Source organism: Chryseobacterium sp. FH2 (assembly GCF_001045455.1).
Taxonomy (GTDB): domain Bacteria; phylum Bacteroidota; class Bacteroidia; order Flavobacteriales; family Weeksellaceae; genus Chryseobacterium.
This window is the reverse complement of sequence record NZ_LFNE01000004.1, coordinates 345,708-403,378: the sequence shown is the minus strand read 5'-3', so window position 1 is coordinate 403,378 and position 57,671 is coordinate 345,708. Positions and strand designations below refer to the sequence as shown.

40 protein-coding genes and 1 pseudogene (2 of these 41 cut by a window edge) are annotated in these 57,671 nt (G+C 36.4%); 25 read left to right on the top strand and 16 right to left on the bottom strand.

All coding sequences use genetic code 11. The features are described from left to right. A protein-coding gene (locus ACM39_RS08970) for a serine hydrolase domain-containing protein (RefSeq protein ID WP_048510687.1) crosses the window boundary here: on the bottom strand, window positions 1-469 show its start. Its footprint begins 674 nt before the window's first position; only the first 469 of its 1,143 coding nucleotides appear in the window; the start codon lies at window positions 467-469; its stop codon lies off the left edge, out of view. Window positions 470-660: 191 nt separating this feature from the next. Between ACM39_RS08970 and ACM39_RS08965 the strand changes: the two genes are divergently transcribed. Both ACM39_RS08965 and ACM39_RS08960 read left to right on the top strand, forming a co-directional pair. Then, window positions 661-1,230: a Crp/Fnr family transcriptional regulator gene (locus ACM39_RS08965; RefSeq protein ID WP_048510686.1), complete on the top strand. Its 570-nt coding sequence runs from the start codon at window positions 661-663 to the stop codon at window positions 1,228-1,230. A 92-nt stretch (window positions 1,231-1,322) separates the two neighbouring features. Next, on the top strand, window positions 1,323-2,084 hold the full coding sequence (locus ACM39_RS08960) for an SDR family oxidoreductase (RefSeq protein ID WP_048510685.1): 762 nt from the start codon (window positions 1,323-1,325) through the stop codon (window positions 2,082-2,084). Between the two features lie 227 nt (window positions 2,085-2,311). Here ACM39_RS08960 and ACM39_RS08955 read toward each other — a convergent pair whose 3' ends face one another. Continuing rightward, window positions 2,312-2,620, bottom strand: a complete 309-nt coding sequence (locus ACM39_RS08955) for a winged helix-turn-helix transcriptional regulator (RefSeq protein ID WP_228377086.1) — start codon at window positions 2,618-2,620, stop codon at window positions 2,312-2,314. A 156-nt stretch (window positions 2,621-2,776) separates the two neighbouring features. Between ACM39_RS08955 and ACM39_RS08950 the strand changes: the two genes are divergently transcribed. Together ACM39_RS08950 and ACM39_RS19610 are read left to right on the top strand one after the other, a co-directional pair. After that, entirely contained in the window at window positions 2,777-3,520 is a 744-nt protein-coding gene (locus ACM39_RS08950) for an SDR family oxidoreductase (RefSeq protein ID WP_048510683.1), read from the top strand. Window positions 3,521-3,823: 303 nt separating this feature from the next. Then, window positions 3,824-4,078 (top strand): annotated as a pseudogene (locus ACM39_RS19610) (outer membrane beta-barrel protein); the annotation flags it as partial. Between the two features lie 998 nt (window positions 4,079-5,076). On the opposite strand, the gene ACM39_RS08935 reads toward ACM39_RS19610, so the two are convergent. After that, on the bottom strand, window positions 5,077-5,838 hold the full coding sequence (locus ACM39_RS08935; protein WP_131701434.1) for a class I SAM-dependent methyltransferase: 762 nt from the start codon (window positions 5,836-5,838) through the stop codon (window positions 5,077-5,079). A 394-nt stretch (window positions 5,839-6,232) separates the two neighbouring features. Between ACM39_RS08935 and pelA the strand changes: the two genes are divergently transcribed. Continuing rightward, window positions 6,233-7,255, top strand: a complete 1,023-nt coding sequence (gene pelA, locus ACM39_RS08930; RefSeq protein WP_048510679.1) for a pectate lyase — start codon at window positions 6,233-6,235, stop codon at window positions 7,253-7,255. Between the two features lie 169 nt (window positions 7,256-7,424). Here the strand turns inward: pelA and ACM39_RS08925 are convergent, their stop codons facing one another. The 12 genes from ACM39_RS08925 to ACM39_RS08870 all read right to left on the bottom strand — a co-directional run bounded on the left by ACM39_RS08925 (window position 7,425) and on the right by ACM39_RS08870 (window position 23,859). Continuing rightward, complete coding sequence (locus ACM39_RS08925) at window positions 7,425-8,324, bottom strand: alpha/beta hydrolase (protein ID WP_048510678.1); 900 nt, start codon at window positions 8,322-8,324, stop codon at window positions 7,425-7,427. A gap of 83 nt (window positions 8,325-8,407) precedes the next feature. Further along, window positions 8,408-8,749, bottom strand: a complete 342-nt coding sequence (locus ACM39_RS08920) for a cupin domain-containing protein (protein ID WP_048510677.1) — start codon at window positions 8,747-8,749, stop codon at window positions 8,408-8,410. A 146-nt stretch (window positions 8,750-8,895) separates the two neighbouring features. After that, window positions 8,896-9,630 carry a rhamnogalacturonan acetylesterase gene (locus ACM39_RS08915; protein WP_048510676.1) on the bottom strand — a complete coding sequence of 245 codons (735 nt, stop codon included), beginning with the start codon at window positions 9,628-9,630 and terminating at the stop codon, window positions 8,896-8,898. Between the two features lie 18 nt (window positions 9,631-9,648). Then, window positions 9,649-10,617, bottom strand: coding sequence for a pectinesterase family protein (locus ACM39_RS08910; RefSeq protein WP_048510675.1), 969 nt, complete (start codon window positions 10,615-10,617; stop codon window positions 9,649-9,651). A gap of 6 nt (window positions 10,618-10,623) precedes the next feature. Next, complete coding sequence (locus tag ACM39_RS08905; protein WP_048510674.1) at window positions 10,624-11,535, bottom strand: alpha/beta hydrolase; 912 nt, start codon at window positions 11,533-11,535, stop codon at window positions 10,624-10,626. Window positions 11,536-11,681: 146 nt separating this feature from the next. Continuing rightward, window positions 11,682-13,349 (bottom strand): glycoside hydrolase family 28 protein, encoded by a 1,668-nt coding sequence (locus ACM39_RS08900; protein ID WP_048510673.1) that lies wholly within the window; start codon window positions 13,347-13,349, stop codon window positions 11,682-11,684. Window positions 13,350-13,375: 26 nt separating this feature from the next. After that, window positions 13,376-15,019: a glycoside hydrolase 43 family protein gene (locus tag ACM39_RS08895; RefSeq protein WP_048510672.1), complete on the bottom strand. Its 1,644-nt coding sequence runs from the start codon at window positions 15,017-15,019 to the stop codon at window positions 13,376-13,378. 105 nt (window positions 15,020-15,124) lie between these two features. Next, a complete protein-coding gene (locus ACM39_RS08890) occupies window positions 15,125-16,381 on the bottom strand; it encodes a glycoside hydrolase family 105 protein (protein WP_048510671.1) in 1,257 nt (418 codons plus the stop codon). A 60-nt stretch (window positions 16,382-16,441) separates the two neighbouring features. Next, a complete protein-coding gene (locus tag ACM39_RS08885) occupies window positions 16,442-17,857 on the bottom strand; it encodes a polysaccharide lyase family 1 protein (RefSeq protein WP_048510670.1) in 1,416 nt (471 codons plus the stop codon). 39 nt (window positions 17,858-17,896) lie between these two features. Continuing rightward, on the bottom strand, window positions 17,897-18,919 hold the full coding sequence (locus ACM39_RS08880; RefSeq protein ID WP_048510669.1) for a pectinesterase family protein: 1,023 nt from the start codon (window positions 18,917-18,919) through the stop codon (window positions 17,897-17,899). An 84-nt stretch (window positions 18,920-19,003) separates the two neighbouring features. Beyond that, window positions 19,004-20,818, bottom strand: a complete 1,815-nt coding sequence (locus tag ACM39_RS08875; protein ID WP_048510668.1) for a RagB/SusD family nutrient uptake outer membrane protein — start codon at window positions 20,816-20,818, stop codon at window positions 19,004-19,006. Between the two features lie 17 nt (window positions 20,819-20,835). Continuing rightward, window positions 20,836-23,859: a SusC/RagA family TonB-linked outer membrane protein gene (locus ACM39_RS08870; RefSeq protein WP_048510667.1), complete on the bottom strand. Its 3,024-nt coding sequence runs from the start codon at window positions 23,857-23,859 to the stop codon at window positions 20,836-20,838. 882 nt (window positions 23,860-24,741) lie between these two features. Between ACM39_RS08870 and kduI the strand changes: the two genes are divergently transcribed. The 8 genes from kduI to ACM39_RS08830 all read left to right on the top strand — a co-directional run bounded on the left by kduI (window position 24,742) and on the right by ACM39_RS08830 (window position 34,546). Beyond that, window positions 24,742-25,578: a 5-dehydro-4-deoxy-D-glucuronate isomerase gene (gene kduI, locus ACM39_RS08865; protein WP_048510666.1), complete on the top strand. Its 837-nt coding sequence runs from the start codon at window positions 24,742-24,744 to the stop codon at window positions 25,576-25,578. An 8-nt stretch (window positions 25,579-25,586) separates the two neighbouring features. Continuing rightward, window positions 25,587-26,369, top strand: a complete 783-nt coding sequence (locus tag ACM39_RS08860) for a gluconate 5-dehydrogenase (RefSeq protein WP_048510665.1) — start codon at window positions 25,587-25,589, stop codon at window positions 26,367-26,369. 18 nt (window positions 26,370-26,387) lie between these two features. Further along, window positions 26,388-27,785: a glucuronate isomerase gene (uxaC, locus tag ACM39_RS08855; protein ID WP_048510664.1), complete on the top strand. Its 1,398-nt coding sequence runs from the start codon at window positions 26,388-26,390 to the stop codon at window positions 27,783-27,785. A gap of 199 nt (window positions 27,786-27,984) precedes the next feature. After that, window positions 27,985-28,992, top strand: coding sequence for a sugar kinase (locus ACM39_RS08850; protein WP_048510663.1), 1,008 nt, complete (start codon window positions 27,985-27,987; stop codon window positions 28,990-28,992). A gap of 2 nt (window positions 28,993-28,994) precedes the next feature. After that, on the top strand, window positions 28,995-29,663 hold the full coding sequence (locus ACM39_RS08845) for a bifunctional 4-hydroxy-2-oxoglutarate aldolase/2-dehydro-3-deoxy-phosphogluconate aldolase (protein WP_048510662.1): 669 nt from the start codon (window positions 28,995-28,997) through the stop codon (window positions 29,661-29,663). Window positions 29,664-29,932: 269 nt separating this feature from the next. Next, window positions 29,933-31,462, top strand: a complete 1,530-nt coding sequence (locus tag ACM39_RS08840) for an MFS transporter (protein ID WP_048510661.1) — start codon at window positions 29,933-29,935, stop codon at window positions 31,460-31,462. Between the two features lie 2 nt (window positions 31,463-31,464). Continuing rightward, on the top strand, window positions 31,465-32,928 hold the full coding sequence (locus tag ACM39_RS08835; protein ID WP_048510725.1) for a tagaturonate reductase: 1,464 nt from the start codon (window positions 31,465-31,467) through the stop codon (window positions 32,926-32,928). 4 nt (window positions 32,929-32,932) lie between these two features. Further along, window positions 32,933-34,546, top strand: a complete 1,614-nt coding sequence (locus ACM39_RS08830; RefSeq protein ID WP_048510660.1) for a UxaA family hydrolase — start codon at window positions 32,933-32,935, stop codon at window positions 34,544-34,546. A gap of 190 nt (window positions 34,547-34,736) precedes the next feature. Here ACM39_RS08830 and ACM39_RS08825 read toward each other — a convergent pair whose 3' ends face one another. Further along, complete coding sequence (locus ACM39_RS08825) at window positions 34,737-35,765, bottom strand: LacI family DNA-binding transcriptional regulator (protein ID WP_048510659.1); 1,029 nt, start codon at window positions 35,763-35,765, stop codon at window positions 34,737-34,739. Between the two features lie 462 nt (window positions 35,766-36,227). Between ACM39_RS08825 and ACM39_RS08820 the strand changes: the two genes are divergently transcribed. The 12 genes from ACM39_RS08820 to ACM39_RS08765 form a co-directional block, all read left to right on the top strand. Further along, window positions 36,228-37,499, top strand: coding sequence for a glycoside hydrolase family 28 protein (locus tag ACM39_RS08820; RefSeq protein ID WP_228377085.1), 1,272 nt, complete (start codon window positions 36,228-36,230; stop codon window positions 37,497-37,499). 73 nt (window positions 37,500-37,572) lie between these two features. Beyond that, on the top strand, window positions 37,573-38,895 hold the full coding sequence (locus ACM39_RS08815; protein ID WP_048510658.1) for a rhamnogalacturonan acetylesterase: 1,323 nt from the start codon (window positions 37,573-37,575) through the stop codon (window positions 38,893-38,895). 103 nt (window positions 38,896-38,998) lie between these two features. Further along, window positions 38,999-41,773, top strand: a complete 2,775-nt coding sequence (locus ACM39_RS08810) for a glycosyl hydrolase (RefSeq protein WP_048510657.1) — start codon at window positions 38,999-39,001, stop codon at window positions 41,771-41,773. Window positions 41,774-41,957: 184 nt separating this feature from the next. After that, window positions 41,958-42,761, top strand: coding sequence for a DUF4350 domain-containing protein (locus tag ACM39_RS08805; RefSeq protein ID WP_048510656.1), 804 nt, complete (start codon window positions 41,958-41,960; stop codon window positions 42,759-42,761). Between the two features lie 450 nt (window positions 42,762-43,211). After that, window positions 43,212-45,086 carry a rhamnogalacturonan lyase gene (locus ACM39_RS08800; RefSeq protein ID WP_048510655.1) on the top strand — a complete coding sequence of 625 codons (1,875 nt, stop codon included), beginning with the start codon at window positions 43,212-43,214 and terminating at the stop codon, window positions 45,084-45,086. A 26-nt stretch (window positions 45,087-45,112) separates the two neighbouring features. Further along, window positions 45,113-46,279, top strand: a complete 1,167-nt coding sequence (locus ACM39_RS08795) for a glycoside hydrolase family 88 protein (RefSeq protein WP_048510654.1) — start codon at window positions 45,113-45,115, stop codon at window positions 46,277-46,279. Window positions 46,280-46,573: 294 nt separating this feature from the next. Next, window positions 46,574-47,662, top strand: a complete 1,089-nt coding sequence (rhaT, locus tag ACM39_RS08790; RefSeq protein ID WP_048510653.1) for an L-rhamnose/proton symporter RhaT — start codon at window positions 46,574-46,576, stop codon at window positions 47,660-47,662. 370 nt (window positions 47,663-48,032) lie between these two features. Further along, window positions 48,033-51,269: a SusC/RagA family TonB-linked outer membrane protein gene (locus tag ACM39_RS08785; RefSeq protein WP_228377084.1), complete on the top strand. Its 3,237-nt coding sequence runs from the start codon at window positions 48,033-48,035 to the stop codon at window positions 51,267-51,269. Window positions 51,270-51,280: 11 nt separating this feature from the next. After that, window positions 51,281-53,350, top strand: coding sequence for a RagB/SusD family nutrient uptake outer membrane protein (locus ACM39_RS08780; RefSeq protein WP_048510651.1), 2,070 nt, complete (start codon window positions 51,281-51,283; stop codon window positions 53,348-53,350). Between the two features lie 185 nt (window positions 53,351-53,535). Beyond that, entirely contained in the window at window positions 53,536-55,638 is a 2,103-nt protein-coding gene (locus ACM39_RS08775; protein ID WP_048510650.1) for a bifunctional rhamnulose-1-phosphate aldolase/short-chain dehydrogenase, read from the top strand. An 85-nt stretch (window positions 55,639-55,723) separates the two neighbouring features. Next, on the top strand, window positions 55,724-57,004 hold the full coding sequence (locus ACM39_RS08770; protein WP_048510649.1) for a TIM barrel protein: 1,281 nt from the start codon (window positions 55,724-55,726) through the stop codon (window positions 57,002-57,004). Window positions 57,005-57,235: 231 nt separating this feature from the next. Further along, window positions 57,236-57,671: the 5' portion of an FGGY-family carbohydrate kinase gene (locus tag ACM39_RS08765; protein WP_048510648.1), read on the top strand. 950 nt of this gene lie beyond the right edge of the window; 436 of the gene's 1,386 nt are visible here — the first part of the coding sequence; it begins with the start codon at window positions 57,236-57,238; the stop codon falls past the right edge of the window.

Genomic DNA, 57,671 nt, shown 5'->3' with positions numbered 1-57,671 from the left:
AAATACGGGTAATTCTTGAGGTATGGCTGGTAAGGTTTACCATTTTTATAGGCTGACCCTTATACTCCAGGTTTGGATATTCTCCTTTTAGATATTTGCGGATATCATCCTGAATATTAATCTTTTTTTCCAATACGGTCTGAGCCAATGCTATTCCCGTAAATGTTTTGGTGATGGAGCCTATTTCATAGATCGTATTATTGGCAGGCAACATTTTTTTTCCGCTTTCCATTTCCCCATAGTTATAAAAATAGGCTTTCCCGTTGAGTAATATTCCTATGGATAAACCAACTGCTTTCTGATCTTTAAAATATGATCTCGCACTGCTGTTGATTGCTTTATCGAGTTCAGTTTTAAGTGGATTGTCATTGGCGACATCTAAAAAAATTGAGGGTAGATCCTGGGCTTTTATTCCTGGAAAGCAAAAAATACAGATGAGGAAAAATAGTTTTTTCAGCAGATGATTCATAAAGATATTTTTTTAATATTGATGATATCTTAAATATGGGCACATTATTATAACGTACCATTAAGATAATAATTATTAGTGAAAACATAAAAAAATATGGGTTGTTCCATTGTGGCCTTTTGTGTTTAAAATGGCTGTATTTTTTACCAAATGATAAATCTAATATAGAGCATTTTAGCTAATTTGGCAGGATGAAACAGCTGATAGACTTTTTATTGCAATTCGGGAATCTGAACGATCAGCAGATCGAATTGATCACAGGTAAAACCGCTGAGCTTGAATTAAAAAAAGACGATTATTTTTCCGAAGCAGGAAAAATTCCGAACCGGGTCGGTTTTATTTTGCAAGGGGTGCTTCGGGTTTGCTATTACAGCAACAAAGGAGAGGAAATCACCAAATATTTTGGAGATGAAAATCATTTGATTGTCGACTGGCATCATTTTGAAGCAAAGATCGCGGCTTCCGAATACGTTCAGGCAGTGACAGACTGTAAATTGCTGGTATTTTCCCGGAAAGACTGGGAAGAACTTTCCAATACTATTATCGGCTGGGATGGTATCGTCAATAAAATTATTCAGAAAACACTACTGGAAAAGCTGGACAGGAGAAGTCCTTTGGTTTCGGAAGATGCCACGACACGGTATCTTATATTTTTAGAAAAGTTTCCAACTATTACCAATCGTGTTCCGCTGTCTTATATTGCTTCTTATTTGGGCGTTACACAGCAATCACTGAGCAGGATCAGGAAAAATATCCGCTAAAATGTACAGGTAAAATTGACTTTTTACCAAATGGTAAATGGCTTTATTTTTAATTGAAGCAATTTTGCACAGTTAAAGTTAAATCAACAAAAATGAAAAAAGCATTGATAACAGGAGCTAATAAAGGGATTGGCTTTGAGGCAGCGAAACAATTACTGCAAAAAGGTTTTTTTGTGTATCTCGGAAGCAGGAGCCTTGAAAACGGCTTACAGGCTGTTGAGAAATTAAAATCTGAAGGTCTGGCCAGCGTGGAAGCCATTCAGATTGATGTCACCAACGACGAATCTGTAAAAAATGCCCGAGCAGAGATTGGAAAGAAAACGGATATGTTAGATGTGCTGATCAACAATGCAGGAATTACCGGTGTAAAACTGGATATTAATGGAAATGTGATTCCGCAGACCGCGGCCGAAACAAGTGTTGAAATATTTAAAGAAGTATATGAAACCAATGTTTACGGTATAATTAGAGTAACACAGGCATTTTTGGATCTGCTTAAAAAATCGGAAGAGCCAAGAATTGTAATGGTAAGCTCAAGCCAGGGCTCAATCACCCTGCACAGTGCTCCTTCTTACAAATATTATAATCATAAAGGAGCTGTTTATTTATCATCAAAATCGGCTTTGAATATGTATACTGTCAATCTGGCTTATGAATTGCGTGACACTAATTTTAAGATCAATGCTGTAAGTCCCGGATTTACTAAAACAGATCTAAATTACAACAGAGGAACAGGTACCGTTGAAGAGGCTGGAAAGCGGATCATAAAATATGCTTTAATCCATAACGATGGTGTGACCGGAAAGTTTTTCTGCGAAGAGACGAATCCGGAAACCGGCGAAATTCCCTGGTAGGATTTGATGTATTAGGGTTTTCCTACAAAGTATTTTATAAAGGTGTGTTTAAAAACTCACCTTTTTCGATGGCAACCTGTTTTCCCTTTTCCATTACGATCTTTCCGTGAAGGAGATTGTCTGCCAATTAGAATTTGAATATTCAGTCGTTCAATAGGCTATTCAAAAAGAAAACCGATATTTCCCCGTTGGGTATCGGCAGTCTTCTTGATTAGAAAATATTGGTTTTATCCACCGATGATGACTTTCCGGTGCTTCACACCCCAATCAGCCAGATGGTCGATAATAGCCTTAAGTGTCATGCCATATTCTGTGAGCTGATACAAAACAGTTACGGGTTGCGTATCCATGACAGTACGTTTTATCAGTTTGTTCATTTCCAGGTCTTTCAGCTCTTTGCTCAGCATTCTGTTGGAAATACCTGTAACATCATTTAAAATATCGGAAAACCGGCGTTTGTTATAATAACAGACTGATGAGATAATGGATATTTTCCATTTTCCGTTCAGTACGTCCATCGCGTCGTGGACTGCCATGATTTGTTTTTGGTTGGTATCGTTCTGCTGGCATGTAATATCTTCCATAAGTTACTTTGTTACTCAAATGTTACTGTTACTTTTTGTTACAAAGTTACTAAAATTACTTTACATGGTTTATATTTGCAGGGTCAAACAACTAAATAATATTTTACAATGAATTTTACAGACAAAAATGTACTTATAACAGGTGGGACTACGGGTATCGGTCTGGCAACTGCCAAAGCATTTATTACTGCCGGAGCAGATGTTTGGATCACCGGAAGAAATGCAGAAAATCTTGAAAAGGCAACTTCAGAAATAAGCAGCTCAAAATTGAAAACCATAGTTTCTGACACCTCAAAACTGGAAGAAATTTCGATACTGGAAAATGCCATTGCGGAAAGCGGCAATAAACTGGATGTTCTTTTCCTTAATGCGGGAATCGCAACATTCTCACCGATCGGCGAAACGACGGAAGCTGATTTTGATGCCCAGTTCAATACCAATGTAAAAGGAGCCTATTTTACGTTACAAAAATTATTGCCACATCTTGCAGACGGATCATCTGTTTTATTTACTTCCTCAACCGTAGCTACAGCTACAAATAGGGGAGCTAGTGTATATTCCGCTACAAAAGGGGCACTGAATAAGATCGCTCAGATTGCTGCGAATGAATTAGCCGAAAGAAAAATCAGGGTTAATATTGTTAGCCCGGGGCCTACCGAAACACCTGGCTTTGATAAGGCTACGGGAGGGGAGTCTAAGGATATTTTCGCAGCCGCTACTGCTTTACAAAGAATGGGTAGTCCTGATGAAATTGCTAAAACAGTGTTGTTTTTAGCTTCTGACGATGCCAGTTTTATTACAGGAACAGAATTGTTAGTGGATGGGGGTTACATTGGCTATGCATTAAAATAACCAGAATTGTCAAAAATTTGCCGCAGACTTCACTAAAGATCTGCGGCTTTTTGATAATAGCTTTTTAATCAAACAATACAACCTGAATTATCCTGTTACAAAAAAACTCATATTAGGAATTAACGGAAATTCCGCAATTTTCCTCATCAACGGAAATGTAGATGGTGTTGAAATAAAGAATAGTGTTTTACCTATTACATCTATCTGTCAGCCAATTATCAGTTTGAAAAAGAATTGGAGCATAAGTTATAATTTTGAGATCAACAGCAAAATGCCTGCGGGACTACAAAATACACCAATGCATTCACAGGCTCATCTTTCCGTTTTAGCAAAAACATTTTGTGTGATAACCTTTCTTTTTCGGCTTACATCAATAATCCGTTTAATAAGTCCCGTAAAGCCCTAACAGAAACCGTCGGAACCAATTTCTACCAAAATAATTCCATAATAGATTACTACAGAGCCTTTGGAATTAATATTACTTATAAATTCGGGAAACTAAATGAAGAAATAAAAAGCACAAGAAGGAAAATCAATAACAACGATCTTGCGAATTGAGCTGAATCAATATATTTGGCTCATCATGATAAAGTAGAAGTTTCAAAGGTAAGACACTGCTGATATCATGGTACAATAACAGGCTTTTTATCAAAATATGAATAATATTATGTCTGATCTTTTCCAATGTAAAAACTAACAACTTCAATTATACGATTAACTCGAACTTTTTAAATTTATTTTTATTAAAAATAGTTACTTTTTTGATTGTCAAATGTTTGTTATTTATTTTTTAACATAATTGTATTATATTAACGTTAATTTTATAATTTGATGTAAATTATACTATTTTTCAATAAAAATAGTGGATAATATGATTGGAGTCATAATTTAAAAATATAAATATTCGTTTATTTGCTTTTTATTATTTTACAATGAAATAGCGTATATATTTTGGAAAAAATATGTAGACTTCAAATTTCATTATATTCTAATACTAATTCAAAAAAATAAATTACCATTGTTAAAAATTGATAACAAAAAGACCGCTAAGCTCTCTTTTGCAACTATTATTTTACTATTACTTACTAATCTTTCATTATTAATTTATTGCTACATTTTTCATATTCATTGGTATAAGAACCTATTATGTTTGTCTGCTGTATTTATATTTCTGTGTATTATGCTTGGAAGGGTTAGGATTCTGGAGATAGAAAGTTCAGGAATGGTTTTGAGTGTAAAAAGTTATCGTCCTTTTATAACCAAACGTGTCTTGCCTGTCATCGAATTTCCTTTGCATTCACTGCAAAGTTTTTCCCTGAAGGGAACGCTTTTATTGATTAGTTTAAAAAGAGAAAACGGAAAAATGAGCAAATTGCGGGTTAGGCTAAATCTTCTTAAAAAGAAAGATCTCAAGGCTCTCAAAAAACATCTTTCACAATATGTAAAGATAAACGGTTAATATTTCTTGAGGCAATCGATGTTTTTATGTTCTATTAATTAATATTATAACGAAAGGAAAAAATTAGTGTATCATTCAAACCTCTTCCATGTTTCTTTTATTTGGAAAGCGACACTAAAAATAACTTGGTTTCATATTCCATGCTTATAAATCCGTTATTGTTATATTTATCGAATAAGTCGGCTACTTTCACCATCATTTCCTCATACCTAGGTTCATTGGCAAGGGGTATAGTGGAAAAAGATAAGAGATGTCCTTTTAAGCCCTCTTCATTAAGTTGTTGTGTTTGTCTAAAATTTTGTGTTGTGACAGGAGAGGGGTAAAAAATATTTTGTATGCGTTGCAGATCAGCGCGGTGTTCATGTTTTATTTTCTCTGAATATTTTTCCTTCAATGCTGTATAATCCTTTAAAAACGGTGTGTCTGACTGCATAATATTCCATACCAGAAGTATGTGGCCTGAGGGTTTTAGAATACGTTCAAATTCTGTTTTTGTTTCTTGTGGGCGGAACCAATGAAAAGCTTGTGCTACGGTAATTAGGTCAATGCTGCTATCGGCTAGGGTAGTCTTTTCGGCAGTGCCTTCAATGCTGGCGAATCCGGGGTATTTTTGTAAATTTATTTCAGCAGAAGACCTCATTTGCTCATTAGGCTCCACTGCGTTTACAGAATAACCGGCCTTCAATAATAAATTTGAAAATATACCAGTCCCAGAACCAATATCCGCTATAACGGAATTGCTATTGAGTCCGGTGGTTTGCTCCAGAAAAGTTACAATGTCTTCGGGATATTCAGGGCGGTACATCGTATAGTTATCTGCTCTGTGCGAGAAACGGTTGGTGGTATCAAGTGCATCCATGGGTTGCTGTATTAAGTTTATTATACCAAATTTAAGATTTTTACTGGACAAATTTCATTGCTCGCAAATTATGCTCGTAATTAATCTTTAGAACTTCCTCATACGCCTTAAAAATCTAGTATATTTAAAAAACAGCTGAGAGTATTTAATTAAATTTGTTATAGTTGGAAGAAAATCTTTATTTTTGATGTTGAAAGCAGATAGGTTTAATAGCAAAAATTTTATCTCATGCATTAATTTGTGCAATCGTTTGCATTAAGCTTCTTTATATGGAAAAGTATTTATTAAGTTGGGCTTTCATAACAGAAAAACGGACAGACCAGACACTGAAAGATTGGAAGAATTATATTTCTGAAATAGTTACAAATCCATTGATAATAAAATTTAAATAAAAATGATAAAATTAAAAATTTCAATCGCAATCTTTTCTTTGGCTTCAGGATATTTCTTTGCTCAGGTAAAAGATACTTTAGCAGAAAAAATACTGCTGTATCAGCTCCCGAACGGGGGCTGGGGAAAACAGCTTAATGATAAATCTGTAGTTAATTACAATGTTCCGGTTGATAAAACCCTTCTTAAAACGATAAAAGCTACAGGAGACGACCATGCAACGATTGATAATAATGCAACATCAAGAGAAATTAATGCCCTGATAAAAGCATATTCCACTACAAAAAATGCAGAATATCTGAAATCCGCAGAAAGAGGAATCAGCTATCTTCTTATGATGCAGTATAAAAACGGAGGGTTCCCTCAATATTATCCTAATACAGGGCTTTACAGAAAGCAGATAACATATAATGACAACGCTATGATCAATGCATTGACAGTCTTGTATAATACTGCGGAAGGCAAAAATGATTTTGATGTAGTGGATCCGCAATTGAAGGAAAAGTCTAAAATTGCAGTACAAAAAGGAATAGAGTGTATTTTAAAAACACAGGTCTTACAGCAGGGAATTCCAACAATATGGGCTGATCAATATAATGAAATTACCTTACAGCCTGATAAAGCAAGAGCTTTTGAACCTATTTCTCTGGCAACTGGGGAGTCAGTGGGAATTGTTCGGTTTTTAATGATACAATCTGTAACCCCGGAAATTGAAAAAGCTATAAAATCAGCTGTAAATTGGTTTAAACAAAATAAAATTGAAGGATACAGTTACAATGTTGCTAAGCAAAACGGAAAGACGGTAAGAATTTTAACGGAGGACAAAAGCTCCGTGATTTGGGCGAGATTTTATGATGTTAACACCAACAGGCCTATTTTCGGCGACCGCGACGGAAGTGTAAAATATAATTACAATGACGTTTCCGAAGAAAGAAGAAACGGTTACAGCTGGTACATTGATCACGCCGAAAAGCTGATTAATACTGAGTATCCTAAATGGCTTCAGAAAAATAAAATATATCAATAGTTTATTACTAATATAGTTGAAAATAGACTAAGCAATCAAAATAATTCCCGCAGATTTATAAAATCTGCGGGAATTATTTTGATTATTTGCAGAAAGCTAATTAGTTTCAAAAGTATAGCCCCGAATGTCTTCATATCAAAATCAAAACCTTGGTTTTGCTCATAACCAATTACTTATTGCCTATCATTTTCAACCAATCTGAACATAATTTTTTCCAGTTATCAGTCAATTCTGATTTGTTGGTGATTCCGATTTTATGTTCCCCTTCCGGGAAAATAAACATTGCACCTTTTACTTTATTTTTTAACATTGCTTCATAATACAGAATACTGTTCATTACAGGGACTGTTTTATCATTTTGTGCATGAAACAAAATGGTAGGCGGAGTTTTTTCCGTCACCCGATTCTGCATGGAATATTCTTTGATTTTTTCCGGTGAAGCATTTTCCCCAAGTAAACTATTTCGGCTTCCAATATGTGCAAATTCACCCAAATCAATGACCGGAGAAACTAAAATGGCAAAATCTGGAACAGTGGAGAAATTTTCCCAATCGCCTTTTAATTCTGTATAATCTGTAGAAATGTTACTCACCGTTGCTGCCAAATGTCCACCTGCGGAAGTTCCGATTACGCCAATCTGTTCCGGGGCAATGCCATATTGTGCAGCATTTTTTCTGAGATATTTTATAGCTGCCTGAATATCCTGAAGCGGTGCAATCTCTTTTTGTTTCAAATCGGGAGAAGTAGGCAATCTATAATTTAAAACAAAAGCAGATATTCCTTGTGTATTGAGCCATTTTGCAATCTGAAAACCACCCAGATCATAGGTAAGCTTATAATATCCACCACCGGGAATGACGATGACCGCCATCTGCTTTCTTTCTTCTTTGGGAGGTAAAAAAGCAAAAAGCTCAGTTTCTTTTATTTGTACAATCCTACCTTCTTTTTCTTCGGTTTTTAGGGACAGCCCTTTGGAATTCGGCATCTGGCCTTTCGGCCAAACCATGATTTTTTCCTGTGCGGATAATTGAGTGAAGAAGAAAATTAAGATAAAAACAGATGTTTTCATGATTTTTTAATTTGTGATTACTGTAAAAATATATTTTCCTAACTCTCATAGATTTTAAGATCTGTGAGGGTTGAAATGATAAATTAATCTTTAAGAAAATCTTCTCTAAACGGCGTAAAAGTATCGACCAATTGTCCTTCTTCCAGACATTTCACGCCGTGAAAAATATTGGGCTGCGCAAAGAATCCGTCACCTTGTTGTAAAACTTTTGTTTCACCATCTACTGTCACTTCAAATTTTCCCGAAGAAACGTAAGTAATTTGTGAATGAAAATGCTGATGCAAAGCTCCGATAGCATCTTTTTCAAATTTTACAATGACCATCATTACCTGGGAATTGTATCCGACAATCTGTCTGGAGACCCCTTCTTCTAAATCTTCCCACTCGGAATTGCCGTCGAAGAACGGCTCTTTTTTGAATTTCATTCTGTTGCTTTTTAATTTTTTAGAGTAAATTATTTACCGACACTCTTTCATTTCGAAAGGAAAGATTTGTTTAAATTAAAGTAGATTCTTTACTGGATTCCACTTTGTTATGAATGACAAGATTCTTCTCGACTTAATGCTTTAACTTATTTAATATATTTTTCCAACCCAATTTTCAAACTCTTCAAATTTTTTAAAGCCAGTTTTGCAACAGACTCTGCTCCTAATTTAGATAAATGGGTATCATCATCTTTTCCTTTTGGATAATATGCAACTTCACCTTCCTTATAATGCAAATGAAGCTGTTTAGATTTTTCCGGACCGTAAGAAATTTCCAGTTGTTCCGTCAATAACTGCATATCTACAAAAGGGACTTTCAAGTCGTTGGCCACCATTCTCACCACCAGGGGATATTCTTTATGAGTATCAATCAAAACTCCGTTCTCGTTGAAGTTTCTTCTCACAATGGAAGTCATGAGAATCGGAGTTGCTCCTTTTGCTTTTGTTTCATTCACGTATCTTTCCAAATTGGCTCTATACTGGGTGTAAGGGTTTGTAAATTTGGTAGAGTCCTTCATTTTCTGGTCATTATGTCCAAATTGAATGATAACAAAATCCCCTTTTTTCAACTGCTTTTCAACTTTGTCCCATCTTCCTTCTGTTCTGAAACTTTTTGAACTTCTGCCGTTCATTGCATGATTCTGAACTTCAATGCCTGTTGTTAAAAATTGGGATAAAACCTGTCCCCAGCCGTGTTCAGGATTTTTATCCGGGTTTTCTTTGTTTGCCATGGTAGAATCACCGATTAGGAATAAAGTTGGTTTTTGCGCAAATGTTATTATTGACAAAAACAAAAACAGTATGGTAAATTTTTTATTCATTTTAAATTTATTATTAGATTATTTATTGGGGTTCCAGTCATCGAAGATTTTTTCAATGGTATAACTTTTAAGGTGTTTTTTCGCCAACTGATGAGACCAGCTTACCCGTTTTGAAATATTTCCGCCTTCACCTTTGCTTCCGAATTCTGCATAATAGGCAGTCTTTTCTTTATCAGGAAACATTTTGTCTCCTTTCCAGGGATTCCAGCCCTCTGGAAGGATGTGTTTTCCCATCTCGGTACTGATGAAAACTGTTTTGGCGTACGGTCTCCAAGGTCTTCCCAAATAGACTTTTGTGATGCCTTCTTTAGCAATTAATTTACAGTCGAAAAAGACAAAACCATATTTTTTGTCAGCTTCTGTTGCAGCTGCGGTGATGTAAGAATCGGCTAAACTCTTAATTGTACAATTTTTAAAAACAGCCGTTGCCTGTCCGAAAATAAAATCCGTTGTTCCTTCGATATAGCAATTCTCAAAATATTGCCTGCTGTTATTGGTTGCGGAATAAATTGTATCCTGACAACCCAAAATATTTGAATTTTTAATCACAAAACGGTCACCTTCCACATGAAGAGAAACTGCCTGTCCTTCGTTGCATGAAGAGTTTTGAATCGTCACGTTACTGACTTTAATATCATCGCCCATCACCAATAAAGTATAGGAATTAAAAGTCGTCATTTTTTCATTAAACGAATCTGATTTTCCTGAAAAATCATGGTTGGTGATAATGGTATTGTCTTTATCTTCGCCTTTTAATATAATTTTATGTTTCGAAGACGGAATAACCACTTTTTCATGATATATTCCTGATTTAATATATACCAATGCTTCTGCCGGACCCAAATCCCGTATTGAATTTATTGCCTTTTGAATGGAGGTAAAATCTCCGCTTCCGTCCTTGGCAACAGTAATTTTAATGTACGGATCATTTCCTGCCAAAAGAAACTGAGCCATTGAAATGAACAGAATTAAAAATAATTTTTTCATGAAAATCTATTTTAAAACTTTATCTAAAAAATCCAAAGTATAATTCAATGTTTCTGTAAACCAGGGTTCTGCCGACCAGAACGAATGGGGAGAGTCTTTAATTTCATGAAACTCAGTCGGAATATGATAACTCTTTAATTTTTTCATCATATCGTCTCTCCCTGCATGAAAGCGCGGTTGTGAGCTGTTGATGAAAAGGGTAGGAGGAGTGTGTTTATCCACATATTCCAAAGGTGAGGCTTCTTTCCAGATTTGCGGTTTGTCTTTTTGTTGATAACCGAGCCAATATGCATCATAAGTTCCTTCTTTGCCTGACTCTTCATGAATAAAAGAAACAACACCATCTACATTGACGATAGCCTGCAGTTTATTTTTTTTCTTAACGCCGACCAAAGTAGCAATTTGTGCACCTGCAGATTCACCCAGAACCACCATTTTATTTTTGTTTAAGGGATATTTTTTGTGGTTTCTCTTTAACCACTGAATACCTGTTTCAATATCTTCGGCTCCGGCAGGATATTTTGCCACATCGGCTAACCGGTAACCGATAGCAATGACAACGTAGCCTTTTGAAGTTAATTCCATTGCCATGAATTTTTCATTTTCTTTACTCCCTGAAATCCATCCGCCGCCATGAACCATCGCGATTCCCGGATATTTTTTTGAGGTATCAAGTGGATAGTAAACATCAGCTTTTAAGGAAAGTCCGTTGATGTTGGTATATTCTACATCTTTATCTATTCCAATATTTTGCGGAACAGGTCGGTCAATGGGAGTGACAAAAGGATATTTTTTCTTGAATTTTTCGAAAGTCCCTTCGTTGGTGTAAGGACTGGCATTCGGACGATTTATCTGTCCGAATGCCATTGTCCCTACAAAAAAAATAGAAATATAAGTATGTTTTCTGTTAAAAATCATGTTATCAAATTTTTAAGTCTTGAACCATTAAGATGATTTAAGAAGTTAAGCTAATTAAGAAAATCATTCTGATTTATCATAAAGCAAAGCAGCTTAAATATTTCTTAACAACCTGATCTACCTTAATGGTTTAAATAATTGATACATTATTTAACCGCATTTTTAGCTACGTCCGTCCCGATAGAAAGCAAACTTTTATCAGATATGGTTTCTTTCGGCAACAATACTGCTCCCGTTTTATTTCCTAAAACTTTCACAAAGGGCTTGTTTGCAGATTCGAATTTTACTGATGAGAGATTGATATTTTTACTGTTGTAAATTGTTGCTCCCGTTCCTTCAGCATATTTCAGCTTTACATTTTTTAATTGGATTCCGTCTGCATCTACGATTGTCAAAGCTTTTTTCGTGTCAAACTGAGAATCTTCAATCACAATATTTTTAAGATTCATTTCGGCTAGCCCGAACAACGTAATTGCTTCATAAGAATTAACTGCGGTGATGTTTTTAAAGAAAATATTTCTGAAAATAGGTGTTTCTTCTGTTACCTGATACATCTTTTCAGGTGTTTTATTACCTTCTTGTTTCTGTCCGTCTTCCAACACGGGTGAAGCTCCTTCATAAAACATATTGAATCCAATTACTTGCGTTGGAATATTAATCATATCAATATTTTTAATGTAAATGTTTTCAACAATTCCGCCCCTTCCACGGGTTGTTTTGAAGCGGAGACCAATATCCGTTCCGATGAAAGTACAGTCTGAAACATGAATATTTCTTGCTCCGCCGGACATTTCGCTTCCTATGACAAAACCTCCGTGACCGTGATACACGACATTATTTTTAATGATGACGTTTTCGGTAGGCATTGCCCTTTTTCTTCCGTCTTTATCTTTCCCTGACTTAATACAAATTGCATCATCACCAACATCGAAAGTATTATCATAAATCAAAACGTTTTTACAAGATTCCAAATCTATACCGTCACCGTTTTGAGAAAACCAAGGATTTCTAACAGTAAGATTTCTTAAAATAACGTTAGAACACATCAGCGGATGAAGATTCCAGGCTGGTGAATTCTGGAAAGTGGGGCCATCTAACAAAACTTTGTCACAGCCTACCAGGCTTACCATTACCGGACGCAGAAAATCTTTTACGGTTGTCAGATCTTCTTTAGAAATTTTATCAGGAACATTAAAGTTTGAACTGCTTTCAAATCCTTTTTTATAGCTTTCTGACGGATACCAGTTTTTACCGTCAGAAGATAAAATTCCGCCGGATTTTACAATTTCTTTCCATTCAGATTCTGAAACTTTACTTTTTTTGATGGCTCTCCACACATCACCACTACCGTCAATCACACCTTTTCCTGTGATAGCAATATTGGTTGCATTTTTTGCGGAAATCGGAGATTGGCAACGAACAGTGTTTAACCCTTCAAAACTTACGTCAACCAAAGGATAATCGTTTTTATCTTTACTGAAAATGATGAAAGCACCTTCTTCTACGTGAAGATTAATATTGCTTTTTAATTCAATTGGGCCTGTCAACCACATTCCACGAGGAACAATCAGTTGACCGCCACCTTTTTTACTAAGATCTTCTATTGCTTTTTTGAAAGCTTCTGTATTTTTTACATTTCCGCCTGCAACGCCACCATATTGTGTAATGGAAACCGTGTTCGCCGCAAAAGATGTTTCTGCAACCTGAGGCATTTTAAACTCAATATTTTTATAAATATCCAGATTCTGAGCATACATGTGCCCTGAAAACATAATTGTACTTACTAAACCGATAACTTTGAGAGACTTCTTCATTAATTTTTTTGAATTTTAGTTATTTTTTAATTTTTAGTAATTCTAAACCAATCAAAATCCGCATATCCGCCACGAGGTGCTTTTGCTGTACTTATGCTGTATAAACCTACTTTAGCACCAATCCATTTTCCTGGTTTTGCCTGAAAAAAGTCACCTGCTTTTGTGAAATTTTTCCCGTTTTCACTGTAACTGAACTGACATAAACCATTCGGTTCGGTGACATTTACTTTTAAATAGGCTTCATTTCCCTTTAATTTTGTTTCAAATAAAATCTTTTCTTCACCATCTTTATCTGCCTTTTCAGCTCTTCTTAATTGTAAATAAAATCCGTCAGGTTTATTTGTAATCACAATGGATTCATGGTTTAATCCCATCACTAAAAGACCTGCGGTTTTTCCTTCTTTGGCCTCTTCGGGAGTTAATTTAACTTTTGTTGAAGCTGCAAAATTCGGAGCCGGGAATTTTTGGGTTAATAAATTAGGAACGTTCCAAAGATTTTTTTCCCCTTCAGGAACTTTTATTGAGAATAATCTCAAAAATTTTTGTCCGGGAAGTTTGGAAGACCAGATGATATTTTCATTGGCACTCCATTGCCATTGCAAACCTAATTTTTCACCGTCAAATTCATCCGTTTCAGGGGGGGTAATGACAGGATAAGTTTGTCCAACATTTGGTTTTTTATAGGTTAAAACCGGTTCACCGATTCCGTTTTTATTATTGTCGATTCCGATAATTGGCCAGTCTTTGTCCCATTTCATCGGCTGTAAATGAACAATTCTTCCGCCTGCATCCACATCCTGAAAATGGTAAAACCAATCTTCACCGGAAGGCGTATCTACCCAAGCTCCCTGGTGAGGTCCGTTTATTTTTGTTGAACCTTGTTCCAGTACCACTTTTTCTTCGTAAGGACCGTAAATATTTTTCGATCTTAACACCAATTGCCAACCTGTAGCAACACCACCTGCCGGTGCAAAAATGTAATAATAGCCATTTCTTTTATATATTTTCGGCCCCTCAACGGTTGGATGTGCATCGTGACCATCGAAAACGTGAATACCTTTATCCAAAACTTTCGTTCCTTCAGTATTCATTTTATTGATTGTCAAAATACTTTTCACTCCGGCACGGCTTCCTGCCCAGCCATGAATTAAATAGGCATTTCCGTCTTCGTCCCAAAACGGGCAAGAATCGATTAAACCTTTTCCTTCCATCACCAAAACAGGTTTTTCCCATTTTCCGAGAGGATCTTTGGTTTTTACCATATAAATTCCAAAATCAGGGTCACCCCAGTAAATGTAGAATTCACCTTTATGAAATCTGATGCTTGGTGCCCAAACTCCGTCACCTCTTTTTGGAGTCGAAAAATGTTCGTTTGGAAGAACGTCTGGAAGTGCATGATTCACCAATTTCCAATTCACCATATCTTTTGAGTGAAGAATCGGTAATCCCGGAGCTTCATTGAAGCTTGAAGCCGTCATATAATAATCTTCACCCACACGAATGGCATCCGGATCCGAATAATCTGCGTACAGAATAGGATTTCTATAATTTTTTCCCTGATCGGCAGTCCAGACTTCGGAAACATAGTTTTTTTCTTGGGCGCTCAAATAATTTGATGCAATAGAAAAAATTGTGATTGAAAATATATTTAAAATTTTTTTTGTTCTCATAATCAGATTTTTAATCTGTATTAGATTTTTAATGCAAAGAGCGCAAAGATTTTTTTAAATTAATGCTGTTGATTTTTAAGGTAGCAAAGGCTGAATGTTTATTAACTATTTTTCAAATTCTAAACTCGCCAAAATGAATGGTCCTGTGCCTTTTGCATCATTTGAACGAATTTCTTCATTCACATAATATTCATAAGAACCATCTCTGTAAGGTTTTCCTCCTAAACCTGCCACTGCACAGCATTTATTTAAATTTACTACTCCGTTTTCGTCTACAGAAATAAGGTTTTTGATGATTCCGTCGTAGCCTTTTTTAGCATAAGTTTTATAAGATTTTGGAAGATAGCCGTTGTTTACAGATTTTATGATTGTGTAAACGAACATTGATGAAGCCGTAGCTTCCGTGTAATTTCCTTTTTCTCCTGCCTTATCTAAAACCTGATACCAAAGTCCGTTTTCTTTATCCTGAACTTTGATGACAGCATCGGTATAAGATTTTAGGTATGAAATCAGTTTCGCTCTTCCGGGATGATCTTTAGGTAAAAAATCTAAAACATCTACCATTGCCATTCCGTACCAGCCCATGGCTCTTCCCCAGAAATTGGGAGATTGTCCTGTTTCTTTATTTGCCCAAGCCTGTTCTTTACTTTCGTCCCAGGCGTGGTACAGTAATCCTGTTTTTTTGTCAACCAGATGTTTCTGAATTAAATCAAACTGCAAAACAATATCATCATACGCCTTTATAGCTTCTGTGCCTTTTGAAAAATCTTTGGTGTAATGTGCATAGAATGGCTGTCCCATGTACAAACCGTCCAGCCACATCTGGTTTGGATAGATTTTCTTATGCCAGAAACCGCCTTCTGATGTTCTTGGCTGCCCCTCAATTTGCGTACGAAGCATTTTTAATGCCTTTAAATATTTTTCTTTTTTTTCTTTTTCATAAAGATAAAGAAGAACATTTCCACTATTTAAAAGGTCAATGTTGTATTTATCTAATTCGTAGGTCAGGATGCTGCCGTCTTCTTTTACCAGCTTTTTACCAAAGTCGCTGATGTAGACGTAATATTCTTTTTTTCCTGTTTTTGCGTACAGTTGCTCGGCTCCTTCTAAAACAATTGCTGACGGATAGGTCCATTTTGTACTTTTGCTGAAATCGAGCATCCAGGATTCCGGGAAACGGTGCATTTCGGAAAGCAGCATTCTTTCCGACCATTTTAGGTTGGTAGGAACTATTTTTCCTGATTTTGAATTTTCTGTTGCAGGTTTTGATACTACAGATTTAGTTTGAGCACACGCTAAGAACATTCCTGAACCTAAAATTGCAACAGCGTATGCTTTTATGTTTTTGTTAACGAAATTCATAATTCTAAACTTTAAAGTTGATTATTTTTTACCGAATTTAACAAAGAATTTTCATGGTTATTATTTTTGTTCTTCGGTTATTTTCTTTACAATATCATTAAAATAAACTTCAATATTATCGTAGTTTTTATCTAAATCCCTTCCATTGGCGTTGGCCATTTTGGGGCTTAATTTATTTTTAATTTCCCATTCATCGGGCATTCCGTCGTTATCTGAATCGGGTAGTGGTTTTCCTGGCTTTAAATCCGGAAATCCGCCGACATCTTTTTGTGAATCAATGATTCCGTTTGTGCTTCCTTTAGAGCCTTGGTAGGTGTAATTTCCGTTTTTGATGTCTTTTAATACATGCAAATCCACCGCATCTCTTACCAGACTTGCTCCTCCAATCTGTAAAGTTTTCTCATAAGCTTCTTTTGCGGTCTGAGTTTTCACATTATTCTGAATATCGTGTGGCTGATTGATTTTTATGGAATTTTTATCTTTATCCGTCAAATTGTAAGACGGCTTCATTTGTGCAAAAACACCTTTCGTCCAGTTGTCTTTTGTAACTTCCGGACTTCCTTCTATCACATTTCCGTTGATATAATATTTTCCCCAGATATTATAAACTTCTGTTTCCGGCTTTTCATTTTTATCGATGGCAGCAATTCTTTGTTTCGTTTTTGTTGCAGGACCCGGTTTGTAGTAATTGTTGACGATATTTACATTCATTCCTTCTCCTCCGTAGATATTATTGTGTCCCCAATTGTAAATCACATTATTTCTAAAATCGGTAAGGTCCGTTAAGGCGAATTTACTTCCTGCATATTCTCCCAATCTTGGATTTCTGCTGTCGTGATGAGCGTAGATATTATGATGAAAACTTGCAAATTTTCCACCTGCAATTCCGCCATATCCGTGAGCACCTTTTTGATGGACGGAATTTCTAAGACTTTCTGCAACCACACACCATTGAAGGGTTGTATTTTCGTTGACATAAATGGAAACCGTCTCATCCGTTGACCAGCTCATCGAACAATGGTCGACTATCAGATTTTTTATAAATCTTGCTCCTAAGGCATCTCCTTCAAAGTTTTTCCGGTCGCCCATTCTGAATCGCATGTAACGTATAACCACATTGTCTGCGGCTACAAAAGTTTCGTAATTGGCAACAGTGATTCCATCTCCGGAAGCGGTTTGTCCGGCAATAGTGACGTCGCCTTCTTTTATTTTTAATGGTGATTCTAAATAAATAGTTCCACCTGTTTTAAAAACAATATATCTCGGCCCTTTTTGGTTTAAAGCATATCTCAAAGTTCCTTCCGAACCATCATCCGTCAGTTTAGTCACCAAATAAACCTTGCCGCCACGACCGCCTGTTGTGTATCTTCCGAAACCTTCTGCACCGGGAAAACTCATGACATTCTGAGCAGTTGCCAAAGTGCAAATACCACATAAAATTCCTATCGTGAATAGTCCTGTGAAGTGTTTTCTCATGATTGAAAATTTTTGGTGTTTTTGATGATTCGTTTTAAATTATTTTAAACTTTTTTTCACGTTCCAGTTGTCTTTTCCTTTGAGAATATTGTCTATTGTGTATTTTTTTCTTTCTTCTTTGGTTAGTTGGTGGGACCATGAGACCCTTTTCGAAATATCTGCTCCTGTTCCTTTTGAATTTGATTCTGCATAAAAAGTTGTCTTTTCAGCATCGGGTTTGCTCCAGTTGTGCCATCCTTCAGGTTTTATGGTTGAATTAATTTCACAATCGAGGTAAGCTGTTTTGGCAAAAGGTCTCCAGGGCCTTCCTAAATAGACTGAATTTTCTTTAGCGTTTCCAATGATTTTTGAATTAATAAAAACAAACCCGAACTCATTTTCCTGTGGAGTAGAAGCAGCTGTGACGTAGCTTGCTGTTTCTTTAGAATAAATGGTACAGTTTTCAAAAACGGCTGTTCCGGCTCCGAAGATATAATCGGTTGTACCCTCGATATAGCAGTTTTTGAAATAATTTCTTGAAGGTTTTGTTCTATCAGCTAAATCCTGAGAACCCTTTAAATATAAAGTATCCTGATTTCCTAAGAATCTGCAGTTTTCAAAAATTATCCTGTCGCCTGAGGTCAAAACAGCAACGGCTTGCCCAACTTTTCCCGAGCTGTTTTCAAAGGAAATATTTTTTGCTGTAAAGTCACTTGAATAAATAAAAACTGTTGAAGAACCTGTTGTTCCAATATCTTTTCCTTCCGAATTCTTTTTTGATGCAAAATCATCGTAAGTGATGATGGTATTTTGAGGATTTTCGCCTTCCAGCATAATCGCTCCTTTCGTTTCTGGAACAGTAATCTTTTCTTTGTAAATTCCTGCTTTAATTAAAATTTTTGTTTTTGAGGAAGAACCGTTTTCAATAGCATCGATAGCTTGTTGTACTGTGGTAAAGTTGCCTTTTCCGTCTTTGGAAACTATTATTGTTTTATTATTAGCTTTAAAAGAAAGAAGACTTAACAATACTATCGTTAAGATTGAAAAAAGTTTAAAATTTTTATAAAACAGGGAAGTTTTCATAAAGTTTTAATTTGATTTAAAACACAGACTTAACCTCAAGGCTAAGCCTGTATTTTAACTTGATATGAATGTAATTTGTTTAGTCTAATAACCGTAATCCTGCGTGAGATTATAGTTTGACTGTATAATATCGCTGTAAATAGGTAATAATTCTCTCTTATTTGGTTGGAAATATTGTGCAAAACCTTTCACAGGATCACTAATGTACGTTGGTAAAACGGCAGCTCTCCAAGCAATTTTTGTGTAGCCAGAAGGAGTTGCATCCTGAGAAGGGGTGTAAAATACCTGTGACTTGTCACTTGATGTTGAATAAATATCAATATCGGTAATGTTTTGCTGAGCAGTTTTCGTTGGATCGTAAGGTGATTTTTTGTAATAAAGATTCAATGGAACGTTTGCATAAGCTCCCGTTCCGTTCATGAAATCAGTCAGTTTTTGTCTGGTTTCCGTTATTTTTGAAGCTAAAAGATTCCAGCGGATAAGATCATATTTTCTGATCCCTTCAGAACCTAATTCTAACAATCTTTCTTTTACAATAGCATTAAAAAAACCAACCTTATCTGTAGGAATTGTTCCCACCTGATCTAAGTTTCCTGTGTATGCTCTGTTTCTCACCGCCAAAACAGCGTTAACAGCTTCCTGAGAAGGTGCTCCGTGAATTTCGTTATCCGCTTCTGCAAACATTAATAAAATATCAGAAAAACGAATCAGTGGCCAATCAACCGCAAGGTTTTGGGAAGGTCCTGTGATGTTAGTCCAAGATTTTCTGTATTTAGAATCTGTGAACGAAATTGCATTTACTAATTCCGCTTGGTTTGCGTTATTTACTTTGAAAATTCCAACGTTCATGTCTCTTCTCAAGTCATATTTCGAAAATTCGTAGAAGTAAATAGGAAGCGCATTTATGCCGCCACCACCTTTCCAGTTAGAATTGTCATCGTGCTTCAGGCCGTTGTAATAGCCGATTTTACTGTCTGTTCTTGCATTTCCTCCGAATGCTCCTACTGCGAAAATAATTTCGTTGGTAGCATCTTGAGTATTGTTGTGTAAGGCTTTGAAAACTGCTTGATAGCTTGGGTTTAAGCTATGTTCACCAGAATGATTCATGATGTCTTTACACTCGTCATAAGCAATCTGATAATATTTTTGTGGGTTTGAACCTTGTGCCATGATTTGAGGATTTCTTCTTAAAGAATATCCTGCTCTTGCCAATGCTATTCTTGCTCTAAGCCCTTTTACTGCACCTTTTGATATTCTTGCAGCAGTTGTTCCGCCTTCTGATCTCCAGGGAACTAATGTTTCAGCTTGTGCTAAATCATCCAAAATTTTTTCATAGATAATATCTCTGTCTGTTTTAGCCTGGTAAATCGTTTCCATGTCTGCTGAAGGTTTATCCTGAAAAGGGACATCTCCCCAGTTTCTGATTAACTCATAATAAAACTGCGCTCTCAAAGTTAATGCTTCTCCAAGATAACGATCCATCAGTTTTTTGTCAGCATCTGAACCTGTTTTGTAAACCGGAGAAATAGGAATATTTTTAATACAAAGATTTGCACGTTCGATTCCTGAATATAATTTTAAAAATGGTTTGTTTAATTCTGAATTGGTAGGGCAGGCTCCAAAAGTGGCAATACCTCTTCTGTCATTACAGTTGTAGTCCCCGGAAGTTCTGAAATCGTCACCGGAATGAGGGTAAATTAATGCTAATCTCTGCCCATATCCATCATCACCCGCAAGCTGACTGTAAACTCCTACTAAGGCAGTGAACGTATCAGATGCGCTGTCAAATTGCTGTGCTTCTGAAACGCTGGAAAGGTTTTCAGCATCTAAAAAGCTGTTGCATGAATTAAATGTAATTGAAGCAACGATGCAGCTTAAAATTACTATTGTTTTTTTCATTTCTATTTTTTGTTGAATTAAAAGGTGATATCAACTCCTGTTAAAATAAATCTGCTACGAGGATATGCTGCGTAATCTACACCTGGAGTAAGAGGGTTTCTTCTCGTACTTGCTTCAGGATCGTATCCTGAATATTTGGTGATAGTAAATACGTTATTCACAGTAGCATAAATTCTCAAATTTTTGACGAAAGCACTTTCTAAAGCTCCTTTGGGAAGGGTATAACCAATGGTAAGATTGTTTAATCTTAAGAAAGAGCCGTCTTCAATGGCATAAGAATGCAAAATGTAGTTTCCCTGCGGAGGGGTCCACATTGTCGTGTTTGCATTCATAGCGGCAAGTGCTGTTGGATCTGTTATTTTTGTTCCGCTTGCATCATACCATCTCCATCTGTCGGCAACTTCACCCAACATGTTGTTGTCTCTATATTGATATTGGGTTGTGAACTCTATTTTGTTTGCATTATAAACCTTGTTTCCAACAGAGAAGTTGAAGAATAAGCTCATATCCCAGTTTTTATAACGGAAAGTCTGGCTGAAACCTCCGAAGAATTTCGGTTGGGCGCTTCCTAGCTCAGTTTGATCTTCGATAGTGATTTGCCCGTCTCCATTAAGATCTTTTAATTTAAGATCTCCTGGCTGAATTGGCTTTGAACCGTTTGCAACAGCGCTGGCATTGGGCACCCCGGATTTCAATGTATAAGCTTGGGTCGTTGGATTAAAATCAAAATCATTAAGCTCATATCTTCCTTCAGTTACATATCCGTAATAAGTTCCGATTGGGTTTCCAACTTTTACGATAAAATCATATAAACTGTTGACCCACCCTGAAGCTGCAAGATAGTAATCGCTGGCTGCAGAAGCATTGGAACCTCCTAAGCTTTTGATCATATTTCTGTTGGCAGAAATGTTGAAGTCAGCTTTCCAAGTGAAATTTTCTTTGTTTACAATAAGTCCTCCTAATGTTACCTCAATACCTTTATTCTGAGTTTTTCCGGAGTTTTGATATTGATATTCATATCCTGAAGTCTGAGGAATTTTAGCTAAAATCAAAAGATCTTTTGTATCTGTAATATATCCGTCTACACTGCCGTACAATCTTCCGTTGAAGAATCCGAAATCAATCCCTAAATTTTTAGAAACCGTGGCCTCCCATTTTACGTTCGGATTTCTCATGGTGTTTCCGGTAGTTGCGCCCGGAGTCACACCGGTCTGGAAAGTATATCCGAAATCGGTAGAAGTTGTGAAGAATGTATCATACAGATATGCCGGAATCCTGTTATTTCCTGCTAAACCATATCCGAAACGAAGTTTAAGCTCTTCTAACCATTCTTTGTCTTTAAGAAAGTTTTCCTGTTTTAATTTCCAGGCCAATGAAAGGGCAGGGAAGGTTCCCCATCTGTTTTCCGGCGCAAAAACGTTGGTACCGTCTGTTCTTATTGATAAAGTTGCGATATATTTATTTTCAAAAATATAATTGGCTCTACCAAAGAACGAAACCAATCTATCCGGAGCTAAAGCCGCTGTTCTGGGTGCATCCTGTAGCAATCCATCCGGTGGAATCGCAGCCTGAATATTAGCAAAAGCTTCCTGAGCTGTGATAGAGACAGGCAAATACTTTACATAAGTGCTTGAGGATTCTCCGTCTGTTTGGACAGTTTCTTCACCCAACAATAAATCTAGTTTATGCCTTCCAAATTTCTTGGTGTAATTTAATGTATTGGTATTGGTGATTCTTCTTGTCTGAGATCTTGTCAATTGTACGATTGGCATTGCACTATTGGCTCTTGCATCGTTGGTAACCATTCCCCAGAACTGATTTACAGCATTATCTTTTTGTACATACCCAATTATTGATCTAAATGTCAAATCTTTTGTAATATTATAATTTAGATATGCATTTAATAATAAATCATTTGTGCGGTTGTCCTTTACTTCATCTTGATTCAAAAGGATAGGGTTCACAAGATTGGTGTTTTGTGCGTAATCAGGATCGAAATCATCTACAGGAACATTACTTCCACCTTCAAAGGGTTGATATCTTACGGCATTCCTCAACCTGTTTGTTCCCTGAGAACCTGTAGCAGAAGTTCCGGCTCCGGTGATAAGCTGTCTTCCATATCTTGCATTGATACCCATTTTCAATTTTTTGCTGATATCAAAATCATACTTAAAATTGGCCATGCTCCTCTTGAACCCTGACCCGAGCATAATTCCTGCTTCTTCCACATGGTTTAGAGTCAATGCAAATGAGGATTTATCGGAACCTCCTATGATACTTACGTTATGTGTAAAGTTGAATGCTTCTTTTCCGAAAAGCTCATCCTGCCAGTTTCTGTTTTTCACAGAACCGTATTTTTCACCGATTAATTTGGGATCCCCATATCTTGTGGTAAAAGTTGTAGCATCTGTTGCGTCATTATTTTTATAATAAAGTTCACGCTGATAATCTACAAATTCTAAAGGTCTTAATACAGAAAGAGTATTCATAATTTTTCTTACCCCGGTATAACCACTATAGTTGATAGTTGTCGCCATTTTTTTACGACCGCCTTTCGTCGTTATCAAAACAACTCCGTTTGCACCCCGCGCCCCGTAGATAGATGTAGAAGCGGCATCTTTCAATACCTCAATTGATTCAATTTCTTTCGGAGATAAGACAGATAGTGCATTATCCATCTGGATTCCGTCTACGATATATAAAGGAGCGTTACTCTGTGTGATAGAAGTTCCACCTCTCACTTTGATTTCCACTTCGGCTCCTGGAGAGCCTTCGCTGGCTGTGATTTGTACACCGGCCACTCTTCCCTGGATTGCCTCCGCAGCACTGTTTACAGGCATATCCTTCATATCTTCAGCTTTCACTGAACCTACAGCGTTGGTAACATCGGCTTTCGAAACTTTGGTATATCCTACCAAAACTACTTCATCAATTTTGGTTTCCTTTTCCTTTTTCGTTTCTTTTTCTTGAGCCATAGCAAGGACAGGAAGTAGAAAGACAGTTAAATATAACCACTTTATTGATTGTACTCTTTTATCCATTTTGTATCCTTATAGTTTTAATTCTTGGTTGAAAGTTTTTTTCAATCGTTTTTGTTTTTGTGGATTTTTAAGTATTCTATTTGATTTTAGTGGAAAATATTTTTGAAAGTTTTACGCTTTTTGTAGTGCAATCGATTGCGTAATTTTTCATAATAAAATATCTTGGCTTCTAAACTAATATTATTTTTCAATACACAAAGAAAAAAATATTATTTTTTCATTAATTTGATTGTTTAATATATTAAATTTTATACAACAATTGGTAGTTTGTTTTATTTAAATTGTTGATAATTAAATATTTATTTTGTTGTTTAATAAATTTTATAACAGATAAAATTTCTTGATATTTTTTATTGTTTAACATTTCAAAACTTAAAAATTCTTTGAAAATTACTCAAATTTTAAGCTAAGAAAATCCCCAAATTGATATTCAAGAACAAAATTTTTGCTCTTTTACTGATTTTTGTCATCTTTTTGTACTCAAAATTTTAACCTGTTTTTTTTATTAATAAAGATTAACCATAATATATACAGTATATAGATAGAAAATCAGTTATTTTTATAGAATTGTTATTGACTGTTTTACTGTTTTATTTTGGCATGATTTTATTTCTAAGTTCAGTTTAAGGTTAACTTTTGGTTAATTTTAATTCTTAAATTTCAACAATATTTTCTGATATTTTCTGGTTTTTTTAATTTTATTTATCTGTAAATCAAGTTTTTATAAATTAAAATTAATTTTTTGTTAACTAATTGAAGATTAATTATATATTTATCCCATAAGTATTCTATTAAATTTTAGTGTAATTTTATGCAATCGATTACGCAATATTTAACAGGTTTTGATAAAACCGCAAAAAGTAAAGTATAAAAATAGAGAGTATGGCACAATCAGAATTTCGTTACGCCCATCATCCTGAAGATGTAAAAAAGTATACCACTGAAGATCTTAGGAGGGAGTTTCTAATCAATGATTTATTTAATGAGGATAAAATAAAATTAGTCTATTCTATGTACGACAGGTTGATTGTAGGAGGAGTAATGCCTTCAACGAAAGCCTTAAAACTGGAACCGACAGACGATTTGAAAGCCCGGCATTTTCTTGACAGAAGAGAGTTAGGAATCATTAACGTTGGTAGTGCAGGAAAAGTAACAGTAGACGGCGAAGTATACGAGCTTGGTAACAAAGAAGCTTTATACATCGGAAAAGGTGCTAAAGAAGTAGTTTTTGAAAAAAATAATGATGCACAACCATATTTTTATATCAACTCAGCTCCTGCGCATCATACTTATCCGACTAAAAAAATCACTAAAAACGAAGCCGAAATTGTAGAATTGGGTGAAGAAAAATATGCAAACAAGCGTACAATTAACAAACTGATTGTAAATTCCGTGCTTGAGACCTGTCAGCTCCAAATGGGAATGACAGAACTTCATCCGGGAAGTGTTTGGAACACAATGCCTGCACATACTCACACCAGAAGAATGGAAGCGTATTTCTATTTTGACCTGAAAGACGGGCAAACAGTAAGTCATTTCATGGGGCAGCCTGATGAAACGCGTCACATTTTTATGACAAACAGGCAGGCTGTATTGTCACCGGAATGGTCTATTCACTCAGGAGCAGGAACTTCTAATTATACTTTTATCTGGGGTATGGCCGGAGAAAATATGGACTACGGCGATATGGACGGTATCAAAACTAACGAACTAAAGTAATTTTTCTAATGAATTTATTTGATTTATCCGGTAAAGTAGCTGTCGTAACAGGAGGTACTCACGGATTAGGAATGGCAATGGCAGAAGGTCTTGCCGCTGCAGGAGCTGAGCTGGCTATCACAAGTACGACTCCATCAAAATTAGAGGAAGCTTTAAACTATTATCATGAAAAAGGATATAAAGCGACCGGCTATCTTTTTGATGTGACAGATGAATTGGAAGCTGCTCAAAAAGTAGCTCTCATGGAAGCTGCTCACGGAAAAATAGACATTCTTGTCAATAATGCAGGAATCATCAAACGTATTCCGGCGATTGATATGGAAGTAGAAGACTTTAGAAAAGTAATCGATGTAGACCTTACCGGACCTTTTATTATGTCAAAATTGGTAGGCAGACATATGATTAAAAGAAAATCAGGCAAGATCATCAACATCTGCTCTATGATGAGTGAGCTGGGCCGGGACAATGTAGTTGCTTACGCATCAGCAAAAGGCGGTCTGAAGATGCTCACCAAAAATCTGGCAACAGAATGGGCAAAGCATAATATTCAGGTGAATGGAATCGGTCCCGGATATTTTGCAACTTCTCAGACAGAACCTATCAGAGTGGACGGAAATCCTTTCAATGATTTTATCATTAGTAGAACTCCGGAAGGGAGATGGGGAAATCCGGAGGATCTTGCCGGAACAGCTATTTTTTTAGCTTCTGATGCAAGTAAATTTATCAACGGGCAAATTATTTACGTTGATGGCGGAATTTTGGCAACCATCGGGAAACCTGCTAATGAGTAACAACAGAATTAGACTAAAATGAAACCTTTTATTACAGATAACTTTTTATTACAAAATAAATACGCCGAAGAATTATATTTCAGGTATGCGGAAAAACAACCGATCATTGATTATCATAATCATCTGATTCCTAAAGATATTGCAGAAGATACGGTTTTCGAAAATATCTCGAAGGTTTGGATTGCGGGTGACCATTACAAATGGAGGGCAATGCGCACATTGGGTGTAAATGAAAAATTCATCACGGGAGACGCTTCAGATAAAGAAAAATTTGAAGCCTGGGCAAAAACAGTTCCGTATACATTAAGAAATCCTTTGTATCACTGGACTCATTTAGAATTAAAAAGATATTTCGGAATCGATGAATTATTGAATGAAGACAATGCATCAGAAATTTACGAAAACATTACGGCTCAGCTTCAGACTCCTGAAAAATCGACAAGAGGATTATTAAAAATGATGAATGTAGAATCTCTGTGTACAACGGAAGACCCTACAGATATTTTGAATTATCATCAGGATTTGGCGAAAAGTGATTTCAGCATCAAAGTAAGTACAGCCTTCCGTCCTGATAAAGCAATTTTAATTGAAAATCACAACTTTGCCGATTATATTTCAAAATTAGGCGAATCAGCCGGAATTGAAATTAATTCTTATCAAACTTTATGCGATGCGTTAATTAAAAGAATTGAATATTTCCACGAAAACGGATGCAGATTATGTGATCACGGATTGAATAATATTTCTTTCGAAGAATTCACAGAAGCAGAAGTTGATGCTATTTTCAATGATAAAATCTCAGGAAAAGTGATTGCTGAAAAGCAGGTAAACCAATTCAAAACAGCGATTTTATTATTCTTAGGCGAAGCTTACCACAAATACGGTTGGGTTCAGCAGTTCCATTTGGGAGCATTGAGAAATAATAATGAAAGAATGCACAGAATTCTGGGTCCCGATACCGGTTGGGATTCTATCGGTGACTTCGTTCAGGCTGAAACTCTGTCTAAATTGTTAAACACGCTGGACGGAAAGGATAAATTAACTAAAACAATTTTATATAACTTAAATCCTGCCGACAACGAAATTTTCGCAACCATGATTGGAAATTTCAACGACGGCAGCATCAAAGGAAAAGTGCAGTTCGGTTCCGGATGGTGGTTTTTAGACCAAAAAGATGGAATGATTAAGCAGATGAATGCTCTTTCAAATATGGGATTAATAAGCTGTTTCGTTGGAATGTTGACGGATTCCAGGAGTTTCCTTTCTTACCCGAGACATGAATACTTCAGAAGAGTTTTGTGTAATCTTTTCGGTGAAGAAATGAAAAATGGTGAATTACCTGATGATATTGAGCTGATTGGGAAAACAATTTCAGATATTTGTTATCATAATGCTAAAAATTATTTCGATTTTTAAAATATAAATTGAAAAATTAAAATTAATATAATTGACAATGTAAACCATCAAGAAAATGTAAGATGTTAAGATTAATTAAAGAAAATCAAATTGATATTTTAATAAACTTAAAGCAGAGCTTATCTTAATTAAAATCTTAATGGCTAAATAATTAAATAAAGACATTGTCTTAAAATTTAAAAGAGGATCATTTAAAACCATGAGCAGTAAAATAGTCACATTCGGAGAAGTTATTATGCGGCTTTCGCCACCAGGAAACAGAACCATGAAGCAGAGCCACGAAATGGAATTCTTTTTCGGTGGTACAGAGCTTAATGTAGCATCTTCTTTGGCAACAATGGGTTGTGACGTGAGACATATCAGCAGTGTTTCCGATGATTTTGTGGGTGAATCGGCGGTTTCTTTTATTAAAAGTTTTGGGATTGATACGACTTTCATTAATAAAAATGAGTATCCTTTAGGCTTATACTTTTTGGAGGTGGGTTCATCAGTCCGTGCCAGCAGAATTGCTTATAACAGATTAAACGGTTCTTTTGCAAATATTAAATCTGCACAAATCGACTGGAAAAAAGCTCTCGAAGGCTGCAAATATTTTCACTGGACAGGCATTAGCCCGGGAATTTCCGGATCGGCTTATGAAACTTTGAAAGAAGGTTTGCAAACAGCCCGTGAAATGGGGATTGAAATCACAACCGATCCTGCCTATCGTTCTAACCTTTGGAAATACGGTAAAAACGGGAATGAAGTGCTAAAAGAATTGGTTTCTTACTCAACGATTTTCATAGGTGGAGTAAATGAAATCAATGAAATTCTAGAAACTCAGTTTTACTCAGATAAAGAAGGTTTCATCGAAGCCTGTAAAGAATTAAAAAAACAAATTCCTTCTATTCATAAAATTTTCGACAAAATAAGAATTGGCGTTACGGCAAGTTCTCAACAAACACAGGGAAGAGCTCTAGTTAATGACAATTATTTTGAAACTGAGCTTCTGGAAATTAATCCTGTAGTCGACAGAATCGGAACTGGTGATGCTTTTGCAGCAGGTATGATTTATGGTTTGATCAATTTCGACGATGAAAAAGCATTGAAATTTGCCAATGCAGCCTGTGCGGTAAAACACACTATTTTAGGTGATATCAATTATTGCAGCGCAGAAGATATTCTGGAAGTGATGAACGGAAATTCAGGAGGAAGAATAAAAAGATAGATATGGCAAGATTTACCCGTATAGAAGTTGCGTTAAAAGTGAAACAAACAGGTATTGTTCCTGTATTTTATCATGCTGATGCAGAAATTTGCAAGAAAATTTTGAAGGCTTGCTACGATGGCGGTGCCCGTGTTTTTGAATTTACCAACAGAGGAGATTTCGCTCACGAAGTTTTTTCAGAATTGGTGAAATATGCAATAAAAGAATTGCCTGAAATGATATTGGGAATCGGTTCTGTCGTTGATGCGGGAACAGCTTCTTCATACATTCAAAACGGAACAAATTTCATCGTTGCCCCATCATTGAATCCCGATGTAGCAAAGGTTTGTAACAGGAGGAAAATTTCATGGATGCCTGGTTGCGGTTCTGTTTCTGAAATTTCCTATGCTGAAGAATTGGGTGCTGAAATCGTAAAGATTTTCCCTGCAACACAGGTTGGTGGTCCGGAATTTATCAAAGCGGTAAAAGGTCCGATGCCTTGGTCAAACATTATGCCTACAGGTGGAGTTTTACCGACAAAAGAAAATATCTCACAATGGATTTCAGCAGGAGCTTATTGTGTAGGTTTGGGTTCACAGTTGTTTGTGAAAAATGAAAACGGAGAGTATGATTACGAAAAAATTACAGAGACTGTAGCAAATTCCATTCAGATTATTAAAGAATTGAGATGATTGTTTTAAAATTTTATTTAAACAATTGAGGATATGTAAGAAGCTAAGATTAATAAAGAACAATCAAATTGATTTTAAACACGCTTAAATGAAGTTTAACTTAATTATTCTTAACTCCTTAATAAATTTTAATGGTTAAAAAAAAGATAAAGTTTTAATAAAAAACAATTCTAAAAAAATAAAATTTCTGTGCTATATCAGTATGGAAAGGAGAGTTCTTACTCTCATTATTCTAAAATCAAGAAAAATCAATATCATCAAAAATTGATATGAAAAAAGAAATATCCTCGAAACCGAGTACATTCAGATGGACGATATGTTTTCTGTTGTTCATTGCCACCACGATCAATTATCTGGATCGCCAGGTTTTATCCTTGACGTGGAAAGATTTTATCGCTCCGGAATTTCACTGGAACAATAATGATTACGGAAACATCACTGCATTATTTTCTATTTTCTATGCGGTAGGAATGCTTTTCGCAGGAAAGTTTGTGGATTGGATGGATACCAAAAAAGGTTTTCTTTGGGCTATCGGAATTTGGTCTGTTGGTGCTATTTTACATGCTTTCTGCGGAATTGCCACTTCAGGAATTCTTACAGGAAACTGGTTAGCCGGTTTTCATGGGTCTAAAGAACTGATTTCTACGGTTTCCAATACCTCTGCTATCATCAGTACGAGTGTAACGTTGTTCATTTTTGCACGTTTCGTTTTGGCTATTGGTGAAGCGGGAAACTTCCCGGCAGCAATTAAAACTACCGCAGAATATTTCCCTAAAAAAGACAGGGCATTTTCTACAAGTATCTGGAATGCAGGAGCTACGGTTGGAGCACTGGCAGCGCCGGTCACAATTCCTTTCATTGCAAAATCAATGGGTTGGGAATGGGCTTTTATTATTATTGGAGCGTTAGGATTTGTATGGATGGGGCTTTGGGTATTTTATTATAAAAAGCCTCATTTGCATCATAAAGTGAATGTACATGAGCTGAGCTATATTAATCAGGATCAGGACGATGCACCGAAAGAAGGTACAATTATCCCTGAAAAGAAATTTTCTTTCAGAGAATGTTTCAGTTACAGGCAGACTTGGGCTTTTGCTTTCGGAAAATTCATGACAGATGGTGTTTGGTGGTTCTTTTTATTCTGGACTCCGGCTTATTTAAGCTCAGTATACAAAATGGATTCTACGCAAAGTGCATTTCCATTATTTGTCCTTTATATGATTACCCTGTTGTCAATCATCGGAGGGTGGCTTCCAAAATATTTTGTGGAAAAGAAAGGAATGAACGCTTATTCAGGAAGGATGAAAGCAATGTTGATTTTTGCATTTTTTCCATTGCTGGCACTTTTAGCACAACCTTTAGGTACAGTTACATATTGGATTCCGGTGTTGATTATAGGTATTGCAGGAGCAGCACATCAGGCTTGGTCGGCAAATATTTTCTCGACAGTCGGCGATATGTTCCCGAAAAAAGCCATAGCAACTATTACGGGAATTGGCGGAATGGCAGGTGGAATAGGTTCATTTTTAATTAATAAATCTTCAGGATTATTATTCGACCACGCTCATAAAGTCTGGTCAACAGTTGACGGAATGCCTTTATTGGATAAATATCCACAATACATCAACGAACGTTTACCGGAAGGATTTTTCGAACAATTGGAAAAGTCTGGTGCAGTAGTATCAGATGGAATTGACAAAGGATATATGATCATATTTTCAGTGTGTGCCGTGGCATACCTGATTGCATGGAGTGTAATGAAAACTTTGGTTCCAAAATATAAAGTAATAAGTAAATAATGATGGAAAATCAGATAAAGCAGAAATTAAATCGTGAATTAAACGGTTCTCAGGAAAAGCTTCCGGTTAAAATTATACAGTTTGGAGGAGGAAATTTTATGAGAGGATTCACCGATTATGTGATTGATAAATTAAATAAAGAAGCAGGGTTCAATGCAGGAATTGTAAACGTGCAGCCTACTCAGGGCGGTTCGGTTCACAAACTGGAAGAGCAGGATAATTTGTATACGCTTTTCACAAGAGGAATCAGAAAGGGTAAAATTATCGATGAAAAGCAGGTAATTTCTGCAATTCAAAAATCGATTAATCCTTATACAGATTATGATGACTTCTTAGCGTTAGCAAAAGAAGAAGAACTTGAATTTATCTTCTCCAATACAACAGAGACGGGAATTGCATACGATGAAACTGAAAATAGTTACCAAGGGCCACATAAGAATTTCCCTGCAAAATTGACGGTTTTATTGTACGAAAGATTCAAATATTTCAATGGAACAGCAGAAAAAGGATTAAGAATTATTCCTTGTGAATTGATCGAAAACAATGCTTTTACATTGAGGGATATGATCATAAAATATGCCCAACTTTGGAATTTAGATCATAACTTTGTGCAATGGATTAACCAAAATAATTATTTCCATAATACGCTGGTTGACAGAATTGTTCCGGGGTATCCGAAAGATGATGCACAAACATATGAAGATCAGTTAGATTATGAAGATCAGATGATGGTTGTTTCTGAAATTTTTTTGCTTTGGGTAATTCAGGATGTCGGAAATTTAAAGGAAAGAATTCCATTTGATAAAATCAACGAACAGATTTTGGTGGTTCATGATATTCAGCCGTATCGTTTAAGAAAAGTAAGAATTTTGAATGGCGGTCACACATTGATGTTGGCTCCGGCAGTTTTATCAGGAAAAGAAACGGTAAAAGAATCTATTGATGATGTGTTTATAGGTAAATTCTTAAGTGAAACCATTTTTAATGAAGTAAATCCGACTTTAGGTTTAAATGAAACCGAATTGAAAGATTTTGCGGAAGAAGTTTTTGACAGATTCAGAAATCCTTTTATTAAACATTATCTGGCGAGTATTGCGCTGTATTTTGTTTCTAAATTTAAAGTAAGAATCCTTCCCAGCTTGTTAGGTTATGTTGAAATCAACAAAAAGTTACCATTGAATTTAGTATTTTCTTTAGCAGGTTTAATCAGATTCTATCAGGGAAGTTTTGGCGAAAAATCGTTACCAATTAATGATGAAGGACCTATTGTTGCTAAATTTAAAGAAATCTGGTCAAATGAAGATTACGGGAAAGTGGCAAAACTTGCCTTAAGCGAAGTTACTTTCTGGGATACTGACCTTACACAGGTTGACGGACTGAAAGATGCAGTGACAAAAGCTTTGTGGGAAATTGACCACAACTGCGTAGAAACTGGATATCAAAACTTTATACAATTTTATTCTTAGAAAAATGCAAAAGAAAGTACTAAAAGTAAATCCCAATGATAATGTAGCGGTTGCGCTGGTCGATTTGGTGCAGGGGGAAACTGTTACTTTGGGGGGACTTACTTATGAAATTATAAAAGATACGAAGGCGAAGCACAAATTCGTTACCGAAGACCTTGCCGTGGATGATTCTATCATCATGTACGGAGTTTTGGTGGGAAAAGCGAGTCAGCCAATCCAAAAAGGGGAGGTGATTACAACTGAGAACGTAAAACATCAAAGTGCAAAAGTAGAGGGTAAAACTGAAACTACTTTATGGACAGCCCCAAATGTTGATAAATGGAAGGGCCAGACTTTCATGGGGTATCACCGTGAAGACGGACAGGTTGGAACAGAAAACGTATGGTTATTTTTCCCTTTGGTTTTCTGTGAAAACAGAAATGTGGAAATTTTAAAAGATATTTTTGAAAAAGAATTGTTATTCGAAAAAGTTACGAAACATCAGTTACTATTAAGGTCGTTAATTAATAATTCTGAAACGGAAACTGCTGTTGAAGAAGAGCAGAATTCAAGAGTTTTTAAAAATATTGAAGTTAAATTCATCACCCATCAAGGCGGTTGTGGCGGGATTCGTCAGGACGCCGAAGCATTGGGAAGGTTATTGGCAGGTTATGTGAATAATCCGAATGTAGCCGGAGCAACGGTTTTAAGTTTAGGTTGTCAGAATTTGCAGGTTCAGATTTTTAAAGATGCTTTAGAAAAAATTAGTCCAAATAATAAAAAACCAATTATCGTTTATGAACAGCAAAAATCCGGAACGGTAGATGAAATGCTAAGCGGAATTATTAAAGATTCTTATGAAGCAATTAAAAAAGCTAATGAAATCGAGAGAAAACCGGCACCAATTTCAAAGCTTGTTTTAGGACTAGAATGTGGTGGTTCAGACGGTTTTTCCGGAATTTCTGCGAATCCTGTTTTAGGACAACTGTCAGATTTAATGGCGGGAATCGGAGGAGCAACTATTCTTTCAGAATTTCCGGAATTATGTGGAGTAGAGCAGGAATTGGTAAACCGTTGTGTAAACGAAAAAGATGCGGAAAGATTCTTACAGCTGATGAAAGACTTTGAAAAATCAGTCGTTGCTGCAGGTTCAGGTTTTGATATGAATCCATCGCCGGGGAATATTAAAGATGGACTCATCACCGATGCTATGAAATCTGCAGGAGCGGCTAAAAAAGGTGGCTCTTCGCCGGTCAATGATGTGTTAGATTTTACAGAATACATCAAAAATCCGGGCTTAAATTTATTATGTACTCCCGGAAATGATGTAGAATGTACGACTGCTTTAGTTGGCTCAGGTTCCAATATTGTTTTATTCACAACAGGTTTGGGAACACCCACAGGCAATCCTGTTGTTCCGGTAGTGAAAATTTCGTCGAATACTTCTTTATCAGAAAGAATGCCGGATATTATTGATTTCAATACAGGAGATGTGATTACGGGCGAAAAAACAATTGACGAAAAAGCAGAAGAATTGTTAGAATTTATCATAAAAGTAGCAAGCGGAGAGGTGAAAACCAAAGCTGCTATTCTCAATCAAAACGATTTTATCCCTTGGAGACGAGGCGTAAGTTTATAATTATTGTTTTAATTATATAAATATTAGGGTTGAAAATGCTTTCTACATTTTGTGGAAAGCATTTTCTTTTGTGGTTGATATAAAATAATAGCTCTGTCATTCTGAAACAAAGTGAAATGAAGAATTTTTATTATTATAGTTTTAGATTCTTCTGTTCCTCAATGACAAACTGGATATAATTAATTGGAACCTATTTTCTTTTTGAAGATTTTCTAATATAAATCTGCGGTGCAAGCACAACCTTCTTCTCTGTAGAAACTCCGGAACCATTCTCTTTTACACTTTCAATAAATACTTGTCCTGCCATTTTCCCCATCGTAACAGGAGTCTGGTCAACAGAACTCATCGGAAGCTCCATAAACTGGGTGAAAGGTTCATTAGAAAAACCGATAACAGCAACTTCCTGAGGAATCTTAATTTTACGTTTTTTCAGTTCCTGGCAGGCACCTAAAGCGGCAAAATCACTTGATGAAAAAATAGCATCAGGAACAGATTTTTTACCCCAAAGTGTTTTAATAGCCTCTATCCCCGCATCAATTGAACTTCCTGTTGTGATGATATTTTCTTCTTTTACAGTTAAATTATTGTCAATTAAAGCCTGTTTATATCCATTAAGACGATTCTGGTAAATTTCAAGATTCAGATCACCTGAGAAATGACAGATGTTTTTATAACCTTCCTTGATCAGATGTTCTGTGGCTATATAACCGCCCCGGTAGTCATCAATAGTCACCGTACTTATTCCCGGAATATCTTTTTTTCTATCAAAAAATATAATCGGAGTATTGCTTGTATCTAAAATATGTTGAATGTGTTCTGTATCTAAAGTTGTTCTTGAAACTGACATGAAAATCCCGTCAACCTGCGCGTTAAGCAAAGTATTTAAGTGTCTTTTTTCAATAGTTACATCTTCATGGCTCTGACAGATAATTACGTGATAGCCATGCGGAGAAAGTTCTTCCTCAATTCCACGAATGACTGATGAAAAAAAGTTAGTATTTACATAAGGAACAATAATTCCTACATTTTTTGTTTCACCGCTTTTCAGAGCTTTGGCAAGGTTATTTTGTTTATAATTCATTTCTTTGGCAGTTGCCTTCACCAAATCTTTCGTTGCCTGGCTTATCCTGGGATGATCGTTAAGCGCTCTGGAAACAGTTGCCACACTTACATTTAGCTTCTTTGAAATATCATATATTGTGGCACTTTTTTTATTCATACACGTTTTTTTTCTATCTTTTTTCGTACATCAAATTGATGTATATTATTGACGTAAATTTAATCAATTTAAATATATCAGGACTGTATAAAAGTATTATTTTGTAAGTTATTTCAATAAACTTTCTGAAAAATCTAGTGGGGATATCTTTATAATTTTTTAAGCATTTTTACAGGAGTTAAAAGAAATAATTATTCAATGATGAACATTTTTTTATGTAGAACTTAAAATTATTGTGCAGTTTTTTAATTTATAGGAAAAAAGTGCAATAGAACTTATAAATATTAGAAATTTAATTAACATGAAAGAGCAGGATACTGCAAGATTATAAAATATATACTTTTATTTTTGTCAATCAGTTTAATTAAAATAATTCAGGATTTACCGAAAAAGACTATGAAACTTCAAAATACATTCAATTTTTTGTTCACATTTTTTATCCTCTTTTTCTTTTCATCGAAAGTGAATGGACAGGACAAATTCCCGGACGGAACTACAATCCCAAAATGGTTTAAAGAAAACAAACCGACCGACATCAATAAATTAGGCAAAAAATATATCCTTACAGAAAACGGTGTGAAGAACGACAGTACAGTTCTTCAAACCAAACAACTTCAGGCGGTTATTGATTTGGCTGCAAAGAATGGCGGCGGCGTAATCATCGTGCCTAAAGGAACATTCCTCATCAGTTCGGTTTTCTTCAAACAGGGAACGCATTTATATTTAGAAGGTGGGGCAAAATTAAAAGGGAGTGATGATATCAATGATTTTCCCGTGGTCACCACAAGAATGGAAGGTCAGACAGTAAAATATTTCCCGGCATTGATTAATGCTGACGGATTGGATGGTTTCACGATTTCAGGAAAAGGAACTTTGGACGGAAACGGCCTTCGTTTCTGGAAATCATTCTGGAAAAGACGCGAGTGGAATCCTAAATGCACCAATATGGATGAGATGAGACCTCGTATTCTCTATGTTTCAAATTCCAAAAATGTACAAATTGAAGGAATTACCGTAAAAAACTCACCATTTTGGAGTACCCATTATTATAAAAGTGATTTTGTAAAATTGTTAAACCTGACAATTCTTGCTCCCAAAGAACCGGTAAAAGCGCCAAGTACGGATGCTATCGATATCGATGCCTGCACCAATTTCCTGATTAAAAATTGCTATTTGTCTGTGAATGACGATGCAATTGCCTTAAAAGGCGGAAAAGGGCCGAAAGCCAATACGGCTCCTGAAAACGGAGAAAACAGAAACATCATTATAGAAGATAATACTTTCGGATTCTGTCATTCTGCACTCACTTGCGGAAGCGAATCAATTCACAATTACAATATTATTTTCAGAAACTCAACGGTGAAAGATGCTTCGAGATTGTTGCATCTTAAAATGAGACCGGACACACCACAACATTACGAATATATCACGCTTGACAATATCAAGGGAGACGTAAAAACCTTTTTATACGTAAAAGGCTGGAACCAGTTTTTTGATTTGAAGGGGGAAGAAAAACCGAAAACCAGATTGGCAAATAATATTGTCTTAAAAAATATCGATATCAGTTGTGAAACAGCCTTCAACATTGAAAAATCAGATTTGTACGAGTTGACAGATTTTACCTTTGAAAACCTAAAGATAAAAGCATTAAAGCCTGAAGAACAAAACTTAAATGCCATCAAAAATTTAAAGCAAACCAGGGTCAGCGTGACGAAAGTGGCCTCTCTGGATTAGGCTTACGATAAAAAGACGATTCAGGCAATACTCAAAAGTGAATTTCCGAAATGAATATATTAATCGACTGATTATGAAAAATTGGACAGGAATTATAACCGTTTTTATTGGTTCATCAATATTCGCGCAACAGACGACTTTCAAATTTGATTTTGGCAGTAACAGAACCGAAAACGGATTTATTCCCATCACATCAACTTCAAAATTCGATAAGAAAATCGGTTACGGATTTATGGATATTTCCGGTTTGAAATCCGTTGATAATGGCAGAAATGCTTTGACGGGAGATTTTATTACCAGTGATAAGTCTTTCTATTTTTCAGTTGTCATTCCGGAAGGAAATTATGATATTAAATTGAATTTAGGTGATGCAAAAGGAACATCTGAAACAACAGTTCGGGTCGAAAATCGCCGACTGATGCTGAATGATGTCAAAACAAAACAAGGCGAAATCGTCGAAAAACAAATCACCGTTCACGTAAAAGACAGCATTATACGAAATCAAAATGGAGCTGAAATCGGAATTGTAAAACTGAAGCCGAGAGAAGGAAAATACCTGCATTGGGACAATCTTTTGACAATAGAATTCAATGATAAAGCTCCGAAAGTTTCTTCGGTAATCATTCAACCTAATACAACTGCGAGAACTATTTATCTGACGGGAGATTCTACGGTTGTGGATGCACAGTACGAACCCTGGGCGTCGTGGGGACAGATGTTACCATATTTTTTTGTTCCGAATGAAGTCGTTATCGCCAATTACGCCGAGAGCGGAGAAACTCTGAAAGCCTTTGAAGACCGCCACCGAATCGATAAAATCTGGAATAAAATTAAACCGGGAGATTATCTCTTCATTCAGTTTGGGCACAATGACCAGAAATATGGCAACAGTGAGAAATCGGGATACAGGAAAAGATTAAAAGAATGGATTCTTAGAGCAAAGGAATTGGTAGCAATTCCCGTTTTGGTCACTTCGATGAACCGCCGTGTTTTTGATGAAAATAACAAAATCGTCAATACTTTGGATGATTTTCCTGTTGCAATGCAGGAAATTGCGAAGGAAGAAAATGTATATTTAATCGATTTAAATGCATTGAGCAAAACCTTGTTCGAGGCAATGGGGCCGGAAGCTGCAAAAAAAGCATTTGCCTATTATCCCGCAAATTCTTATCCCAATCAGCCGACAGCTATGGCGGATGATACGCATTTCAATACATATGGAGCGTACGAATTGGCGAAATGTGTAGTGAAATCCATCGTTGACCAAAACTTACCTTTGAGGAAATATATTTCAAAAAATTATAAGAATTTTAATCCTAATAAACCAGATGATGCCGAAAAATTCAATTGGCCGGAATCTATTTTTATGGAAGCTTTGAAACCTGATGGAAATTAACAGAACGAACCACGAAGTGGTTCAATCCTAATAGCATTGGGTGGAACCCGGTGAAAAATATGAATAAAATTGGATAAAATCCATCATAAAACATCAAGCAGAAATGAAAATTAAACATATAATCAGCCTAAGTCTAATCTGTTTTGTCTTCGGAAATCTCTCCGCACAAAATCCGTGGCCACAAACAACCAAGACCGCCAAACCGTGGACACGCTGGTGGTGGATGGGAAGTGCCGTGGACGAAAAAGGACTGGATAAACAATTGATATCACTCAATAAAGCTGGCTTCGGAGGGGTGGAAATCGTCCCGATTTACGGTGCGAAAGGTTTTGAAAAACAGTATATCGATTACCTTTCCCCTGAATGGATGAAGATGCTCAGGTTCACGACGGATAAAGCCAAAAGTCTGAATATGGGCGTTGATATGGCGGTTGGAACTGGCTGGCCAATTGGCGGTCCTCAAGTGAGCGAGCAAGATGCGGCTACAAAAATGATTGTTCAGACCTACACCATTCAGCCGAATGAAAAATTTTCAGAAAAAATCACTCCGAAAGACGAAAAGCAGAAGGATTTAAAAACGGTAAAAATCGATATTGTAACAGCTTACAACGAAAAAAATGAAGCTGTGGTTTTAATAGATAAAATTAATGGCGACGGCAGTTTAAACTGGAAACCGACTTCAGGAAAATGGACGATTTATGCGGTTTTCACCGGAAAAACTTTACAAAAAGTAAAACGTGCCGCTCCGGGTGGGGAAGGCTTTACTTTAGACCACTTTTCTTCGGATGCAACCAAAGATTATCTGAAAACTTTCGATAAAGCTTTTGGAAGTTCAAACTACGGAATCCGTTCTTTTTTCAATGACAGTTATGAGGTTTATAATGCTGATTGGACGCCGGATTTTAAAGAAGAATTTAAGAAAAGGAGAGGCTACGACTTAAGTCCGTACATCAAATATTTGGTCAGCAACGAGGAAAATGAAATAGCAGGCAGAGTAAAATCCGATTACAGAGAAACTTTGAATGAATTAATTTTAAACAATTTTACGAAAGATTTCACGAACTGGGCACATTCCAAAAACTCAAAAAACACCAATCAGGCACACGGTTCGCCGGGAAATTTGCTGGATTTGTACGCTGCGGTCGATATTCCCGAATCTGAAACTTTCGGAAGTACGAAATTCGATATTCAGGGTCTGAGAAGAAATGCAGAAGACATCAACACGAAGGAAATTCCGGATATCAATATGCTGAAATTTGCTTCTTCGGCAGCAAATATTACCGGAAAATCTTTGATTTCCAACGAATCTTTTACGTGGCTGACCGAGCATTTCAAAACATCCTGGTCGCAGGTAAAACCTGAGGCCGAACAGATTTTCCTGTCGGGAATCAATCATATTTTTTATCACGGAACGACTTACACGCCGGCTGATGTTCAGTTTCCGGGCTGGTTGTTTTACGCTTCTACCAACTTCGTTCCTCAAAACAGTTTATGGCCAAACATCAAAGGTCTAAATTCTTATATTGAAAGAACACAAGCTGTTTTACAAAGCGGAAAATCAGACAACGAAATCCTGATGTACTGGCCGGTCTACGACCAATGGGCAAGTCCGAAAGGAAAGGATATGGCTTTTAAAATTCATAACATTGAAAAGTGGCTGCATCCGACCCTGTTTTATGAAAACCTTGAAAAATTAGGAAAGTCCGGCTATTCTCTGGATATGGTTTCGGATAAGATGATTGGCGGGGCCAAATCTGAAAATCAGAATATTCAGGTGGCGAAAAATGGCGGTTCTTACAAAGTTTTAATTATTCCTCAACTGAATTATCTATCTGAATCTACGTTAAAAAACATTCTGGATTTGGCTCAAAATGGTGCTTCAATCATTTTCCAGTCGGAACCGAAAGATGTTCCGGGATATTTTGAAGTCGAAAAAAGAAGAAACGAATTACAATCTTTATGGAATAAAATTCCTTTTCAAGAAGAGGGAAATTTAAAATCGGCAACATTCGGAAAAGGGAAAATCGTTTTTAGTTCCGATGTGGAAAAAGCTTTGGAATACTTAAAAATCGAAAGAGAAAAATTGACAGACACAGGATTGAAGTTTGTAAGAAGACAGTTTGATGGCGGGAAATATTATTATATCGTCAATCATACTTCAAAGGAAATCAATCAAAATATTCCATTGAATTTTTTTGGAAAACAAGTTGCTTTGATGAATCCTGAAAACGGTGATTTCGGAGTTGTCCAAACTCAGGATAATTCAGTCAGAGTTCAGCTGAAATCAGGAGAATCTTTAATTATAAAAGCTTCTGAAAATATAGATTCATCAATTCCAAAATGGAAATATGTCGAGAAAACAGATGCTCCGATTGTTTTAAATCAACCTTGGCAACTAAGCTTCAAAGAAGGCGGTCCCGAACTTCCGAAATCCCGAACTTTAGATAAAATTCAGCCCTGGACGAATTTTACGGAAGATGCATCAACACAGAGCTTTTCGGGAACGGGAGTTTACACGACGACTTTAAATTTAAAGAAAAAAAATGCAGACGATTATCTTTTGAAATTTGATAAACTTTACGAAAGTGCGAAAGTAATAGTCAACGGTCAGGATGCCGGAATTGTCTGGAGCCTTCCGTTTGAAATCAACATTGGAAAATATCTGAAGCAAGGAAAAAATACCATTCAAATCGAAGTGTGCAACCTGATGGCGAACCGAATCCGATATATGGACCAGAATAAAATCCAGTGGCGGAATTACCACGAAATCAATTTTGTAAACATCGATTACAAGCCATTCGATGCCTCAAACTGGAAAGTACAACCTTCCGGCTTGGATGGCGAAATTCAGTTAATTCCTATGTTTTATTCAAAATAAATGATAAGAATAAAATATTATTTGTCGAAAAATCGAAAGCACTTCGCTAAATGTGATAAAAGAAATTAAATGAGAAATCTAAACAATTTTATCGAAGATAAAATCTTTGCGTCTTATAAAAAGTATTTTTGTCATTAACTTGCATCTTTGTGAGAAACCGACAAATAATTTAAAATAAACAGATATGAAGCAGAATATCGTAAAAACATTAGCATTAGGAACGCTCCTCACATTCGGATTTTCCAATGCCCAGAACAAACCGAAAGTCGTTTTAGACAACTTTTTCAACAACGAAAAAAAGGAAAACAAAGAAACCAAAGCGCTAGAATCCTGGCATTACACGTGGAATGATACAACCAACGGCGGATTTTCTTTGCTTGGAGAAATCTTTCAAAAGCAAGGTGCGGAAATCAGCACACTTACAACAGCTCCTATCAAAAAAGATTTGAAAAACGCCAACATCTACATTATCGTTGACCCGGATATCGACAAGGAAGCTTACGGGGGGAAGGCCAATCTTATTGATGCAAATTCCATCAAAAACCTTGTGGATTGGGTGAAGAAAGGCGGTGTTTTGGTCTTATTGAGCAACGACAACGGCAATTCTGAGTTTGAACATTTTAATCAACTGGCAGAAAAATTTGGGATTCATTTTAATGATGACAGTTACAACCGCGTTCAGGGAAGAGAATTTGAGCAGGGAAAAGTGATGGTTCCTGCCGGAAACGAGATTTTTTCTGAGCAGAAATTATATATGAAAGAAGTGAGCACGATAGATGTAAAAGCACCTGCTAAAGCTATTTTGACTGCAGAAGGCAAAAACATCGGAGCCATTGCAAAAGTAGGAAAAGGAACTGTTTTCGCGTTGGGCGACCCGTGGTGCTACAACGAATATATCGACGGCAAAAAACTTCCTGCCGATTTCACCAACTATCAGGGAACAGAAGAATGGGTGAAATGGTTGCTGAAGCAGGCTTCAAAAAAATAATTTGAATTGTGCAATCGATTGAAATTGAGTGATTGGAATTATTTGGGCAGCTTAATCCGCCTGTAGTTTATCCTGAGCTTGTCGAAGGGCTCCAATCTTTTTGTTCCGCTTTGCTACACAAAAAGGATTTCCGCTCAAGTCGGGCTGCGAGAGATTCAACGTTTTAAAATATTTGATTTAAAAAAACAAATACTGAAGACACAATAAAAGCTGATTTGTTAGAGCATTTGTCATTCTGACGAACGAAGAATCTCAGTCAAAGAAATTGAGATTCTTCACTACATTTCATTTTGTTCAGAATGACATACTGAAAGAACTTGTTTATAAAAGCATTTAGTCAAAACATAAAAATAATTAAATATTAATGTAGAATTATGAAATCGCTGTGATTAACACCAAAAATTGATTCAGCGATTCCATATGACCTTTAAAAAACAATAAAATCTGCCTATGAAAATCAAATATATCTTCATTACATCCGCCATTTTTCTTTCGCAAACATTCTTTGCCCAAAGACAAATGGAATACCTGAAAAGAGGAATCGTTGCCATTCCCGCAGATTCAGGCGTTTTTGTGAGTTGGCGTTTGCTCGGAACAGAAGCTCAGAACACTCATTTTGATATATATCGAACGGAAAATAATTCGACAAAAAAACTGAATGAAAAACCACTCTTGAATGAGACGAATTTCTTAGATAAAACTGCTGACAAAGGGAAGAATTACACCTATTTCGTAAAATCAAATACACAACATCAGGAAGTTGACCAGGATTTTGCAAAATATACAGCGAATCAAAAACCATATTTTTCAATTCCGTTAAAAACTCCCGCAGGCTACACACCAAATGACGCTTCAGTTGCCGATTTGGACGGCGACGGCGAATATGAAATCATCCTTCATCAAACCGGAAGGTCAAAAGACAACAGCCAGAAAGGAGAGACAGACCCGCCGATTATCCAGGCTTATAAATTGGATGGAAAGCTTTTGTGGGAAATCAATTTAGGTAAAAATATCAGGGAAGGAGCGCATTACACACAGTTTTTGGTATATGATTTAGACCAGGACGGGAAAGCGGAAATCGTAATGAAAACTGCCGACGGAAGCAAAGACGGAAAAGGGAAAATTATCGGCGATGCAACAAAAAATTACGTCAATGAAAACGGAATGATTCTTTCCGGGCCGGAATATCTGACGGTTTTTGACGGACAGACCGGAGCCGAAATTCATACCGTGAATTATGAAGTTCCAAGATTCGCGGGCAATCTAAATCCAACCGATGAACAAATGACCGAAACCTGGGGCGATGCAAAGGGAAACCGGCTGGACAGATTTTTGGGAGCAGTTGCTTATCTGGACGGTAAAACCCCGAGTGTGATTATGTCGAGAGGTTACTACACCAGAACAGCAATTGCAGCGTGGGATTTCAAAGATAAAAAACTCAGTTTACGTTGGCTTTTCGATACGGAAAGTTCAGAAGAAAATAAGCAATATCGCGGACAGGGAAATCATAATCTGAGCATTGCAGATGTGGATAATGACGGAAAAGATGAAATCATTTTCGGAGCAATGACCGTAGATGATGACGGAAAAGTGTTGAATAGTACAGGTTACGGTCACGGTGATGCGTTGCACGTCGGAGACCTCGACCCATCCAATCCCGGATTGGAAATTTTTGATATTCAGGAAAGATTTGACGATGCAGGAGCGCATTTCAGAGATGGGAAAACCGGAAAAGTGTTGTGGAAATTGCCGTCTTTAGTGTATAGTCAAAGCAGTAAATTCCAGGGTCCGGGCAGAGGTTTGTCTCTAAACATAGACCCTCGTTACGAAGGTTCGGAATCTTGGGCAGCCGGAGCCGGACTGAGAGGAATATATGATACCAAAGGAAAAAAAATCAGTGATAAAAATCTGCCTGCCAATATGGGAATCTATTGGGACGGCGATTTTTTAAGCGAAATTTTAGATGGCACAGTCGTCTCAAAATGGGATTGGAAAAATGAAAAGGCAAACGTTATTTTCGATGCTAAAAACTTCCAGTGTGAATCGAACAACGGAACGAAAAAAAATCCGTCTTTAGTGGCTGATTTATTTGGTGACTGGCGTGAAGAAGTGATGTACAGAACTGCCGATAATCAGGAGTTGAGAATTTTTTCAACAACAATTCCGACACAACATCGATTATATACCTTAATGCATAACCCGCAATACCGATTGAGTATTGTCTGGCAAAATGTAGGATACAATCAGCCTCCGCATACGGATTATTATCTCGATGAATCGATTAAGGAAATTCCAAAACCGAATATACTGACAGTTAAACATTAAAATAAATTTAAAAAAAGTTAAAAAATATGAAAAAAATAATAGTTATAAGTTTTGTTTTTGTGTTAATCTTTGGAGGGATTTCCTCTTGTTCGGCTCAGAAACATACAACTGCAAAGAAAAGGTCTGAACTCCCGAATAAAAAAGAAGTTCTGGAAATTGCAGAAAGAGCCAACCGGTATTTTATGAACAAATGGCCTGACCCGGGAAAAGAAATTGTGGGCAAAAAAGTATGGCCAAGCAATCTGTGGACAAGAGCGGTCTATTATGAAGGTTTGATGGCATTATACAAAATCGACCCGAAAAAAGAATATTATGAGTACGCCATCGATTGGTCACAAAAGCATAATTGGGATATGATGCGCGGAACTTATACCCGTAACGCTGATAATCAGGCCTGCGGGCAGACCTATCTTGACCTTTATGAAATCGATGGAAGAAAAAATCCCGAGAGAATAAAATTTGTCAAACTTTCTATGGATAGTATGATTGCTTCAGGAAAATCAGATGATTGGTGGTGGATTGACGCTTTACAAATGGGAATGCCGATTTTTACAAAGTTGGGCAGAATCACAGGAGAAAAAAAATATTTTGATAAGAATTACGAAATGTATGCCTTTACAAAATACAAGCACGGCGGAAATGGTCTGTACAATGCGAAAGATAAACTCTGGTGGAGAGACAAAAGCTTTGTCCCGCCTTACACAGAACCAAATGGTGAAGATTGCTACTGGAGCCGTGGAAATGGTTGGGTAGTTGCTGCTTTGGCGAAAACTTTGGAAGATACTCCAAAATCTGATGCGCATTATCAGGAATATTTACAGGATTATAAAGACCTTTTATCGGCTTTGCTTCCGATTCAGAGAGAAGATGGTTTTTGGAATGTAAGTTTGCACGACCCGACCAATTTCGGAGGGAAAGAGATGACGGGAACTGCACTTTTTATTTACGGAATGGCATATGGAATCAATAAGGGTCTGATAGACAAAGAAACTTATTTGCCAATTGTTATTAAAGCTTGGAATGCCATCGTAAAAGATTCTGTTCAGCCTAATGGATTTTTGGGCTGGGTTCAGGGTACTGGAAAAGAGCCTAAAGATGGTCAACCACTTTCTGTAAGCAAAGAACCTGATTTTGAAGATTATGGCTTAGGCTGTCTTTTGCTGGCAGCTAGTGAAGTTTATCAATTGAAATAAATTTTTAGTTTTTCTAAATAATTTTAAAGACTTAATAATGAAAATTGTTTAGTCTTTTTTTGTTGGTATAAATAATTGAAAATTGAACCAGCGAAGATACAGAGCCTGTTTTTAGCATAGTAAGTTGAAATCAAATTGAATTAAAATACTCATAACTATCAATAAAATAGCGTTTTAAAAAATCTCTATGAAATAATAGAAAAAATCTTATTTTTCAAAAATTTAAGCATGACACCACAAGATGCGCAATCGATTACATCTTATTAATTTTCAAATTCAAGCAATACGATAATTATGAATGCATTATTAGGAGTTTTATTTCATTTCTTAGGCGGATTTTCTTCAGGAAGTTTTTATTTGCCCTATAAAAAAGTAAAAGGCTGGTCCTGGGAAACATACTGGTTGATAGGAGGAGTTGTCTCATGGATTATTGTACCGCCATTGGCAGCATTTCTAACGATTCCTGATTTTTGGGAAATCATTCAGAATGAAACATCTTCTATTTTAGGATTGACATTTTTGTTCGGTGCTTTGTGGGGAATCGGCGGTTTTACTTATGGTTTGGGCGTCCGGTATTTGGGTGTGGCTTTGGGAAGCAGTATTATTTTGGGGCTTTGTATGGTTTTTGGCTCGCTCGTTCCTTCTATTTATTATGAATTTTCTCCACAATCGGGGAAAGATAGTATAGGATTAATGCTTTCCAGCAAATGGGGGCAGTTTGTATTGTTGGGACTTTTTATCTGCGTTATCGGAATCGTCATCAGCGGGAAAGCGGGGATGATGAAAGAAAAAGAACTTCAAACCGATTCAATAGACCCGCACAGTATGGAAGTGAAAACTGAATATAAGTTTGGATTAGGATTACTCGTTTCTATCATATCCGGTGTTTTAAGTGCTTGTTTCAATTTCGGTCTTGAAGCCGGAAAACCAATGGCAATCGTAGCCAATGAAGCTTGGAAAATTGCAAATCCGGAGCAAGGGGAATTTCTTTTTCAGAATAATGTAACTTACGTGGTTGTACTTTGGGGCGGGATGGCGACCAATCTGGTCGGCTGTCTCTATCTTTCATTTAAAAATAAATCTTATACTGATTATAAGAAAAAAAATGTGCCTGTTTTAGCTAATATCATTTTTTGTGCATTGGCAGGAATTATGTGGTTTCTACAGTTTTTCTTTTACGGAATGGGGGAAAGCAAGATGGGAAATGGTGCCAGTTCATGGATTTTACACATGGCATTCATCATCCTGATTGCAAATCTTTGGGGTGTCATCATCAAAGAATGGAAAGGTGTTTCCAAGAAAACCATTACTACTATTTCGGTTGGTATGCTCGTGTTGCTGATATCAATTTTGATTGTTGGTTACGGAAATTCTTTACGATGAAAGTAGAGTTATTACTAAAAAACGGGAATCATATTTTTACAATATTCATATACATATAGTTTAAAATTCAAGTTTAGTAAAGGCGCTGAGATTTTTCAGTTGCCTTTTTTTATGATAATAATTTTCACTATTTTATGAAAAATAGGGTAATAATAAATGAATAAACCGTTATTATATACGGAGTTATGTGTTTTTGATTTTATTTTCAATTAAATGATCAAATTGTTATTATTTTTAAATTTTGAATTGAATATTTACAAATAATTAAGAGAAATTATGAATATTAAGATGCAGGATATTGCAGGATGCCAGAGTTTTTGTAACAATGTACATTGGCTTCATAATAATTAATGCTAATAAAAGTTAATGTATGTCTTTAAAAATTACTCTCAGAGATTATAAGCCATTCTTATTACCGATGTTCCTTCTTTCAACAAGTTTTGTTTGGGGGCAGGAAGTAATAAAGGGTGTGGTTTATGATGAGGTTGGTTCACCAATTAGCAATGTAACGATACAACAGAAAGGAACTAATAATACGGTTCTGTCTGACTCAAAAGGAGCATATTCTATCGAGCTGCAACCTGCCGGAAAACTATCCTTAGTGTATTCTTTTGACGGTTATCCCAATATAGAAGAAGCTGTATCGGGAAGAAAGGTGATTAATTTTACCTATAAAAAAAGTGAGAAACAAATCGATGAAGTAGTCATCATAGGCTATGGAAAGGTAAAAAAATCAGATCTTACAGGTTCGGTATCTTCAGTTTCAGCAAAAGATTTGGCGGCTACACCGGCAATGAATGCTTTACAGGCATTACAGGGAAGAGCTGCAGGTCTGAACATTGTGACAGCGGGTGGTGCTCCGGGGGCGAGTGCAAACGTTACCATCAGAGGAGGTTCTTCCATTACCCAAAGTTCTGATCCTCTCTATATTGTAGATGGTTTCCAGATGGATAATGCTTTAAATGTTATTAATCCAAACGATATTGAAAGTATTGATGTCTTGAAAGGAGCTTCTGCAATTGCAATTTATGGTGCCCGTGGTGCCAATGGTATTATTGTTATTAAAACTAAAAGCGGTAAAAAAGGAAGAACTACCATTAATTATAATTCCTTCATGTCGTTTGATATGCTTTCAAAGAAATTGGATATGGTTTCCAATTCCGAGCAATACGTGAAATATCAGTACGAAATGGCGCAGCTTCAGGGGAAAACAACGCAGTGGAGCAATGTTTTTGATAATAGCTTAGGAACAGATTCACCAGGATTCTATACGGGTGCATATCAAAGAATTGCTGATCGCTACGGCTCAGCTTACGCATTAGACTGGCAGAAAAAAATGTTAGGAGGAAGTGGGTTAACCCAAAATCAGAATATTAATTTTTCTGTGGGAAACGATAAAACACAGGCTTTTATCAGTTATAATTATAATAAGCAGGATGGTCTTTTACAAAATTATAGTGAGACAAGAAACTCATTACGTGCGAATATCAATTCAGAATTATATAAAGGTATCAGAGTAGATTTCAATACGATGTTTAATTCTACTTCTACAAACGGAGGTGGAGCATACTCGGGAATGAAGAAAATTCTTCTTCAGCCAATCAATGGAGGAACACTATTTTCTGAAGATCAGTTATTCAATACACAGACTTTTACGGATTTATCAGCACTGGATTCAAGTTTTGATACGGAAAACCCATTTATAGAAACTAGTGCTTCTACCATAAATAAGCGTACAAGAACATTTGTGGCAAATGCGGGGATTGAATTTGATTTCTTGAACAGTTTTACATGGAGAACAGCCGGACAATATAGCTGGATTAATAGTAAATCAACCTCATTTTCAGATCAGAATTCACGTGCATATCTTACAGATCCCGTCAATACGGGGATTAACGGAAGTATTGCAAATGCAGAAACCTATCGTTATCAAATTACCAATACTTTAAACTATAATAAAACCTTCGGAGAAAAACATAAAGTAAGTGCTTTAGTCGGAAATGAAATCTGGTATGAAGAGTCTGAAGGAAACAGTATGAAACTGACAAAATTCCCTTACCCTAATTTCGGTCTGGATGATATTACCAATGCAACAGTTGCCGACAAGGATACGGACAGAGCCAGTGTGAGCTTAATTTCATATTTTATGCGGGTAAATTATAGTTATGACAACCGTTATTTAATAACCGGGACATTGCGTAATGATGGTTCTTCTAAATTTAAAAACTTCAAATGGGGATATTTTCCTTCAGTAGCACTTGCATGGCGTACATCTCAGGAAAATTTCTGGAAAGATCATAAAATCAATAATATTGTGAATGATCTAAAACTAAGAGTAGAATATGGTGTCGTTGGTAATAATGGTATTCCGAACAATCTGTTTAGAACCAATGTATTGCTTACGGATTATCCAATCAATAATACTCAGGGAAACCCTGCTTATGTTACAAGTTCAGATTTAGGTAATCCTGATTTGAAATGGGAAGAACTGAGAACAACGAACCTCGGAATAGATATAGCTTTATTTAATAATAGAGTAAAATTAACCTCAGAATGGTACAACAATAATGTAAATGGCATGCTGTTCCAGTCTTTGCTACCAGTTTCTACGGGATATGCAAGACAATATCAGAATATTGGAGCCATGAGAAACAGAGGAATGGAATTTACATTGAATACAGTGAATGTAAAGTCTGAAAAATTCAGATGGACAACAGATTTCAATATATCTTTCAATAAATCATATGTTAAATCTCTTGAAAACGGACAAACTTCAAAAACTTTTAGTGTAGGGGGCAACAGAACGGGTATGGTAACCTACTATGCAACAGTAGGACAGGAGTTGGGAGATATGTACGGGTATGTTTATCAGGGAATTTATACAACTGATGATTTTACACAAAATCCGGACGGGTCATTAAGCTTAAAACCGGGAGTTGTAAAACCAGCAACAGGAACTCCTAAACCTGGAGATATCAAATTTGCTGCAGATAATGAAGCAGGAGATCAATTTACCAGAAAAATGCAGAAAATCGGAAACGGTACACCAGACTTTATTGGAGGAATCAGCAACAATTTTTCTTATAAAGGTTTTGATTTGACTGTATTTATGAAATTCAGCGTTGGAAATGATATTTACAATGCAACGAAGCACAGTTTGAGTCCTTATGCATTATACCAAAACGTTCCTTCAGAATTTGGAAATAATTATTACCATTTAATTGATCCGAATACAGGACAGGCAACAACGAATTTGATTAGATTAAAAGAATTGAATCCAGATGAAGGTTCAAGCCTTTGGAGTCTAAGCAATACCAATACGGGTTATATCACTTATCCTTCATCATATTATGTGGAAGACGGCTCGTATCTGAGAATCGCTCAGGTGACATTAGGGTATTCTTTTCCTAAAGAATTTTTAAGTAAAGTGATGCTAAGCAATGCCCGCATATATTTTACGGTTAATAATCTTGCTACGATTACGGGATATTCTGGTTATGACCCAGAGGTTTCTGCTGGTAGTGGTGTAACTGTTACACCTGGATATGACAGTTCTACATATCCGCGTTCAAGAAGCTATGTTCTTGGTATCAATTTAACTTTTTAATATTTATAGTAATGAAAAAAATATATAATACACCCGGATTTTTAAAAAAATTAGTCATACTTCCATCCCTTTTTATTGCTGTAATAAGTATCAACTCATGTAGCAATGACTTTTTAGATCAACCTGCATATAATTCATCTGATACAGAATCGGTATTTAACAGTCTAGAAACGGCAGATATGTTTGTCCAGGGTTGCTACAGAGGTTTAGTTCCAACGGAAATATATTACCAGTTAGGAGCTGGGGATACTGTAACCCACTCCGCTGAAGATGGATCAACCAACAATTCCAAATATAATATTTGCAACTATCAATATGATGCATATACTCCGAATACAGTCACGGGAATTTATGCTGCCATGTACGCTTGTATAGAGAGAACTAATATTGCTATCAGCAGATTAGGCCAAATGTCGGCAAGTGCGAAACGTGATGCTTTGCTAGGTGAAGTAAAAGCGATTCGTGCATTTTGTTATTATAATCTAATTCGGGTTTACGGGGATGTCCCTGCAGTTTGGCAGCCTTTAGAAGAAATGGATCCTAATGATCCCAATACTTTATATCCAAAACGTACTTCTCGTGATGAGATCTATGATCGTATCATTGCTGATATTCAGGAATCCGTAGATAGTATGCCATCTGCTGCGCAGGTGGGCACAACAGAAAGGTTAAGCAAAACAGCAGTAAATGCATTGTTGGCAAGAATTTCCTTGTACGCAGCAGGATATTCTCTTCGTTGGAATCTTAATGGCGGAGGTGCTGCTATGATGTCGCGCCGTAGTGATAACAACAGGGTTCAGCAGTTGTATCAGATTGCAGATAACGCTTGTGCTTCCATTATCAATAGTGGAACTAATAGTTTAGTACAAGGTCAGGGAGGTAAAAGCGGTTTTGAATATCTATGGTTTAATTTCTGCCAAAGGAACTTTGGAGCTGTAAACACTGAAATGCTCTGGCAAATCGCCGAATATGGAGCCAACACAAACTCTGCCTTCGGAGTTTATGCACATCCGGGCTCACGTGGAGGTACTTATGGTTCACGTAAAGCATTACAGTTTATGTTGCCTAGTTATTATTTATCTTTTAATCAAGGGGATACCCGTAGAGATGTCTCTTGTACTTCGTATAGTATTTATTTCTTAAATAATGGTGCAGCGACTGACAAATGGGTAGATGTAGGTACTACATACTCTTGTATCATGCCGGGTAAATTCAGATTAGGATGGTGTGTAGAGCCACAGGCGGCAGATGCGCGTAATGTTAATATTCCTATTCTAAGATATTCTGATGTTTTATTAATGTATGCTGAAACTCAAAATTATTTACATTCGGGACCTACCGCTGCTGCAAATGCCGCTCTGATGCAGGTAAGAACTCGTGCGGGAATTGGAACTTTACAACCGCCAAGTGGTCAGGATGCGTTTGAAAAAGCAATTGTTCAGGAACGTAAGTGGGAATTTGCGGGGGAATTTAACCTTCGTACAGATTTGATTAGAATGAATCGTTTGACAAGCGAAATTAACGAAACAAAACAGGCTATGAAAAATTTGTCTAACCGTTCCGGCGAATTTGCAAATACACCGATTTATCGTCTTTATAAATATCATCAGAATGCCCAAATCTACGGAGATCCGTTTTTGGCAGTTACTTATATTGATTTAACAGATCCTGCAGAAATTGCAGTTGTTCAGAATGTTCCTACAAATTCCGCAGATTATGCTGCTTATCAGACAGCATTGGCAAATATAGCTACGGCACACGGTCAAACTGTATCAGCAGGTGATAAGTGGTATCCAGCGAATATGTTTCAGGCTTATACAAGTACTTTTAACGGAAATGCAAGAAAAGCTGTAGGATTTACGGGTGGGTTTAATGCACTTCAGATTGGAAATATTATTTATACAAAACCAACAGGTTCTTTTGAAAACGGGGGAACGTATCCGAACTGGATAGAAGGGGGAGGAGATGGTCTTTTCTACGGATTTGTGCCTAATAAAACCGAATTGCTTCCTTTTGCAGCGGCATCTGCAGGACATCCGTTGGTAGATAATCCTAACTTAACTCAACTTCCTGGATATTAATTAAATAATACTTAATCACAAAATATTAATTATATCTGTACTCAAAATTATCTTTAAAGAGATATTGATGAGAAAAATCAGCGTTAAATTATTTTTAAATTAAGTATTTACCAGTATAGTACGGGATGCTGTAAAAAACATTACGATATAATTTTGAAAAAAAATTTAGAAATATAAGATAACAAATGGAAAATGTAAAAACATTCAAATACGTAGACTATTTATGGGATGAAAATAAAGCGGCATCTTTAGGAAATGATCAGGTTGCTTTATTTTTGTATCGCTCAAATATATTAGGGGCAGATTTAAGAATTACCAATTATGGAGGAGGTAATACCAGTTGCAAAACCATCGAAAAAGACCCTTTGACTAACGAAGAAGTTGAGGTAATGTGGGTAAAAGGTTCGGGTGGTGATATCGGAACGTTAACTAGAAAAGGTATTGCTGGTCTGTATACAGGAAGACTGAGAAATCTTAAAAATGTTTATCAAGGTTTAGAAGATGAAGACAGAATGGTAGGCTTATTTAATCACTGTATTTTTGATTTGGACAGTAAAGCTCCTTCTATTGATACACCTCTTCACGGGTTACTTCCATTCAAACATATTGATCATCTTCATCCGGATGCTTTAATTGCTGTAGCTGCGGCAAAAGACAGTGAAAAAATAACAAAAGAAATTTGGGGCAATACAATGGGCTGGGTTCCGTGGCAGCGTCCTGGTTTTGATTTAGGATTACAATTAGAAAAATGTTTAAATGATAATCCCGGAATCAGGGGAATCGTTTTAGGCAGTCACGGATTGTTCACTTGGGGAGACACTTCTTACGAATGTTATATCAACAGTTTAGAGGTTATCGAAATGGCTTCTGAGTATATCGCTAAGAAAATCCAACAAAACGGGCCGGTTTTTGGCGGTCAAAAAGTGGAATCTCTTCCTGCCGAAGAACGTAAAAGTAAAGCCACTCAATTAATGCCTTTATTACGTGGTCTGGCTTCTTCTGAAAACAGGATGATTGGTCATTTCACAGACAGCGAGACGGTTTTGGAATTCATCAATAGTAATGATTTAGAGCGTTTAGCACCGCTTGGAACGTCATGTCCTGATCATTTTTTAAGAACTAAAATTCAACCTTTAGTCTTAACTTTAGATAAAAATGAAGATTTAAGTGATTCTAAGGCTGTTCTTGAAAAACTGAATCCTCTTTTCGAAAAATACAGAGAAGAATACAAAGAATATTACGAAACTTGCAAACACCCAAATAGCCCGGCAATGCGTGATCCGAATCCTGTGATCATTATTTATCCGGGAGTTGGAATGTTCAGTTTCTCAAAAGATAAGCAAACGACTCGTGTGGCAAGTGAATTTTATATAAATGCCATTAATGTAATGCGTGGAGCAGAAGCCATTTCTGAATATACATCTTTGCCAAGACAGGAAGCGTTTGATATTGAATATTGGCTGCTTGAAGAAGCTAAACTGCAAAGAATGCCTAAAGAAAAACCGCTTTCTAGAAGAATTGCTATTGTAACCGGAGCCGGAGGTGGAATAGGACAGGCCATTGCAGACAAGATGGTTCAGGAAGGGGCAGTGGTTGTTTTTACAGATTTGAATCAGGAAGCGCTGGGTTCCGTTGTAGCAAAATACAACAGTGATCAAGCGGTAGCAGTTCCGTGTGATGTGACAAGCGAACAGGCCATTGCCGATGCTTTTAAAGAAACTGTTTTGGCATTCGGAGGAGTAGATATTTTAGTTCATTCTGCAGGTTTGGCGATTTCTAAATCTTTGGAAGACACCACAACAAAAGATTGGGATTTGCTGGAAAATGTTTTGGTAAAAGGTCAGTTTTTGATGGCAAAAAGGGGTGTTGAAATTATGAAAAAACAAGGCTTAGGCGGAGATATGGTAAATATTGCAAGTAAAAACGGTTTAGTTGCCGGCCCAAACAATATCGCATACGGAACTGCAAAAGCTGCACAACAACACATGACTCGATTGTTGGCGGCGGAATTGGCAGAAGATAAAATCCGTGTTAATGTGGTAAATCCTGACGGAGTTATTGTGGGAAGTAAAATCTGGGAAGGTTCTTGGGCAGAAGGCCGCGCAAAGGCCAACGGAATTTCTGTTGAAGAATTGCCTGCGTTTTATGCGAAGAGAAATTTATTAAATGAAATTATTCTTCCGGAAGATATTGCCAACGGAGTTTTTGCCTGTATCGCAATTTTAGATAAAAGTACAGGAAATATCATCAATGTAGATGGGGGTATGGCAAATGCCTTTCCGAGATAAATTTTAAGACTAAAAAAAAGGGTATAATTTATTAAATTGAAGGCCTTGTGCAGGTCTTTAATTTAAAAATTTTAAAAATCAAATCATGATTATAGGAAAAGATATCATTGAACAATACAATAAAAATGAAGCTGAAAACTTTCAGGCAGATTTTGATTTTCTACAAAATAAATTAACAAAATCAGGGGCAAACGTTACTGAAATTGTTAATAAAATTGCCGATTTTCAGGTAGCGATTCCAAGCTGGGCTTTAGGAGCAGGAGGAACCCGTTTTGGAAGGTTTTCTTATGGTGGTGAACCTGCAACTTTAGAACAAAAATTAGATGATGTTGGGTTAATTCATGCTTTAACGCATTCTGCAGGAGCAGTTTCTTTGCATATTCCTTGGGATATTCCGGGTGATGTGAAGGCAATTAAAGAAAAGGCAACTTCTCACGGACTTGTTTTTGATGCCATGAATTCCAACACCTTCCAAGACCAGCCGGAAACAAAACATTCATATAAATTTGGTTCTCTAAATGCGGTGAATGAAGATTCTCGCGCTTATGCGGTAGAACACAACAAAGAAGTGATCAGAATCGGAAAAGAATTGGGCTCAAAAAGTTTGACCGTTTGGCTGGCAGACGGGGCAAGTTTTCCGGGACAATTGAATTTCCAGACGGCTTTGGCAAAAACTGAGCAAAGTTTAAAAGAAATCTATGCAGGAATGCCAGAAGACTGGAAATTATTTATCGAATATAAACCTTACGAACCCAATTTTTATTCAACGACGATTCAGGATTGGGGAACGTCATTTATGTTGGCGAATGCTTGTGGAGAAAGAGCTTATACTTTGGTAGATTTAGGGCATCATTTGCCTAATTCAAACATCGAACAAATCGTGGCAACTTTGATGTATAAAGGAAAATTAGGAGGTTTTCATTTTAACGATAGTAAATATGGAGATGATGACTTGACAGTTGGTTCTATCAAACCCTATGCATTGTTCTTGATTTTCAATGAATTAGTGTACGGAATTGAAAATAATCCTCAGAATCCTTATCCGGCTTGGATGATTGATGCGAGTCACAATATTAAAGATCCGCTGGAAGATTTGATTCAGTCTTTGGAAGCTATTTTAATTGCTTATGCACAGGCACTTTTGGTAGATCAGAAAGTATTGAAAACAGCACAATTGGAGAATGATGTAGTTCGTGCGCAGGAGATTTTGCAAAATGCGTACAGAACGGATGTTCGACCATTACTAAAAGCTGCAAGATTACAGACGGGTGCAGCGCTTGACCCGATAGCAGTTTACAGAAACCTTAAAGTAAGAGAAAATTTGATTACCGAAAGAGGCTTACATGTAAAAGCAACGGGATTATAAACCTGTTTAAAATTAATAATTTAAACTTTCAGGTGCAATTGGAAGTTTTTAATTATATGTATCCTTATTTTTTTATCATTAAGGTTGAAAGTGTTTAGATTATTAGGGTTTTAAGCATGATGCTTAGGAAATTAGTGGATTTTTTCTTCATAATCTTAATATCTGAACACTCCTTAATGGTTTTTAAAACTAATTACCGTTCAAAAATAAAAAATTTAATTCATAGCCAGAATGTCTAAAAAAAAGGTAACCATCGTATTTGATATTGGAAAGACCAATAAAAAATTCTTTTTATTTGATAAAAATTATAAAGAAGTTGTTCGTGAGTATACAGAATTGCCACTCACAACAGATGAAGATGGTTATCCAACAGAAGATCTTGCAGCATTGCAAAACTGGATTAAAGATAACTTTAATACCATTTTGGACGATGAAAATTTTGAAGTGAAAGCTATCAATTTCTCGACTTACGGAGCGAGTTTTGTGCATTTGGATCAAAAAGGAAACGTTCTTACGCCTTTATATAATTATACAAAACCGATGGATCAGGAAATCCTTGATCTGTTCTACGAAAAACACGGAAACAAACTGAAAATTGCCCGTGAAACAGCTTCTCCACAGTCCGGGATGCTGAATTCCGGAATGCAGTTATTTTGGTTAAAATATA

Bases quoted from the DNA above. Each gene is read 5' to 3' on its own strand.
- ACM39_RS08920 (WP_048510677.1), bottom strand. From the start codon at position 8,749: ATGAAATTCAAAAAAGAGCCGTTCTTCGACGGCAATTCCGAGTGGGAA.
- ACM39_RS08905 (WP_048510674.1), bottom strand. From the start codon at position 11,535: ATGATTTTTAACAGAAAACATACTTATATTTCTATTTTTTTTGTAGGG.
- ACM39_RS08910 (WP_048510675.1), bottom strand. From the start codon at position 10,617: ATGAAAAAATTATTTTTAATTCTGTTCATTTCAATGGCTCAGTTTCTT.
- uxaC (WP_048510664.1), top strand. From the start codon at position 26,388: ATGAAACCTTTTATTACAGATAACTTTTTATTACAAAATAAATACGCC.
- ACM39_RS08955 (WP_228377086.1), bottom strand. From the start codon at position 2,620: ATGGCAGTCCACGACGCGATGGACGTACTGAACGGAAAATGGAAAATA.
- ACM39_RS08780 (WP_048510651.1), top strand. From the start codon at position 51,281: ATGAAAAAAATATATAATACACCCGGATTTTTAAAAAAATTAGTCATA.
- ACM39_RS08845 (WP_048510662.1), top strand. From the start codon at position 28,995: ATGGCAAGATTTACCCGTATAGAAGTTGCGTTAAAAGTGAAACAAACA.
- ACM39_RS08890 (WP_048510671.1), bottom strand. From the start codon at position 16,381: ATGAATTTCGTTAACAAAAACATAAAAGCATACGCTGTTGCAATTTTA.
- ACM39_RS08860 (WP_048510665.1), top strand. From the start codon at position 25,587: ATGAATTTATTTGATTTATCCGGTAAAGTAGCTGTCGTAACAGGAGGT.
- ACM39_RS08895 (WP_048510672.1), bottom strand. From the start codon at position 15,019: ATGAGAACAAAAAAAATTTTAAATATATTTTCAATCACAATTTTTTCT.
- rhaT (WP_048510653.1), top strand. From the start codon at position 46,574: ATGAATGCATTATTAGGAGTTTTATTTCATTTCTTAGGCGGATTTTCT.
- ACM39_RS08785 (WP_228377084.1), top strand. From the start codon at position 48,033: ATGTCTTTAAAAATTACTCTCAGAGATTATAAGCCATTCTTATTACCG.
- ACM39_RS08795 (WP_048510654.1), top strand. From the start codon at position 45,113: ATGAAAAAAATAATAGTTATAAGTTTTGTTTTTGTGTTAATCTTTGGA.
- ACM39_RS08915 (WP_048510676.1), bottom strand. From the start codon at position 9,630: ATGAATAAAAAATTTACCATACTGTTTTTGTTTTTGTCAATAATAACA.
- kduI (WP_048510666.1), top strand. From the start codon at position 24,742: ATGGCACAATCAGAATTTCGTTACGCCCATCATCCTGAAGATGTAAAA.
- ACM39_RS08830 (WP_048510660.1), top strand. From the start codon at position 32,933: ATGCAAAAGAAAGTACTAAAAGTAAATCCCAATGATAATGTAGCGGTT.
- ACM39_RS08885 (WP_048510670.1), bottom strand. From the start codon at position 17,857: ATGAGAAAACACTTCACAGGACTATTCACGATAGGAATTTTATGTGGT.
- ACM39_RS08935 (WP_131701434.1), bottom strand. From the start codon at position 5,838: ATGGATGCACTTGATACCACCAACCGTTTCTCGCACAGAGCAGATAAC.
- pelA (WP_048510679.1), top strand. From the start codon at position 6,233: ATGATAAAATTAAAAATTTCAATCGCAATCTTTTCTTTGGCTTCAGGA.
- ACM39_RS08835 (WP_048510725.1), top strand. From the start codon at position 31,465: ATGGAAAATCAGATAAAGCAGAAATTAAATCGTGAATTAAACGGTTCT.
- ACM39_RS08870 (WP_048510667.1), bottom strand. From the start codon at position 23,859: ATGGATAAAAGAGTACAATCAATAAAGTGGTTATATTTAACTGTCTTT.
- ACM39_RS08815 (WP_048510658.1), top strand. From the start codon at position 37,573: ATGAAAAATTGGACAGGAATTATAACCGTTTTTATTGGTTCATCAATA.
- ACM39_RS08875 (WP_048510668.1), bottom strand. From the start codon at position 20,818: ATGAAAAAAACAATAGTAATTTTAAGCTGCATCGTTGCTTCAATTACA.
- ACM39_RS08960 (WP_048510685.1), top strand. From the start codon at position 1,323: ATGAAAAAAGCATTGATAACAGGAGCTAATAAAGGGATTGGCTTTGAG.
- ACM39_RS08840 (WP_048510661.1), top strand. From the start codon at position 29,933: ATGAAAAAAGAAATATCCTCGAAACCGAGTACATTCAGATGGACGATA.
- ACM39_RS08805 (WP_048510656.1), top strand. From the start codon at position 41,958: ATGAAGCAGAATATCGTAAAAACATTAGCATTAGGAACGCTCCTCACA.
- ACM39_RS08825 (WP_048510659.1), bottom strand. From the start codon at position 35,765: ATGAATAAAAAAAGTGCCACAATATATGATATTTCAAAGAAGCTAAAT.
- ACM39_RS08900 (WP_048510673.1), bottom strand. From the start codon at position 13,349: ATGAAGAAGTCTCTCAAAGTTATCGGTTTAGTAAGTACAATTATGTTT.
- ACM39_RS08880 (WP_048510669.1), bottom strand. From the start codon at position 18,919: ATGAAAACTTCCCTGTTTTATAAAAATTTTAAACTTTTTTCAATCTTA.
- ACM39_RS08775 (WP_048510650.1), top strand. From the start codon at position 53,536: ATGGAAAATGTAAAAACATTCAAATACGTAGACTATTTATGGGATGAA.
- ACM39_RS08810 (WP_048510657.1), top strand. From the start codon at position 38,999: ATGAAAATTAAACATATAATCAGCCTAAGTCTAATCTGTTTTGTCTTC.
- ACM39_RS08925 (WP_048510678.1), bottom strand. From the start codon at position 8,324: ATGAAAACATCTGTTTTTATCTTAATTTTCTTCTTCACTCAATTATCC.
- ACM39_RS08965 (WP_048510686.1), top strand. From the start codon at position 661: ATGAAACAGCTGATAGACTTTTTATTGCAATTCGGGAATCTGAACGAT.
- ACM39_RS08770 (WP_048510649.1), top strand. From the start codon at position 55,724: ATGATTATAGGAAAAGATATCATTGAACAATACAATAAAAATGAAGCT.
- ACM39_RS08800 (WP_048510655.1), top strand. From the start codon at position 43,212: ATGAAAATCAAATATATCTTCATTACATCCGCCATTTTTCTTTCGCAA.
- ACM39_RS08850 (WP_048510663.1), top strand. From the start codon at position 27,985: ATGAGCAGTAAAATAGTCACATTCGGAGAAGTTATTATGCGGCTTTCG.
- ACM39_RS08950 (WP_048510683.1), top strand. From the start codon at position 2,777: ATGAATTTTACAGACAAAAATGTACTTATAACAGGTGGGACTACGGGT.